Below are 47,175 nucleotides of genomic sequence, written 5' to 3' on the forward strand. Positions count from 1 at the left end.
GATTTAGCTCTAATACCTGAATTGGTAATTTTAGGTGGGTGTTTATATTCTTGATCTGACTAAAAGCGCTATCTATTCCAATATTAATTAATGCAATAAAAGTATAGATGGGATTAGAGCTACCAACTTGCTTGGCAGCTCTAAAGTCTGTGTAGTTCTGGTTATGTTATATCTTGCTATTTATGGATGAAATCAGCTGCTGAGTTGCCGTTAGGTAGCTTCATATCCCCTCTGTATAAAATATCAGGTCGCTCGTTTTCGCTCGCTCCTAGGGCGAGTCCATCTTTAATTATATTGGCTTGGCTATAATCCACAGCATAAAAGCCAACTTTCGACGATTCATCTCCAATTTCATTTTCTGAAAGTTGCGATAGTGCAAGGATAGGTGCGGTTGGGAAGATCAGATACCATCTTTCACCCGATAAATTGTGCTCAAGATCATTTCTTGAAATTGTCGTTACTGTCTTACCTACTTTGTTCGCTAAATGTTCTCTATTCCAGTCGCTTAATAAATAAGTGATTACATTACCAACTTCTGCCACCGGCTCATCGAACACGGTTTGGCGTAATATAATATCGCCACTAATTTTCAGATTGTTAATGCGGCCTCTGGTTAAATCGCGACAAGTCGTTCCACAAGCAAATGATCCTTTGCCAACTAAAAGAGCTGTACCACTATCTATTGCTTCAATATTCTCAACACTGATATCTTTCATTATTTTACTGTGTGGCTTTAACCAAACCCCAGTGAAACCATTTGTGACCTTGACATTTGAGATCTTAATTTTGTTCATGGATGAATAATATGGCCCCGAGCGATTAAAGTTATCATTATCTGTGCCGTTACCCGCTTCGACTCTAACGCCAATTCCATTAAAGGCTTCTATATTGTCAATTTCTATCCAGTCACCACCATACACTTGCACCACGCCATAACCAGTATGTGCATTAAATGCTTTAATGTTTTTAATGCTTCCCTTAATTGGCGTTCTACCATAGGTTGGATTTCTTACAATCGCAAACATGTCTGGAATGACCTTACCAGTTTGATCTATAAATTCATCCTGGTCATTCATTTTTAATGGAATATTTTCTGGGTTCATCGGGGTATTTGAACCATCGTCGTTTTGTACGTATCTGTCTTCCAAAAACACAGCCTTTGAACCAAAACGGTATGCGTAAGCACCATCTTTATAATCTGCATCTGCAAACATTTGCACTGACACAGATTCTGTATGATTATCTTCTATCGTTACATTAGAGATCGAAAAGTTCTCTACGTAAAATAGACCAAATGGAATAGCACGTGTTAAGTTTACTTGCCCCCCGCCATTTCCACCGACCATCTCTCCATAACTAATTGGCATATTTGTTTTAGCATCAACGGTAAAATTTGCGGTTGGATCGGTCGAAGTCACTTGTACATTTACGACTCTATCATCCAATAAATTATTTGGGCCATTACTACGGCCGAAGCTAAATAGGAATTGTCGATTGGGTTTATTTGACGGGTTACCTGTTGGGTTTGTATCTTCTTTTATTCCTCTCATCTCAAGTACAACATTTGGATCAATTTCAATACGAACATTCGAGGGTACAGGTATGTGCGCTAAGCTAAAGCGATTATTGCCACTTGTAGATGGTCTGAGAATTACCACACCACCATCATCTTCATTCTTTGCTCGATTCAAGGCACCTTTTAACCTTGCCGAGTCATTTGTATCTGCTGAAAAAACATCTTCAGCAAATAATATTTCAGGGTCATTATCAAAAACTTTATTTTCAAAATAGCCTATATCAGCCCCAACATAGGCTTCAAGATCTGTGTCTGTAGGACGATTTTCTACTTCGTCATCGTTATTCGGTACTTCAGGTACTTCAGGTACTGTAATTTCTTCTGATATTTGTTCACTTTCAACCTCTAGCTCAACATCACTACACGCACTTAGGCAAAGCATTGTAAAAATACAAATTAAGCTGTTTTTTACAATTACACTAAGCCGTGTAAAGGCTAAATCTTTATTCATAACAGTAACCACTTTTTAAATTTTTATTTAATCTATTAATCGATTGTATAAAAATATTAATAAAATGTATACATACATATGATGTTTTGGGTATTCATAAACAAATCTAGCATTTAAGCAGGTACAGATAAGAGAATCGAGAGTATTAGAAAAGGTTATAACCGAGTGGTTTAAGAGATTTTGTATTTAGATAACTTTAGATAATTTTAAGTATTGGAGCGGCTAACGAGACTCGAACTCGTGACCCCGACCTTGGCAAGGTCGTGCTCTACCAACTGAGCTACAGCCGCGATAGATATTTTTGAAGCGTTTGGAATTCCAACTTAAGGATAAGTAGGAATGGTGCCCGGGGCCGGACTTGAACCGGCACGCTCTATGAGCGAGGGATTTTAAATCCCTTGTGTCTACCAATTCCACCACCCGGGCGACACAATTACAGATATTTGGAGCGGCTAACGAGACTCGAACTCGTGACCCCGACCTTGGCAAGGTCGTGCTCTACCAACTGAGCTACAGCCGCATTAACTTTGCACATTTCAGACTCTGTTAAATCTAAAATGGTGCCCGGGGCCGGACTTGAACCGGCACGCTCTATGAGCGAGGGATTTTAAATCCCTTGTGTCTACCAATTCCACCACCCGGGCGACACAATGCACTAACTTGTTTTCATATGGAGGCGGGTCCCGGAGTCGAACCGAGGTGGACGGATTTGCAATCCGCTGCATGGCCACTCTGCCAACCCGCCCTGCTTTAGAAGTTGGAGCGGCTAACGAGACTCGAACTCGTGACCCCGACCTTGGCAAGGTCGTGCTCTACCAACTGAGCTACAGCCGCAACTTTCTAAATTCTGGAAGACTCTACCTAAGCTTTGCCATCTCCTGAAAACGAGGCGCATTTTACAATTTATCAGGAGTGAGTCAACACTTTATTTTAAAGTTTTTTCTAACCGCTCAAATAAACAGCGTTTTTAGGCAATTAATTATCAAATTAATGTATTTCGTGTATTTTTAATACAATCTTATGCTTTTTTAAATTCTGGCCAAGCCGCTTTTAAATAAATAACCATAGACCAGAAAGTTAAAATAACAGCGACATATAAAAATCCAGTAAAAATCGTTAGCGTTAAACCATCTAAATTGAACAAGAGTCCAAAAATAGCTAACATTTGTGCAAATGTTTTCCATTTACCGATTTCACTGACATTAACCGCAGCTCGTTTTCCCAGTTCAGCCATCCACTCCCTTAACGCTGAGATTAAAATTTCTCGGCAAACCATAACCACAGCAGGCAAAGTAATCCAAAACACATTGTAATGCTCAACAATTAGACCTAAAGCAGTAGCAACCATGAGTTTATCGGCAACCGGATCTAAAAAAGCACCAAATTTAGTTTGCTGCTGCCATTTTCTAGCTAAGTAGCCATCTAACCAATCTGTCGCTCCCGCTACAGCAAATATGCTGGCGGCTGCAATATATGCCCAAGGGACTGGCAAATAAAAACATAAAACAAAAAAAGGAATCAGCACTATACGAAATGCTGTCAGTAAATTAGGAATGTTCCACATCAAAAAAATCTTATCTCTATAGTTTCAACTGCATTGTCGCATTAATTAGGATTTATTGTCATGTAAGTATTGAAAAACAATTTCAGCCAGCTCTTTACTAATCCCCGGCACTTTTGCTATTTGCTCAACAGGAGCCGACTTCAAGCTTTGAATCCCCCCCATATACTTTAATAGAGCCTGTCGTCTTTTGGCACCGACTCCAGGTATTCCTTCCAGTACAGATGTTGTTTTCACTTTTTGTCTTTTGTTTCTATGGCCTGTAATAGCAAATCTGTGTGATTCATCTCTTATATGCTGGATTAAGTGTAAAGCAGGAGACTCACTTGGTAGGTTCATTGTTAAATGACTGCCTGCCAAAATCAAGGTTTCCAAACCAGCTTTTCGACTGGTACCTTTTGCAACACCAACTAATAATGGCATTTTTTGCTGCCAATTAGCAAAATGTTCTTCTGCTTGGGCTAACTGCCCTTTGCCACCATCGATAAATATCACGTCTGGTATTTTATCTTCTGCTTGAGGCGAACGATATCGTCTTGATAAAACTTGAGCCATAGCGGCGTAGTCATCTCCAGGCGTTATGTCAGTTATGTTGTATCTTCTATAATCTGTCTTCATCGGTCCGTTTCGATTAAACACTACGCATGATGCAACTGTTTGCTGACCCATGGTATGACTAATATCAAAACATTCAATTCGTTTAATCGGTTCTGCTAACTCTAAAACCTCATCTAATAAACTGAAACGTTTCTCCATGGATGCCGTTTCAGATAATTTAGTCGCAACCGCATTTTTTGCATTGGTTGATGCCAACTCTAGATAGCGAAATTTTTCTCCGCGAGTTGGCTGAGTAAACTTGATATTTCGACCATATAGCTCAGTTAAGGCTTGTTCCAACCCAGCAGACTCTGAAACCTCAAAAGGAATGACTATTTCCTTAGCGGGTTGTCTATCACTTGTTTGATTCAAATAGAATTGCGCCATGAAGGCGCTAAGTATTTCATCTGGCTCTGTCGCTTTTTGTATTTTAGGAAAATAGCTCTTACTACCTAATATCTTACTCTCTCGAATAAACAATACATGAATACAAGCCAAACCATGCTGTAAACTAAAACCAATAATATCCATATCGGAATGTTTACCCGATACATACTGCTGCTCTTGTATTTTACGTAGTGCGGTTATCTGATCTCTGTATTTAGCAGCGTTTTCAAAAGCAAGTGACTCGCTGGCGTTTTCCATCTTATTAACTAGCTGCGCCATCACCTCTTGGTTTCTTCCCTGTAAAAACAATTTTACTAAATCAACTTGCTCTATATATTCTTGATCTGACACTAAGCCTTTAATACATGGCGCTAAACATCGTTTGAGTTGATATTGTAAACAAGGTCGGCTACGAGCAGCATAATAACTATCTTCGCACTGACGAACCGGAAAGACCTTTTGCATAATACGCAAACTTTCACGTACGGCACCACCAGATGGGTAAGGGCCAAAGTAAGTATTTCCCTGTGCTTTTTTAGTGCCTCGATGAAACGCTAGCCTCGGGTGTTGGTGCCCGGATATCATAATATATGGATATGATTTATCGTCTCTAAGCAATACATTGTATTTAGGCATGTATTGCTTAATATAATTATTTTCTAGGATCAGAGCCTCTGTTTCTGTGTGAGTCACAGTAATATCCATAGAAGTAATTTGGCGAACTAGAGCTGCAGTTTTAGCGTTTGTGATGTTTTTACGAAAATAAGAAGACACACGCTTTTTTAAATTTTTGGCTTTGCCAACATATATAACCTGACTCTGCGAATCATACATGCGGTAAACACCACTTTGCTCAGTCAGTGTTTTCAGAAAGTTTTGTGAATCAAATTGTGGAGACGGCACAAGTAACCCATATTTAATATCAATTAAATAATGTTACCTATAAATCAGAGAAAAGTTTAGTGCGAAGAGCAGCAAAATTTAAATATGCTGCTCTAACATAGGAGCAATAGAGCGAAGAAGCCTATTAGATATTATTGGTATCTAACATGTTATAACGAATTGCCAAGTGCGTTAATTCAACGTCACCACCTATTTTAAGCTTTTCAAACATACGATAACGATAGCTATTCACTGTTTTCGAACTTAAATTAAGTTGTTCCGATATATCTTGGACTTTCTCGCCACGAGTTATCATCAACATAATTTGTAGCTCACGTTCGGATAAACTGTCGAAAGGGTTCTCGTCTTGTCCGCCTACTTGGGATAGCGCAATTTGCTGAGCGATATCAGGTGCAATATATCTTTGACCTGAATTAACTTGTCGAATTGCTTTGATCATTTCATCTGAGCCAGCACCTTTGGTTAAATAACCAGCTGCACCAATCTGCATGACTTTATAGGGAATAGGGTTTTCTGAGTGAACGGTTAAAAAGATGACTTTCGTGTCTGGGCAGTATCTAACAATTTTTTTGGTTGCTTCAATACCGCCAATTCCAGGCATATTCATATCCATAAGCACGATATCTGGATGGTTCTTACGACAAAATTGAACAGCTTCTTCACCTGTTTTCGCTTCGCCAACCACTTTAATACCGCGAATCTCACTTAAAATTCTATTGATGCCGGTTCTAACTAACTCATGGTCATCAACTAATAATATATTTATCAAATGAGCTCCAATGCCAATAGGCAAATGTTACATTAAGTTTTAATTATGTACTGCAAAAAAGCATAGAGTAGATTTTTAACAAATATTAAATAAAAGTAAAGAAGTGATTGATATTTTAGAGAAATAAAATGAAGGATGATACAAGTAAAGTGGCGGTGAGGCAGGGATTTGAACCCTGGATACGCTACAAACGTATGCTGGTTTTCAAGACCAGTGCTTTCGACCGCTCAGCCACCTCACCGCATGTACAAACAAAAGAGACCTCTCGTTTGGAACGGCGCAGATAATAGGGAGATTAGCTTAACTTGTAAAGTGTAAAACTTAATTTTTTTTATCTTCACTGTTCGTTAGCCTATTTATTAGGCAATAAGGTTAAAAACAAGACATATTTGAGCCTTGTTCCCCACAAAGGTGACTCACTTTATGGGCTAAATACAAAATAAATAAAGACCATGGTAATTAAGGGTTGAAATAAACAAGGTATGGTGCAATATTCCTAGATATTATTTTTGAACTTTTTTAAATTTCTATTTTCAAACAGAAAACTCAATTAAGAGGTGCATTATGGAAAATCAATCAATTTATAGCCGAGGTCGCGAAGCTTCGGTTTTAGAAACAAATAAGGTATTACGTAATACCTATAGCTTGCTCGCTATGACACTTACTTTTAGTGCGGTGACAGCAGGCATTGCAATGTCGTTAGATCTTAGCCGCATGATGGCGCTTGTTTTATCTTTAGTTGGCTTCGGATTAATTTTTGTCGTTAACAAAAAAGCGGATAGCGCATCAGGCATTTTTTGGGTATTTGCATTTACAGGTGTGTTAGGCGCAGCTTTAGGTCCAATGCTAAACCACTATGCAAGTATGCCTGGCGGCTCTGCTTTAATCGTACAAGCATTAGGCTCCACTGCATTAATATTCTTTGCTCTATCAGCATACACACTAACGACTAAGAAAGATTTTTCTTTCATGGGTGGTTTTTTGATGGTTGGCTTAATTATGGCAATCATTGCAGGTATAGCGAATATCTTCTTTCAAATTCCAGCGTTAAGCTTAGCGTTAAATGCAGTTATCGTATTAATTATGTCTGGTTTCATCTTATTCGATACAAGCCGTATCGTAAATGGTGGTGAGACTAACTATATACGTGCAACTGTAAGCTTATATCTTAATATTTATAACTTGTTCACTTCGTTATTACACCTATTGGGTGCTTTCGGTAACGATGACTAATTTATAAATTAGCAACGAAAAAGCCGGACTTGCTCCGGTTTTTTTAGCTCTAAAATTTAGTTATGGCTTTTAATCAGTCTACTAAAGCGTAAAATACCCTACACTTTTATCTCAGAGTTACACTATGGCTTCGTTTTTACTTTTCATAAATAGTGATTTAGATAATCAATCTAGTTATAGCGCCTACCGATTTGCAATGGCCGCAACAAAAAAACACAATGTCAAAGCAGTGTTTTTTTATGGGTCAGGTGTACATGTTGCAAACGAGCTTAGCACGCCAGCTGGTGATGAATTTAAATTAACTCAAGCATGGCAAGCACTTGCGAAACAAAACCAAGTAGAACTCATTGTCTGCTCTGCTGCTGCCCAGCGAAAAGGTATTCTCGATCAAGCAGAAGCTGAGTACCATGGTAAACAAAGCTATAATTTAGCGAGTGGATTTCGTATTGGTGGTTTAGCTGAGTATGCACAGCTACAAAGTCAAGTTGATAGAGTGGTACAGTTTTAATGACAGAGAAATCTCACGCAATTATTTTGACCCAGTCCCCCTTTCAAAACGATCAAGGAAAAGAAGCGCTTGAACTCGCACTAACCTTGGCAACCTTTGAACAAGCTGTCAGCTTGTATTTCAAAGATGCCGCCGTGTTGCAGCTGATAAAAAATTTGAATGGTGAGGGCATAAACCGAAAAACATATACAGACGGTTTTAAAGCACTCGATTTATATGACATTGAGAATGTCTTTGTCCTTACGACGAGTTTAGATAGCTACAATTTAGCCCCTGAGGCGTTAAATATTCCCGTTATCAGCTTAACTGAACAAGAATGGCGAGAATCCTTAGTCAATACAAATACAGTACTAACATTTTAATTATGACAACTTTATTCCATATCACACATCTCCTGACAGACACGGCTTTGCAGTCCTTAGCCACTCAGTTGGGTCCTAATGATGAAGTGCTATTAGCCCAAGATGGTATTTATAACCAGTTAGCATTAAAACAACAGGTACATTATTTAGCTGAAGATGCGACTGCAAGGGGTGTTTCTAATCGTTTGGTTAATAAAACCGCGATTAATTACGAGCAATTTGTTGAGCTAACGCTTAAACATTCTAGAATAATTAAGTGGGTATAAGATGAGCCAAAGCCTCTCATTTCAAGGTATTGAGATTGAATTAGACAAGCATGGGTATTTAGCAGATTACACTCAATGGCAACAAGAGTTAGCACCTATATTAGCAGAACAAGAGAAAATAGAACTAACCCCTGCCCACTGGGAAGTTATTCATTTTGTTCGTGATTTTTACTTAGAGTTTAAAACTAGCCCTGCGATCCGGATCTTGGTTAAAGCTATTGCTAAAAAATTAGGTGAAGATAAAGGTAATAGTAAATATTTATACAAGCTATTTCCAAAAGGACCCGCTAGGCAAGCGACTAAAATAGCAGGTTTACCCAAACCAGCGAAATGCATTTAGTTCTTGATAAACACTAGCTAAAAAATGAAAAAAGGGACATGAGTCCCTTTTTCTTTAAGCTAAACAATCAACGCAGCATTTACTTGCGACTGGCTTCATACCACAACAAGAAAAACTCAAACGCTAGATATAAAACTAAACCAATAACACCTATTATCACCATCCAATAGACAGCTTTTAAGAACACTTTTATTGGGTTAACTCTTTTCGACATAATCTAACCTTTAAGTTTTATCAATTTCTACTTCACAGATATGCTTGTTAAGCCACCCATGTAGTTTTGTAGTACAGTTGGAATAGCTAAACTGCCATCTGCTTGTTGGTAGTTTTCTAAAATCGCAACCAGAGTACGACCAACAGCTAAACCAGAACCATTTAATGTATGAAGTAACTCGGGCTTTTTAGCACCTTTACGACGAAATCTAGCCTGCATACGGCGAGCTTGGAAGTCGACCATATTTGAGCAAGAAGATATTTCACGGTAACAGTTTTGTGCTGGTAGCCAAACTTCTAAATCATAAGTTTTAGTGGCACCAAACCCCATATCACCTGTACAAAGCAAAACTTTACGATAAGGTAATTCTAATTTTTGTAGTACAGCTTCTGCGTGTCCCGTTAATTGTTCTAAAGTTTCAAATGAATCTTCTGGTTTAACTAACTGAACTAATTCAACTTTATCAAACTGATGTTGACGAATTAAGCCTCGAGTATCACGGCCAGATGACCCCGCCTCAGAACGGAAACAAGGTGTATGCGCAGTTAATTTGATAGGCAGCTGTTCTTCGTCAAAGATTTCATCTCGAGCTAAATTAGTTAAAGGTACTTCTGCAGTTGGAATTAGAGATAAACCATAGCCGTGTTCAGTTTCAGCTTGAGTATGGAACAAATCTTCACCAAATTTAGGCAATTGACCTGTGCCGTATAAGCTATCCGAATTTACTAAGTAAGGTACATAGGCTTCTTCATAGCCATGCTCTTCTGTATGTAAATCAAGCATGAACTGAGCTAGAGCTCTATGCAGCTTAGCTATTTGACCACGCATCACAACAAATCGAGAACCAGAAAGCTTAACACCGCTTTCAAAATCTAAGCCTTTATTTAAAAACTCAGCGACATCTACATGATCTTTTACTTCAAAATCAAAGCTTGGGATTGTGCCCCAAGTGGTAACTTCAAGGTTATCATTTTCATCTGCACCGGCTGGTACGGAATCATCTGGTAAGTTAGGAATACCTAAAGTAATTTTTTCGACTTGCTCTTGAACTGCTGCTAAGTCGGCTTTAGCTGTATCTAGATCAGTACCTAGTTGTCCAACCTCAGCAAGTAGAGGTGCAATATCTTCCCCTGCAGCTTTCGCTTTACCAATTGATTTAGAACGAGCATTTCTTTCATTTTGTAATTGTTCTGTTTTAACTTGTAAAGCTTTACGTTGCTCTTCTAAATCAGCAAGTTGCTGAGTATCTAAATTGAAACCACGTGCTTTTAATTTTTCAGCAACTAATTCGAGTTCGTTACGTAAGAATTTAGGATCTAACATTATTTACCTAATATTAATGATTAAACTATTTTAATATCCTGAATCGACAATCATGTAAGCAATTCTAGGTATTTCAGTTTTATGTTTTAGTAAAAATTACAATTTAAGTCCAGCGAGCTTACTACCAGCCCAGACTGCAAATAAACAAATCACGACATTAAAGACTACATTTAATACAGCTTTCACCCAGTCGCCTTGCTGAGCTAATAATAAAGTATCCATTGAGAAGGTTGAAAAAGTGGTTAACGCACCTAAAAAACCGATACCGATAAAAGTTCGCCACGGAACTAACTGTAACCAACCTTGGGCAATCAGAGTATATAAAAACCCGATTAGTAATGAGCCTAAAATATTGACTAAAAGTGTACCAAATGGAAAGCTTTTGCCAAACCAAATTAATGCGAGTTGGGATAAAAAATATCTTAAACAGGCACCCGTTGCGCCACCAATAGCAATAAAAGTATATGTTAATAAATTATTCATAGCGTTTCACCTTACTTTGTTGGTCAAGTTGACGTAAGTAGTCAAGCTTCTCGCTAATTTGCTTTTCTAAGCCACGTGGACTGGGTTGGTAGTATCGATTATGTTGAATTTCTTCAGGCAAATAATTTTCACCTGCCGCATAAGCATTCTCTTCATTATGGGCGTATCTATACTCTGCACCATGCCCTAATGATTTAGCTAACTCTGTTGGTGCGTTTCTTAGATGGGCTGGTACATCATAGCTCGGTAGGTTTTGTGCATCTCTCAATGCTGCTTTAAACCCAACATAAACCGCATTACTCTTAGGCGCACATGCCATAAAGACCGCAGCTTGAGCAATCGCTCTTTCCCCTTCTGAAGGACCAACACGAGTAAAGCAATCCCATGCATTAATTGCTAACTGCATGGCTCTAGGATCGGCATTACCTATATCTTCAGAAGCTATAGCAAGCAACCGACGTGCCACATAAAGCGGATCAACACCAGCCTTTAGCATTCTTGCATACCAATACAGAGCGGCATCTGGATCAGAGCCGCGTACTGATTTATGAAATGCAGAGATCATGTCATAGAAAACATCACCGCCTTTGTCGCCTGCCACTATTTTATACTGGCTGACAGACTGAATATGTTCGGGTGTAACTATTTTTTGATTCTGGCTGTCTGGTTCAACTATATCACTCAGCAGCTCAATTAGATTAAGCAAGTTTCTTGCATCGCCGTCTGCCACTTTAATTAAAATTTGGCGAACTTCTGGGCTAAAAGTTAATTCGGCGGCATCAAAACTTAAATCAGGTTGGTTTTTGACTAAATCGAAAAGTTTGTTTAAATCAGCATCTGTATGTTTCTGGAGTAAGTAAACTCTAGCTCGAGACAATAGAGCCCGATTCAATTCAAAACTTGGGTTTTCTGTTGTCGCTCCAATAAAAATAACTGTGCCATCTTCAATAAAAGGCAGAAATGCATCTTGTTGAGATTTATTAAACCTATGTACTTCGTCAACAAATAACAGGGTTTTTAATCCTTTCTCATTAGCAACTTGTTTGGCTTTATCAATTGCTTGACGTATATCTTTAACGCCTGAAGTAACAGCTGAGATTCTTTCTATATGCGCATTAACATAATTGGCAATTAATTCTGCTAATGTAGTTTTACCGGTTCCGGGAGGCCCCCAGAGGATCATAGAGTGAATTCGCCCTTTTTCTATTGAGCGATAAAGTGGTTTTCCAGCAGAAAGTATATGAGATTGGCCAATATAATCTTGCAAACGCTTTGGCCGCATTCTCGCAGCCAAAGGGGCGTTAAGTTGTTCAAACAAATTATTGCCTTTGATCGTCTAAGTCAGCACCAATAGGCATCACAAAATCAAAAAAGTTAGCTTCAAAATCTTTTAATGCTTTCGCTTTAAAATTAGATAATTGATACAAGCTAGTCTGGCCTTGGCGATCTAAAATTTGTAATGATTCTATTTTTGATTGTTCTGAAAAAATCAGGCTCAATTTAACTATCTGACTATCTTTATCTGTTGGAAGCACTTCATATTGATTTTGATCTAGTTTTTTCACTTGATACTGCTGCCAAGCTTTTGAGTTTGGTTCCATCAAAAGTAAAATTGGGTTGGCTTTAATTGTTTCAGATAAATCATATGCTGTAACTTGTTCAACAAATGGGTCATAAAACCAAACAGTTTTACCGTCAGATTGGAGTAAATTCTCGTTTGGCGCACCGGTTAACCATTTAAATTTATCAGGTTGAACCAGATCTATTTGGCCATTCGACATTTGTACAACCTGCTTTTTGCTATCAATAACTTGTTGCTTAAATTGAGCGCTAAAGCCAGAAATGCTGACAAGCTTTTGCTGTAATTGCTGCATCTCTGTAGTTTCTGCATTTGTAAAAAAAGCCAAATTGAATAATAAACTAGCTGAAATTATATTTTTAAACATTTTTATCATTATTAATCCATTCTTGGTGGAGCAGGAGCTAATACTTCTCGCGAACCATTATGGCCAGCAGATGTTACGACACCTGTTGCTTCCATTTGTTCAACTATTCGAGCGGCTCTATTGTAACCTATTCTAAATTTTCGCTGTACACTTGAAACAGAAACTTTACGAGTTTCTGTTACAAAAGCGACGGCTTCGTCGTACAAGGCATCGGAATCTTCATCACTCGATTCAGCTTGTTCTCCTGGTAACAAAATTTCTTCACTTGAATCACCGCTTAATATCTCGTCAATATAAACCGGTGTGCCTCTTGCTTTCCAGTCTGCAACAACAGCATGTACTTCATGATCATCAATAAATGCGCCGTGGACTCGAGTCGGCACGCTAGTGCCAGATGGTAAATACAACATATCACCCATCCCTAGCAGAGCTTCAGCACCTTGTTGGTCTAATATGGTTCGGGAATCAATTTTAGACGAAACTTGGAAAGCCATTCGAGTTGGAACATTCGCCTTAATCAAACCAGTAATAACATCCACAGATGGTCTTTGCGTTGCTAAAATTAAATGTATACCTGCCGCTCGCGCTTTTTGTGCAATTCGGGCAATTAACTCTTCCACTTTTTTACCGACTATCATCATCATGTCTGCAAATTCGTCGATAACGACGACAATAGCAGGTAATTTTTCTAGTTCAGGGGCGACTTCATCCATGCTGTCTCCGGGTTTCCAGAGTGGATCTTGTAAAGGCTCTCCAGCTTCTTGAGCTTGTAATACTTTGGCGTTATAACCTTTCATGTTTCTCACGCCCAATGCTGACATTAGCTTGTATCGGCGCTCCATCTCGCCAACACACCACCTCAATGCATTGGAAGCCTCTTTCATATCTATGACAACTTCACATAATAAGTGAGGAATACCTTCGTAAACCGATAGCTCCAACATTTTAGGATCTATCATGATTAGACGAACATCTTCTGGGGCTGATTTATATAAAAGTGAGGTGATCATGACATTGACCCCCACAGATTTACCAGAACCAGTTGTACCCGCAACGAGCAAATGAGGCATTTTCGCTAAATCAACAACCACAGGCTTACCTGATATATCCCCCCCAAGCACCATAGTAAGTGGGGACTTACTATTGGTAAACTCTTTACTGTCAACTACCTCACTCATGCGAACAATTTCTCTATGCTTGTTCGGTAGCTCTAAGCCGACATAAGATTTACCAGGAATAACCTCGACCACCCGCACACTCACGGCAGATAAAGAACGGGCGATGTCTTTAGATAAGTTAGTAATTTTTGAAACTTTTACACCGGGTGCGAGGTCAAGTTCTAGTCGAGTGATAACGGGTCCAGGATACATGCCAACCACAGTCGCTTGTACACCAAAATCTAATAATTTAGTCTCGACTAAGCGAGCTACGGCATCCATTTCTTCTTGGGTAATTGGATTTGTTTTCTTATCCGGGCGATCTAATAAATCAAAAGAAGGAAAATCGCCAATCGGTTCCGGTTTATCTGCTAGCTGTTGTAGCTTATCTTTAGTTGCTTGTGTCGCACTGGCGTTAATTAAATCCGCTAGGTGGGAGTCATTTGCTTTAACTCTTATGTGGGCTTTTTCAGCTGTTTGTATTTTCTCAGACTCTAACGGTAACAAAGACTGCATTTCATCATCATCTAACTCAGGCAGCTCGCCAATTTTAGGTTCATTATCTTCATCAGCTAGATCGTCAAAATGAGTGAGGCTATTCTCAGAGATTGGTTCTAATGGTGCATCTAACTCTTTAGCTTCAACCTTTTTAGACGTGCTAAATAAGCGATTGATTTTATCTTTGATGCCATGCTTACTTTCAGCTTGTTGTTGCTCGTCTGATATATCTACTTGCTGTTCACTATTTTCATTAAGATTAGAGCTAGGGTCAGCTTGGCTTGCTGTTTCTTGCTTTTCTTCAGCCTCTGCTGAGAAATAATTATGTGCGATAGCTAAATCTGAATTGTCGGAGCTTGTTGTTTCAGGTAAGTAATTTACCGTTTCTGGCGCTAAATTTTCTTCTTCTGTGGTCGTCACAGCTAATTCCGTTGCTTGGTTTTGTTCCTGCTCTCGACCTTGCTTGAATTCTGATATTTTTTGCCAACACCACTGCCCCGCATTAATACAAAGCTCACCCGTTTTGTCTATTAGAAATAACCAAGAAATCCCTGATAACAAAGTAAAGCCAGTGCAGAAAAAGCACAGCAAGAGTAAAGTGGTTCCAACAAAATTAAAATACGGCAGCATGGAGCCACTAATCACATCACCAATTAATCCGCCTGATGAATAGATGAAAACATCCGAAAAATTCATGCTCGATAACGAGGTAGCGGAAATGAGTAATAAAATAAAACCGATAACTCTCAAGCCTAAGGCTAAAAAGTCTATTTCAAAAAAATTAATTTTACGCTGAAACAAAGACCAGCCTAAAAAAGCAGAAGCGGGCGGAACTAAAAACGCAGCAAAGCCTAAAAAGAAAAACAGTAAATCTGACAGCCAAGCGCCACTCGCCCCAGCTAGGTTACGAATTGGTACATCATAGCCACTCTGACTCCAACTTGGATCAAGCGGATCAAACGAAACTAATGAAATTAAGACAAAAATAGCGAAACCGGCAAAAGTGATTAGACCAACTTCTAATAACCTTTGAATCCCTGATAATGATTTACTTTGGGCTGCTTTATCCAAACGAAAAAAATTCCTACTAAACTTGAAGACAAACGAATCTAATTTATATCTTTGACTTAAAATAGCGTAAAAGTTTCATCTAGCTACCGACTCTGTTTCAAAGATTTAGGCAGAGTATATCTTACTGCTAGCTAAATCACACCTAGTTAGATTTAAATTGTGAAACACTCGATAGATGCAATTTTTAAGCTCAAATCGTGACTAAAAACCAAGGTTTACTATACTTAAAATTTGCGAGTTGAGATGATTTTATGCAAATTGGCGTCCCGAAAGAAATTAAATCCGATGAGTACCGGGTTGGTTTAACGCCCGAGTCAGTCCAATCCTTAACTTTAGCGGGTCATACTGTTTGGATAGAGACGCAAGCTGGTCAAGGAGTCTTACGTACCGATCAAGATTACATTCACTCTGGAGCACAGGTCGTTTCTAAAACCGAAGTATTTAAGCAAGCTGAACTCATCATTAAAGTAAAAGAACCTCAGCCTAGTGAATACAAGTTATTTACACCTAAGCATATATTGTTTACTTACCTGCACCTTGCTGCCGAGCCAGAATTAACCCAAGCGCTTATTCAGTCTAAATGCACAGCAATCGGCTATGAAACAGTTCAATTAGCAGATAGTAGCTTGCCTTTATTAAAGCCTATGTCAGAAATAGCAGGCCGTTTAGCCATGCAGATTGGCGCAGAATTATTAACTAAACCTAAAGGTGGTATGGGCAAGCTCATCGGTGGGTTAAGTGACACACCACCCGCAAAAGTAACCATAATTGGTAGTGGGATTGTAGGCCAACATGCTTTAGCCAGCGCAATTGGGTTATCAGCAGATGTCACTTTATTGGACACTAATCAAGATAAACTAAATTTAATGTCGGAGAAATATAAACATAATCTCAAGTGTGTAATATCTAATTTAGAGAATCTACAAAAATCAGTATTAGACTCTGACATCATTATTGGAGCCGTTTTAATTCCGGGTGCTAAAGCACCTAAATTAATACCTCTTGATTGGCTAGAACAGATGAAAAGTAAAGCAGTACTAGTCGATGTGGCCATTGATCAAGGTGGCTGCTTTAGTAGCTCAAAAGCAACCACACATAAGATCCCCTACTTCATTCAGGCTGATGTTATTCATTCTTGTATTGCAAACTTGCCTGGTGCGGTACCACTCAGTGCAAGCTATGCATTAAATAAGGCAACCTTAAAATATATAGAAGCGATAGCTAATCACGGCTTAAGCAAGGCAATTGAATATTTACCTGAATTAAAGCTAGGTATCAACCTAGCAAACGGTGATATTTGTCATCCAAGCATTAGGCGCTATTAAACCGATTTGGGTCAAGTTTATCCTAGGTCGTGTTATAATTTGAGCTAAGAAAAGTAATACAAAGATTCACACGCTTAGAAAAATAGGCGGAGTTAGGCACTCCACCCTATCGTTTTCTAACAGAAAGAAAGGTTAAGCTTCGCTTTTTTGTTCTGATTCAGAGTGAGATAACTCAAGCACATTTTGAAAAGGCATAGGCTTAGCATAGAAATAACCTTGCATGAAACTACAACCTTGTTCATGTAAAAAGTCACTTTGCAGTTGAGTTTCAACCCCTTCGGCTATAATTTCTAGACCTAATTTTTGTGCCATAGCGATAATTGCTGATGCAATTTCAACATCATGTTGATCATCCGGAATATCTCGAATAAAGCTGCGATCAATTTTAACACTATGGATAGGGAAACGTTTTAAATAAGCTAATGATGAATAACCTGTGCCAAAATCATCAATCGATAATCGAATACCTAGATCTCTCAGCTGGTGCATTATTTCTATCGCATGCTGAGTATTCTCCATCACCATAGACTCTGTTAATTCAAACTCTAATTGCTCTGGTCTAACACTAAATTCGACTAAAACCTGTTTAATTTCATCTAAAAAGCCTTTCGCAAAGAATTGCCTTGCAGATAAATTAACGGCAACGCCTTCAATGCCTAAATCGGTTAAATACGCTTCATTTTTAGATATAAAGGCACAAACTTCTCGTAGTACAAACAAGCCAATTTCGTGTATTAATCCGGTTTCTTCGGCTAAACCGATAAATTTATCTGGCGGTATAAAACCATCTTCTTTATCAATCCATCTAATTAAAGCTTCTGCCCAGAAGAATTTTTTAGCGGTTGCATTATATTGTGGTTGCAAATAAACAGATAATTCATTTTCTGATAGCGCATGTTTCAATTTATGCTCTAAACGGACCTTCTGCTTGATTTCTGTATCTAGCACTTTACTAAAATAAACCGCTTGATTCCGTCCTGAGTCTTTGGCTTTATATAGGGCAATATCAGCATTTCGAATTAACTCAGCTCCTGTTTCACCATCTCTTGGGTAAACACTGACCCCAATTGAAGCCGTGACATCAAGCAAAGAATCAACGCCCATTGGCGTAACGACGGAGGCTAAAATGTTTTGAACCAATCTATCTAGTTGAGCTGGACTTTGAATATCACGAATTAATATCATAAATTCGTCTCCACCCATGCGCGAAACCACATCATCAGTCGATACTGATTGAGATATCTTACGCGCGACAACAGTCAAGAGCTCATCACCGCACTCATGCCCTTGAGTATCATTAACTCGTTTAAAATGATCTAAATCTAGCATAAGAACCGCTAGCGACTGATTCATTTTATGAGCTGTTACTATTTCTATTTTAAGGTGATCGTTAAAGAATCTACGATTTGCTAAACCAGTTAATGGATCATTGAACGCCATTCTTTCGAGATCATCCTGAGCTTGTTTTAATTCTGTTACGTCGAGTAATGATCCAATGCAGGCAGATAAACTGTCATCGCCCACATCAACAGGTGCAATCTGTTCAAGAAATGCTTTTGAAGTGCCTTTAGCCGTAGTAAAACCATATTCAATCATGGCAGAATCAGAAACTAAGTTGGCTTGCGCTAACTGATCTGATACTTGCACCCAATCTTCAGCATTAATTTGTCTTCTGTAATCAATAAAAGATAAAGGTAATTTACATTGGGTCATGTCTTGCCATTTCTGGTTTACATAAACAAATCTATCATCGCTATCTCTAAGGTAAATACCAATTGGTGCATGATCGGCTAACGCTCTAAACCTTTTCTCTGAAATTTGTAATAAATTATGCTCTTTCGCTAGACTATCTAACATGCTATTAAACACATCGACTAGCTGACCGACCTCATCATCTTTAGACTTATAAGCTCTGATATCAGAGAAAACATTAGTTGTTATACTTTTAGCTGTTTCATGCAGATGGTGTAATGGCGACAACATTCTGGTTAATAAACCATTGGTCAACATATAGATGGCAATAATTGCGACGACTAATACTATAGTTAATATACCAACGACTTGCTGCTGACTGGTCTTTATAAAATCAAGATTTGAGTCAATGACTAAAGCACCGATGACCTGACTATTATCAGAAATGGATACGAATAAGTTCACATTATCTGCAGAAAATTCGTAATGATTCTCTTGGTAAATATCCTGTTTCGGGGTGCAAACTCTCTTATTGTTAGCGCTCACATAAAGCGCAAAGAAATCACCGTTTTGATCATATAAACAAATTTGATCTATGGTTTGATGATATTGAGCAGCAGATAAATTAGTATTGGCCGCAGATACATCATTAAAAATCAACGCAGCGATGCTTCGGTTACCCAAAATTTCAGCAATCACATTTAAATCAGTTACAACTTTGTCTTTGGCTAAATCCTTTTCAACCAAAAATAATATGGTGCCGATTGCAACAAAGGCTAATACGAAAACAGCAGATAGCCAGCGTATAATGGAAAACTTAAGCGAGTGTCTGGCATTTATCATTTTTTAAGGTCCTTAATTTCACTGGCTAATTCTAATAACGCAGAGCTAAAACGAACCTTGTTTTCAGCTGATACAATTAAATTAATATTGAATCTTATTTTTTTATTTACGTTGATAAGTTCAACTGCAGCAAATTCTTTTTGTTCTTTACAGCCATCGCAAATAACTAATTGTTTATTAAATTGAATATTTTTATCTATCGAAGGGGTTTTTTCACCATAAATAATGGTGTGGCAGTCTGTAACACTCTCAGCAAAACTCTTCTTTTCTAAAACTAATACTTCTTTGCCGTACACTTTGACGCCACCTGAAGCCATTTTTAATTTATTTTCAGAAGTGGGACTGCCGACAACGCACAGCGCTAATTTGGCATCAGATAGATCTATGGATAAGCGAGAATATTTTAGAATAGCAAATATCATAGCGGCTCTAACACTACCTTCATCAGGGTTAGAAACTTTAGCATGCGCAATTGATATCTGAAGGCAAAACAGCCAGGTGATAGTTGTAATATATGTTATTGTTTTTAACATTGCAGAGTCCGATTTACTGCGTCATTCGCAATAATTGCAATTAATTCTTAAACCTTGGTTTAGTCCTGTTATTCCTGCTGACTTACTAGCGAAGTCAGAAGATTTACTCTAATGAATAAATAGAATCCGTTAGCTGATTTAGTAACAAAACTAGTTGCTCTATTAAAGCAGAATAACCCACTTCCGTTTGCTGGCCTTCAAAATAAAAAAACTGACTATTATTCAATTTATTATCCAGCATAAGGCTTATGCTGCCAGACAAATATGCATTGCCGCTAATACTACCATTAAATTGCTCTAAATGAATCTCTAAACGGCAGGCTTTTTTATCATTACATATAGCAGGTAACTGACCTTTTGCATCTATCTGTCTAGTTAAATAGCGTTCAACACCAATTGAAATGGATTCAGCCCATTGATGCTGGGTGCTATAAATAAGTTGATGAGGCGCTTTCACAACTAAGATTTTTTTACTTTTTAAGTAATCCGCTACCGATACTGTTACCGACATACCTGATAAAGGGCTTAAATGTGCAAGCTTAGGCTTAGGGAGCACATAATAATTAACGCTTGGTTGAATTTGACTAGCGCAGGCTGATAGTAAAAAAATTAACATGCCCAATTTTAATAATTTCATAATCCTTCTCCAGGGCGAACTTCTTGCTCTGCTTGTTTACCCCAAATTAAAGCATCAGGGGTTTGTTCTAGTTGCTCGACTAATTTTTGAATTGAGAGCAAGGCTTGGTTTAAATTATCAACAGACTGATTAACCGTATTTAAAGTGCCTGATTCTTCAGTGAATTGAGTCAAAGTATTCTGAACCAGTCGTAAGGTTTCATTTACCTCACCCGGTAGCTGGTTCACTTGTTCAGAGTTAAGTAGTTTATTAGCCTGTTCAACTAGGTTATTGACTTGCTTGACTAGGCTAGATACCTGGTTAAGGTTTTCATCCATATTAGCAACGACGCTATTAACTTGAGTGAGCGTATTGTCCAATGGTAAAGCTTCAATTTTTAACATTATCTTATTTAATGAGGTCAACATGACATCTAAGTTGTCATTGATAGTCGGTAAACTAAGATACTGGCCGACTTTTTCAACACTGGCATTGTTTGATTCAGAATAAAAATCTAATTGAACTAAACTTTGTCCGCTAACTAAGCTTCCTGTTTTTAAAGCCGCTTTTAAACCTTTATTTACATGTTCGGACAAAACTGAAACTAATCTTTCTCTGGCTTCTGGCGTGTCTTGTTCAAATAAATGTCCAGGATATAAGCGAACCAATACGGGGACTAAAGGCATGCTGGCTTGTTCAAACTGTTTTGAGTCTAAGTATTTAAAGTCAATATCAATTACACTACCAATTTTTATCCCTCGATATTCAACGACTTCGCCAATCGTAAGGCCTCGCACTGAACCATCAAATAATAAGAGGTAATCAACAAAATATTTGTATGGGTGCTCTAGTACAGCTCGTTTATTCTCAAATAAGGTAAACTCATCACCGTCTGTGACCGCCTCTGGCGGAGCACTTGAGTGTCCGAGTTCAAAAGCAACACCACCTGTTAAAATGCTTTCCATAGACTGAGAATGCATGTCTAACCCTTGGGAGCTAAGCCTAAATGATAATCCACTCGCATTGTAGAATCGGGTATTGGAGTTAATCATTTGACTATAGGGCGCTTCAATAAAAATGCTGGTTTTAATTTTATTCTTAACTGTAACATCAACGTTAGTCACCTGCCCAACTTCGACCCCTTGATACAATACGGGGTCACTCGGGTTGATTGAGCTAGCGACATGACTGATTAACGATAAATTAATCCCGCCTTTATTCACTCGGGTTAAAGGTGGATTTTCTAATCCGACAAATTGTGTACGTCCCGGAGAATCTTGTCCGGGCTCAAGCTCAATATAAGCGCCTGATAACAAAGTTCCTAAACCAGATACCCCTTTAGAACCTATTCGAGGCTTTACCACCCAAAACTCTGAATCTTGTCTGAGTAAACTAACCGCTTGAGGTTTTATCCTTGCTATCACTGTAACTGTTTTTAAATCATCATTGATTTGTACTTTTATAACAGTGCCGACATCAACATTTAATGCCTTAATTTGGGTTCTTTTGGCGTCTATACCTTCCGCATTATTAAAGCGAATTTCGATTTCAGTTCCTCTTTCCATGTAATGTTTAACAACAAACCAACTGCTAATAAAAATAGCAAATAAAGGGATCAGCCAAACCGACGACAATTTTGTATTTTTTTTAATATTCGCTTTGATCATTTTTCTTTAATCGAATCCCAAATTAACCTTGGATCAAAAGAGTTTGCCGAAAACATAGTTGCCAACACGACTCCACAAAAAGCTAATGCAGCCCACCCAGGCTCTATTTGCATAACGCCACCTAGTTGAATTAAAGCGACTAAAATAGCAACCACATATACATCTATCATAGACCAGCGGCCAATCCACTCAATAAAGCGATATAACTTAGTTCTTTGCTTTTTAGCGACGCCATAACCAAGCTTGATTGATATCACCAGCCAAGCGATAACACATATTTTAAAAATAGGAATGACGATACTGGCAAAAAATATAACTAAAGCAATAATATAAGAGCCATGTTGCCATAAGTCTATCACCCCACTCACAATCGTATTCGGTAAACTTAGACCAAATGAAACCGTAGTCATGACAGGTAAAACATTAGCTGGTACGTATAAAATAATAGCAGTAAATAGCCAGGCTAAAGTCCATTGAAAGTTAGGGTCTTTCCTTAACTCAATTCGCCCTAAACATCGACTACAATTTGAATTGCTCTTTGAATTCAAATGATAACAGTTCAAGCACAAAATTAAATTTTGTTGGGCTGCTGTTTTAACTTTTGATGACATAATATTTTATCCAAGTAATGCCAAAATCTAATTTTATCTAGGTTACCTAAGGCGGCGGCTAAAAAAACACTAAATGTCATATAAGCCCATAATCCATAGCCAAATTCAACTTGAGCTAAACTCATTAGTTTAGTTAGGCTAGCTAAAATAGCGATCAAATAAACATCTATCATATTCCAGCTTTTCATTTTAAAAATAATTCTAGCGAGAAAATGCGTACCTGGGGCAACTTTTCGCATGAATATCATAGGGTAAAGTATATAGATAAGCCCTAGAATTATAATTAATGGAAAAACAAACAAGCTCATGAAAACAAAAATTGAAAGTAACCACTGGCCTTGTTCAAAAAATGCGAAACTACTTTCGATAAAGTACATAGTTTGACTGTTGCCATTTGCATTAATACTGATAAAGGGGAATACATTGGTGATAAAGAGTAAAAACATGCAAGAAATAGAAAAAGACAAGGTGAACTGTAAACTGTATTTAGGCCTTATCGAAATACGGTAGTTACACACAGGGCAATAAGCTGATTCTGCATGACTTAAAGTAGGATATTCAACTAAAGTGTCACAGTGGCGACAAGCGATCATTCTAGCCATTATCTCAACCTAGAGCTTTAATTTCTGAGGCAATACTCTCGACAGCCTTATAGCCAATTTCAATTGCTTCTTGTGCGCGGTTAAATTCCATAATTCCTATATGTGACAAGCTTGGTCTAATCAGTATTTCAGGTGGATCACTTTGCAATCTTGCCTCGGTTATTACCTGCTGCATTATATCAATTGAGCCAGCTGCGACTGCCAGCATATTCGGTGATGAGGGTAAACTCGGTTCAACACCTCCCCATAGTTTAGATAAGCTTTTATTATTACTCAATAAATCTTGGAACTTAGATTGATTTGGTTCCTCTTCAATGAATTGCTCATCTCTGTGATTTAAGTCTATCGCTATAATATGTGTTGCTCCCATTTCTCGGCAAACAGATACAGGTACAGGGTTTACTAAAGCGCCATCTAACATCCAGTGCCCTGCTATATATTGTGGGGCTAAAATACCAGGAATAGCGCATGAAGCTTTAATTGCATCAACAAAGCCGCCAGAGCTAAAAACATGCTGTTTTCCGGTATAAAACTCGGTCGCTATCGCAGCGTATTGACATTGGCTGTCTTCAATTAAGCTATCTCCAATTGTTTGTTTTAGGTGATTAAAAAGCTTACTACCCGCTAACATGCTTCCTTTTCCTAAACCTAAGTCTAGCAATCTCAACACTTTCCATGTATCAAGTGATAGGGCCCACTTCTCAAGATCTGCTAGCTGGCCATTACAATAAGCCGCCCCGACTAAAGAACCGATCGAGCAACCTGCAATATAATCAGGTTTAATCCCTAATTTAAGCAATGCATTTAACACACCAATCAATGACCAACCTCTGGCAGCACCACTGCCTAATGCTAAACCTATTTTTACATTATTTTCTGACATAAATTAGTTGCTTAAGATAATAAAATGACTAATAGATGCTATGCTTTCCTTATAATATGTCAATGCTATATATTTATAGCTTAAGAAGGGAATAACCTTTATTATTTATAAGATAATATTGGGATTAGGTTAAAACAGTACAAAAGAGAAATGCTGCAAGTAACATAAAATTGCTTGCTTTGTTGTTAACAAACTAGCATGATTCTGTACTAAGTTAACTAGATGCAATGGAATTGTGATGCTTTTGTGTCAGCACAATTTAATATGGAAACAGATATCAATTAACTTAAACAGTTAAATGATTGATTAAAGATTTGAGATTGGAAGAATAGATGTTTTTTTACGCCGCTCGACAGCCTATATTTACAAGAACTAAAGAACTTTTCGCATATGAATTGTTGTTTCGAGACAGTTTAGAGAATGTTTTTCCTAACATAGATGGTGATGAAGCAACTGCAAAATTAATTGAAGCGAGTCAATTTAATTTAGGTTTAGGAGACTTTACTGATAAGCACCTTGCTTTTATTAATTTTTCCGATGAACTATTAATTAAAAAATACCCAACTTTAATGCCGACCGATCAGCTTGTCGTGGAAATACTCGAAACGGCTCGCCCAACAAAATCCTTATTAGCTGCGGTAAAAGAGCTAAAAGAACTCGGTTACACAATTGCGCTTGATGATTATGTCCATAACCCTGTTTGGCTGCATTTTTTCCCTTACATAGATATCATCAAAGTAGATTTTAAAGAAAGCAATGATGAGGAAATAAAAAATATAATCAAAGTTGCTAGTAAATACCCAATAAAATTACTCGCTGAGAAAGTCGAAACCTATGAAGAATTTAACCATGCGTTAGATAGTGGTTTTTCATACTTCCAAGGCTATTTCTTTAGTGAACCAGAGGTAATGCAAAGTAAAGCGCTGGCCCCATCTCAGATGAGTTTAGCTGAGCTTTTATATGAATCGTCCAAATCTGAAATGGATTTAGAGTCGATAATAAAAATCTTTGAGCGAGATGTTACCCTATCCTTTAAATTACTTAGGTATGCCAACTCTGCTGCTTTCAAGCGTCGAGGCGATATTGAAACAATCAAGCAGGGCTTAGTTGTGTTGGGCCAAGCAGAATTGAAAAAATTTCTTGCAGTGTTGTTTACAGCTCAAGTAAATACATCAAAGCCAATCGAATTAATCCGCTTATCTATGAGCCGAGCTAACTTTTGTGAATCAATTGCAAATTCGCATGGTCGACTAAGAGACCCTTCTACCGCGTTTTTAACCGGTATGATGTCCGTGATTGATGCAATCTTAGATGAACCAATTGAAAGCATAATGGAAAAGCTACCACTCGCAGAAGAAATTAAAAATGCGCTAATGGGTAAACCCGGCGTGCTGTTTGATTACCTAAGCCTGATTCAGCATTATGAAAAAGCTGAATGGGATGAAGCTAACAAGATAATGCAAACTCACGAGCTTAATGCCGAAAAGGTACCAGATTTTTATCACAAGTCGATACAGTGGGCAAATGAACACGCTGGCGAAGTATCTGGTGAATAGCTAGAAGCCATTATCCACCACGAGACGGATTAAATAAAAAAGCCACTTCACATCATGTGAAGTGGCTTTTTTATTAACCTTAACTCGGGATAAGAAATTAGCTAACCCCATTAAGTTATTGGTATTATTAATTTTTTATTTCTTGAAAGGTATTTTTTCTTAGAACAAGGCGAATTTGCGTACGTAATAGTTAGCTATTACTAGCGAATTCAACGCAGTTATCCGGAAAAAGGCCCTCAAGAAAGCAAGTTGTCATCTCGAATTGAGGTTTATTACACTCAATTCAGTGATTCCAGATTAGACTGAAATCACTGTAACCAGAGCTATTTTAGATATTGCTGATAAACATCTTTCAATCTATCTTGGTTTCTATCCAAATAAGCTTGCCCAGATCTATGGTTATTAAAATATAAATTCGCAATATTTTGATTTGCCATATAAGCCGTATCAGCCGTACCTGGTGTTAATCTATTATGATCTTTACCAATCAGAGTCGTTACGCCATAAACAAATTTATTAGCGCCTCGCACTGTTATATATTTCTTATTAAATTCTTTTCTAGGTGTCAGCGGTACAGAGAAAGATAAACCAATAAATTCATTATTGATGCCATCTGCAGTATCTGTATTTTTATACCTTAGCCTAACGGTTGTATCGCCAAAATGGCGCTCTAACTCAGCACTAAACCCAGTATCAGCCTGCCAATATTTACCAGCATCAAATCTCATTAATAAGTCTAGCTTAGGCACATAGTGCTTATATGAGACTATACCGATATTTTTATCCGGTATCTCAATTCGATTGGCTTCAATTAAATCACGACAAAATTGGAAAAATTCATTACAGCTAACAATAGAAGGAGCTGTACCGCCAAAAGTATAGCGTCCTAATAACACCTCAACCCTGTGCTTGCCATCTAATGACGCCCAATAACTTTCATTTTTCACAAAGTTATAGTCATGTCTAAATTTACCTAAGGTTGTCATATTAAAAATATTAGCTGGCAGCTTAAAGGTTTGGCTCAAGCTCAGTTCAGATAAACCACTTGCTTGCTTATATTTTTCATATACTTCACCGTCTTTAAAATCTTTGGTTTCGTAAAATTGATTCACTTGTTTTAAATTAACCGAGGCACCTTTCCACAGATCAAACTGAATTTGAGTGCTTAGTGCAACCGATGCATCAAATACGCCGAATTCAGTCCCCATGGTCGTTGACAGATCTGGAGATAAAGTCACTCTAGGCTTAAATAAAACTGAATTTTCATTTTTTTCTCCAACCCAAGTGACTAAATTTTTGTCTGTTAGTGATTCTGTGTGGACTATCACGCCAGAATTAGCCGCACCTTGTAAAAAGGCCTTATAGTTGTCTAAAGTACCCTGATAAGCTTCTGTTACAATGCCATTTTCAGTAAAGTCTAGATTGTATTCAAGCTTGCTAATTGAGACTGTATCGCTCAATAAGCCGAGAACATAACCTAATGAATCCAGTCTATTGCGGCCAAAAGTTGACAGGTTCGATAAACTAACAAATAACTTAGCATTGCCGCTATAACCAACTGAAACATCCTCAAAGCCAAATTCAACTAACCTAGCTTTAGCTTGAGACAATTGATCAAACAATTCATTTTCTGCTTGAGGCGCTAGACTGGAAAAAGTGACAGTTTGCTGCTCAACTTCCTTAAATTCAGAGTGGACAGAGCTGAGGTTGTGAGTCACCGAGCTCGATAAAGGAATAGAAAAGCCTAAACCATAATATAAATTATCGGTTAAATCATCATTACTAGAAGTTAATAATATAGAACCATTAAATTGAGCTTTGTGATTTAACCAATCTAGTGGCGTCGCAAAACTGACACCTAAATTATAGTCAACCGCATCATACTCAGCTTGAAGTTGCAACCACTCCGTTGGTTGATAGCGAACAGAAGCGAAACCACCATCCATTCGACCGAGTGCAGAGTCGCTATGGCTAATGCCGGCAGAGATAGAAAGCTGTTCTTGTAAAAAGCTTTTAGTCAGTACGGCGTAATCTGTTCCATAATTATTAGCAGCACCGCCCAAATCTTGGCTGCCAATAGCTAAACTAAACCAGTCTTTAGGAATAAAAGACATTTTCAATTTAACATTCGCAGATAAATCAGATCCATACCCTAAATCTTTCGAGTAGGTTGCATTTCGACCGCTCACTTCTAAAAAGTCATACAAACCAGCAGAAAAGGTAAAACTATGAAAATCATTATATTTACCTAATCTTTCCACTTGTTTTGAATATAAAAAATTAAAAGTCCCTGTTTGTAAGGTATTAGCAGAGGGTGTATTAATTGCCCCTGTAATCCCTTGGTAATTAATAAATTCATCGACGGCATGCGCAGCGTTAGTGCTGGATATGCCAAGTATAATAGCGAGAGGCAGTAAAGGTATTCTATTCATTATCTGTTTAAGTCTTAAGAAAATTCAGGCGAAAAAATTGGCTAACAATAAAAATAAAAAAGCCCGCAATCAGCGGGCTTTTAAAAGGAAACTAAAAAGTAACCTTAGTTAGTACCACCAGTTGTACCTGTAGTACCAGTTGAACCTGTTGCAGTAATGTCATCAACGCTTACATTTACGCCCGTTTTTACGATAGCATCTTTAACTTTTTCTTGGATAGCAGCCCCATCTGGTACAGTTACGTTAGTTGCACCCACTGTTGTTGCGATTGTTGCAACAGCCGCAGAAACTTTAGTAAAAGCAGTAGCAATGCTAGAAGTATCAACGCTTACTTTACCGTCAGTTCCAACCACTGGTGATAAAGTTGTAGCAACGCCAGTTGAAACATTTTTAATTGCTGTTGCTAGCGTTGTTGTTGAATCTTTAGTAACACCAAATGAAGCATTTATAGCTGTTAATTTTTTAGTAATAGCATCCGAACTTGATGACGCGTCTAATGAGGCTGTTGTGACTTTAGCATCAAATAAAGATGTTCCAGCATCAGTTAATTCATTATCAGCTAAACCTAATAATGCCGCTACTGAATCTGAAGCAGATGCTGCGCTGTCCTTAAAATCAGCTTCAGTTGTAATACCACCACCTAAACTTTTAAGTGTATCTGTCGCAATTGTCGATAGTACATTAACAGGAGCTGATACTGTTGGTGTATCTTGCTTCACAAAAGTAATTGTTTTTAGTTCAATATCTTTAACATCATCAGCTACACAACCATCATAATCACAGGTTTGAGTTGTGTTCGCATCCGCTAAAACACGTACAATAACAGCTTTATCTGCCTCTATAGAAACATCTAGTGAGTATAAACCATTAACATCTGTACCATCAGCTTTATAGGCTAAAGTGCCCGCTGGATTATTCGTACCAAAAGCAGCTACAGCAGCAGTTTCACATGCAGTACCAACTTCACAAGCAACAACAGTCGCTTTTTCTAATGCGCCTTTTGATGCTGTACCATCAATAGTAACTACATCTAATGGTGCCGCTGTGAAAACAGAATCTCCATCGCCAATAAAGTTACAACCAGTTAAAGATAACGAACCTGCTAAAGCTAGGGTTAATGCTGTTTGCTTAAATGTGAATTTCATTTTCAGCTTCCTTGTAAATTGATAAATATGTAGGATGTTCTTGAATTTAGTGAGATTTAAAATCACTTGGACACATTTTGCAAGTGTCTTTTTTGTGACGGCTCTGCCACTTATCAGAATTACCTACATTCTACTGCTTATTTGGTAAACTGCAACACTGATTTATTCAGCGGCAACAAAGTTTTGTTTGAGTTTTTTTAGGGTAGATTTGCCAATCCCTTTAACTTTAGCCAGCTCCTCCATGCTTTGAATTTTCCCCTTTAGCTTTATATATTCGAGTATAGCTTTTGCCTTAGATTTGCCAATTCCTTTAACTTTGCTTAGCGTTTTTAAATCAACATCATTAATATTTAACTTATTAATATCCATTGATTTTTTAGTGGTTTCTTTTATTTTTCCTGACAGAGAACTAACATCAGCCGCGATTAAACTTGGTTGAAAAGCAACAGATGCTAAACCTAATAGAGAAGCCATAATATATCGTTTCATAATTAATTCCTTTTTCCATTGAGTTGAATAATTCCTAAATAAAACTAGTTTGCTTCACTCACTTGTGCCATTGAAATGCATCATTTCTTTATACATTTTTGGAATGTACTCAGCATAATTTTGCATAAAGGTTTTATTTATAAGGGGTTTAACTGCAATGACATCATTAATTAAGTTACAGGTATCCGCTTGATAAAAGCCTACACCTTGATCAATTTTGTTTTCCGCTAATATTTTCAGGCGAAATCCTTCATCTTTTGTGATCCAGTCCTCAACCTCAACAATATGTTCAATCCAAGCGACGTTTTCGCTTAACTCGCTAATCAAGCTAGATTTAGTTGAAAACTTAATTTTAGGATTTACTAAAAGGATATTTGGGGCTGCTTGTTTAAAAGCTTGATTTTCTGGTATGTAACATCGAGATTCAGCTTTTTCTTGCGTCAGCTCATATTCATCTTCAAACTCAAACCAATGGCTCATTTCATGCTGTAACAAACTTAAATTGAAATTGGGTAGTAAGCTTATTGTGTTCTGGTACCTATATGCCCTTGGGGTATCTCTAACTAAAATCCAGTACTGATTAATTTGCTTTGTTTGCTCTATTTTTTGAAAAATTTGAGAGTCTATCGACCAGTGTAATTTCAAAGGACAATCAAACCAGCGTTCAATTTGTAGATTAGCTAAACTTTGCTTAATTTTATTCTTACTTGGAGTTAACTGATTTGGGTGAGTGACAACTAAGTTTAACTGTATTTGGCAAGACTCAGGTTTAGCAGCTGCGGTATTCTCCATCTGCTTATGTGAATTTCTAAAATAGTTTAAGTAATTCGCATATATTGGTTTTAATTTATTTGTATTCTCTACATCTTGTTGAGCTGCACTTTCAATTACAGATAACCACTCGCTTAACGGCTTATGTAATTTAATGGCTAGTTGCACAAATTCTGTGGCGTAGATATTTTGTTCCACCGCCACTGCCTGCTTTAACTTATTGTAAGCCTGTTCAGGTTTATTTTGCTGTAAATAAATATTCGCTAATTGAGCGAAGGCTTTGGCATTATCCAGCGTGTTTAAAACTTGAATCGCTTGCTCATAATATGCTTGCTGTAAATACCAGTTTATTAAAGCCTCTTTGGCGGCTAAATTCCCTAAATTAGAAAGCTGAATTAAAAAAGGTTTAGATGCCTTAACTGTTTCGGCTTGCCGCCAAAAATTAACTCGATTAAGTTCTGTCAACCATAACTGCTTATTTTGATAGGATAAAGTCTCAAAATAGTGTTCAACTTTAGAGGGAACCTCAACCGTTTTAGTTACCGAGTTGAACTGAACTGAATCTAGATGGGTTTGGGATACAAAGCTTTGGTATAAATAAGTCGTGGTGACATAAACCACGACAAAAATGGCTATAAAAACACCCAGTGTTTTGTATCTAATCATTCTTTATTTAATTGCGCCAACTCAAGCTTTGCATATTTATATTCAACAAACTCATACACTTGTGTGCTAATGGCGGCTGTAAAATAAAACCTAGCTTTCGCTATTTGATTTTGCTGTTGTAAATATTTTGCTATGTAAAAATAAGCTTCACAAAGCCTTTCATTATACTGGTTTATATCTTTATTATTTAGAGCTGCACTTTCAATTAATTTCTCAGGTGTGATTTTATGTTGAAATAATTGAACCAACAAACGAGTCCAATTATCCGTTATCTGGTCTGATTTTTGATTCAGAAATGTAAGGCTTTCTTCCTCCGTTTGATTTGCTAATTTAGCAAAATAGAGCCAAATCAATCTGTAGCCATCTTCAGAGTTAAAACCGTAAAATTGTTTAAAATCTATCAGAGCTAAATCTGCTCTATCATTATAAAATAGAGCTAGGGCTCGATTAAAATAAGCAAATTCATGCTTATCATCCAGTTCAATAACAGTATCAAACGCATTGTAAGCTTGTTCATACTCTTGCTGATTAACATAATATACGCCTAGCAAATTATAAGCTTCTACAAAATCAGGTTTGAGTTTGATCGTTTTTAATAAATCAAAAAAAGCGAGATGAAATAAACCGACTTGTTGGTATAACAAACCTCGTCTAAACAAAATCTCTGCAGTTTGTTCTTGTGTTAACTCTCTTTTCAACAATATGGTAGAAAAGCGCTTTATGGCTAACTGTTTTTCAGCATGATCAATTTTATAGTTTGCTAATGGAAAGTCTTCAAACTTAGCTCTATGATGCTGGCTGCAACCAACTACGAAAACACACAATAATATAGGTAATAATTTTAGCATTTGGATGCCTTATTCATGAGGATAAACACAAGTGCATTTGATATCAGTTTAATCCTAACTAAGCTATGAGCGATTAACAAACCTTATCTTTAAGGTTTCGGTAAATTTCTACCATAAAAAATTTCTTCAATTTCTCTTTTAAGGAGAAAACTCGCTTCATCTTGATCTAAAGCTTCAAGAGCTTGAGATCCAGAACCGAATAAATATCGTTGAATATCAAAATCTTTAAACAGCATTTTGGTATGGAAAATATTCTCTTGATATACGTTTACATCAATCATTTTATATAAAGCGTGAATATCCTCAGACATAAAGTTTTGGATTGAATCAATCGCATGGTCTATGTAATGCTTTTCGCCATTCACATCTCGAGTAAAACCTCTTACACGGTAATCAAGTGTAACGACATCTGGATCAAAAGAATGAATTAAAAAATTTAACGCTTTTAATGGTGAAATAAGACCACAGGTCGACACTTCTATGTCAGCTCGAAAAGTACTTATGCCGTTATGAGGGTGACTTTCTGGGTAGGTATGGACACAAATATGGCTTTTATCCAAATGCGATACAAGTGAATCTCTGAGTGGATTCTGCTCTTCATTCAAGCTTGTTTGAGCAGAAGTTAAAGATCGTTCTTCATTAATTAAAATTGTGACGCTTGCCCCTTGTGGATCATAATCCTGCCTTGCAATATTAAGTACATTTGCGCCTATCATTTCAACAACCTTTTTTAATATATCAGTTAAGCGGTCAGCATTGTAATGCTCGTCTATATATTCAAGGTATTCACTTCGATGTTGCGCAGAAAGAGCGAAGCTAATGTCATAGATAGAAAAACTTAAACTTTTAGTTAAGTTATTAAAACCATGTAACTTTAGTTTTTTAGGCGGATTACTCAAGCTAGTTAGCCCTTATAAAGGTTATTATTACGGAGTAGTAGGCGTAATTTTTCAAGATATTAAAGCTTAACTAAGTAAGTTAAGCTTTAATAAGGTTGTAGAGTTTTATTCTAGCGAAAAAGAGGATATTAGCGCAATCGCTGTTATTTGATAAAGGCGGAATCAAATAAGTTTTTAATTAAACCTGAAAACTCTATGATGAAAGCTTCTTGTTCAGAAGTCGCTTTTTGTTCTAATCTGCGAGACAAAAACTCTTCTAAATCTGTCACTATAGCATCTGTCTCTCTTACAACATCGAGTCTAGTATCTTGATCTAAACTGGCATGTTGGCCAAAAAATGCCATGATCTTTTCAGCTATATGCTCTTCAATTAAATCACGTACGGTTAAATTAGTTTCTTCACCTGAAGGCTGCTCAAACATATCAAGATTTTCGGTGAAAAATGAAATCAATTCAATGTAGGATTGTGATTCTGTAACCATGTGTACCTATACCTCAGGACAAAATATATCTAATTTTTAATTAAAATAGATGAATAAATAATTTATTAAGCTCTAAGATAACTTGAGCTTAATAAATTGTAGCGAAATTCAAAATATTAACAAGTAGTTAACCTAATAAACCTAGGTTACTAAGATTATAACGCTGCGGCTGCAACTTTAATTCGCTCTACAGCTTGCTTAAGTTGTTCAAGTGAACAAGCAAAATTAATTCGAGCAAACCTTTCTTCACCAAAATCTCGGCCTGGAGATGGCCCAACACCTGCATCTTCAAAGAATTTTTGCACATCTTCAACAGGTAAATCAGTACAATCAATCCAAGCTAAAAATGTAGCATCTGCTTTAACTAGTGACATGCCTTCAATTTGATTAATTTCAGCAGCTAAATAATCTCGATTTTGCTTAAGATATTTAAGTAAGTCTTGATGCCACTCATGCCCTTGCGTAAATGCGGCTTCTGTAGCGACTAAACCTAGCACCTGTACCCAAGGCACAATTCCCATAGCGGCATTTCTAAATTGCATTCTAATTCGACTATCTGGAATGATAGCAAAAGACGCACCTAAACCAGCTATATTAAAGGTTTTACTTGGCGCCATTAAGCTAATTGCTCGGCCAGCGATTTCAGGCAATGCCGGTGCTGGAATATGTTTCACTCCAGGTTCTAGAATTAGATCACAATGAATTTCATCCGAGCACAAAATCACATTATGGCGTAAACAAATCTCAGCAACTGATTTTAATTCACTTTCTGTCATCACTGAGCCGCATGGGTTCATTGGGTTACACATAATGAAAAGCTTAGCTTTAGGATCTGAGGCTTGCTTTTCTAATTCGACTAAATCAAGTTCCCAACGCTCACCCACTAACACACTCGGTATATCAACTTTTTCACAGTGGTTTAATGAAGGCGCCTTTAATAGAGGTGGATAATTAGGTACTTGTATTAAAATTTTATCTCCAGCTTCACAATATGCTTTACAGGCAACATTAAAAGCAGGTACAACACCAGGAGTCCAAACAATCCAGTCTGGCAAAATATGCCAATCATGTTGTTTCAACACCCAATCACATACTGATTTATTTAAAGATTCATAGGGTAATGTATAGCCTAAAATACCATGTTTGGTTCTTTCAATAATCGCATCAGTAACAGCTTGTGGTGGGCAGAATTCAGCATCAGCGACCCACATTGGAATGATGTCTTTATCACCATATTTATCCCATTTAAAAGAATGAGTTGGTTTACGGTTTATTACGCGATCAAAATCTTGTGACATGGTATTTCCTGATATAAATTTAACTTTTTACCGAAACTGAAAAGGCTTCGGGTTTGTATATATAACCTTGATAAGCATCAAAATGATACTCTTTTAATACTTGTAGTTGTTCTTCGTTTTCTACTCTCGTTGCAATAACGGCAACATCCAAGTTATGTATAGTCGTACACAATGAGCCAACGAAATAAGCATCATTTTTATTACTCAATGCCATTTGTGTATATGCGTGATCTATTTTAACGTAATTTGGATGAATAGACTGCAAATAACTTAAAGAAGAAAAATTACGCCCAACTCTATCAACCCCAAACTCTATCCCTAGTTGGCGCAATGCTGCGCATAAAGGCTCAATTTTTTCCAAATTATAAATCACACTTTCTTCACTGAACTCAAAACATATCTTGCTAACATCCTGTGTACTTGTCTTTAATTTATTGATTAACCATTCGATAAAATCATCACTTTTCAAGGCACTTGCGGTTAAATTAACTGCATAGGTATTTTCAGGTTCTGTTTTCATATGAGCCAAAATAAGCTCAACGACTTTTTTATCAAATGCTTTACCGAGTTCAAATTCATCTAATACTGAAATAAATGAAGCAGCATTCATAGGACCTGCATCTTGGATGAGTAATTGAGCAAATGCTTCAAAATGCATTGGCTGTTTATCATTATCAAAGTTAAACACAGGTTGACGGGCAAAACCTAAACTAGAGTTGTTAATTGCAGATAAAACCATTTGTTTTAAATCTGTTTTCTGAATTGTCTGCTCTGAACTCTCTGTTTGCTGGACAATCTCGAAAGCTTTCAACTCATTTCTAGAAGTTTGTAATGCAGTATCAACCATAGACAATAGCTGTGACACTTCAGCATTTTGTTGGATCAACACAGCACCTATATTACATATGTGGCTGGTGTAGAAGTTAGATTGGTAATTAGGTGATAATATGACTTGGTTCAATTGTTTTAATTGTGATTCTAACTTCTCTCTATCGACACCGTTAACAATAATGGCAAACTCATTAGCCGATAACCTAGTGGTAACATGTCCGTTGTCAGGGTTAAATGTATTTTGCATAAATTGACTCGCCATTTTAACTAGCTCGTCACGTTTATTAAAACCATCATTTTTTTTGACTTCATCTAAGCCTAATAACTCTAGCATTATCAAAGCGCCATTATGCTGCTCGTCAAGCCAAGCTTTAAATTGACGATTAAAGAAAGCTCGATTACCTAAGCCAGTAGTCGCATCTTGGAAGGCTTGATGTTTGAGTTTTTCATGTAACCTAGCCTCTTCAGAAAACTGCTCTTTGAGCTTGTCAGTCATTCTGTTGATTGCGTCTGTTACCGATCTCAACTCGCGTGTAGCCGGTAACTCTAACGCTTCGCCAAAGTTACGTTCTTGTATTTGTTCTGCTTTAATCCGAATACGTTCTAGTGGTCGGAGCAACATGTTAATACCGGCAGCGGTAAAAAATATCACAATGATAGATAAACCAAAGATCCAGCTCGACATAGCAACAAAAGCATCCCACAACTGTTTATAAGCAAAGCCTGGGTGGCCTTTTATTGTCAACTCGCCTGCTTGCATCCAACCTGATGTGATAGTCGTCGAAACTTGTGGCACTTTAAGTAATTCAAGATCAACAAACCACTTAGGAACACCTTTGATGTAAATAGGTAACTGTTTGTTTATCACTTTTCCTGAAGATAGTAAGGTTAATTCTATCTGCTCATAAAAACCACCGTCAAAATAGGCATTTAGAGTCGACTCAATCAAGACTTCATCTTCTTCTGCTAAATGGGGGCTGAGCGCCATACTCAAAGACGTTGATGTATTGTTTAAATCCGATTCTAATTGATTAGCTAGGTAGTTTCGGGTGGAATCAAACTCCAACCATAACACGCCAACTAAGTTGATAGAAAAACAAACTACTATCAAGGCTAACATTTGTCTAAATAAGGTCATATTTATTGCCTATTTTTATGATACTTTTTAACCTGAGTTCAGGTTCATTACTGTTTAAATTCTGATAACTGGTATCTTTTACTCAAGTCTTTCCAATTATCCAATCGTTCTGAGCTGCCAACCAGTTCACCCTTACCTTTTTGTTTGTTCAACCAGAGTTGCTGACCATTAAATGAAAATATTGGTACTAAATCTCGCCTTTTATGTGCAGGCTTAATTTCACCATCTAAGTTATCTAAGATTAAAGGAACTGATTTAGCATTTGGGTAGTACGCCAAAACCATATGAAATTGATTTAACTTAACAGCCTTAACATAAGTCAGCTTTAATTTTTCAATTGGGACACCTAATTCAAGCAATGTAAAATATTTAGCCACGCTGAAATCTTCACAATCCCCCGCTTTGTGGCCTATAAATTCTAACGGCGTCGCCCAGTAATCTTCTTTATTCCACTGTTTCTGATCCGACACAAAATCAAATAAGTTAAAAAATCGGTTTACTTTTTCTAACTTAACTTGGTCTGATTGCTGCTGGTTATTTTCAATAATTGAGCGCCATGCTTTTGCTCTTTTTAAAGCAAGCTCTCCATAGTTTCTATCAACATATTGATATAATTTGTCTAAATTAAGCTGTTCACTCGCAAAAGAAGTTAGGATTAAAGCACTAAAAATAAACCCAAAAAGCAAGTGATAGAAGTAATGATGAGTAGGATGATAAATAAAATGAGATAGACGGCGCATCTTAATTAGATGCTCGACTTAGAACAATAAAAAGGAAGACAGGCAGAAGCATGAAAAAATTCAAATTGGCTGAGAATTACACTAACTATAGCCAATTTAAAATTACCAGCCACTGTTTTCTAGAAACTCCTGTTGATCAGCTTCAACTTCAGTTTCTTCCATAATATAAATATGCCAGCGTTTAGCTGCCTCAGCGACGACTGCTTTAGCAAATAATTCAACTCTACCATCATCATTTGATACTTCTTGTTGAACTTCAACCGTTTTAAGCGCAGTTAAGTTCACTTCGATTCTTCGATTAAGCTCATGAGCCGAGTCTGTGTTTTCTAGACTGAGTGGGGCAGATTCGCCAAATCCCAATGTTTGAATATAGTCACCAGATATTGCATATTTTTTTTCTAGCAAATTAGCTAACGAAACCGCTCGCTTATGGCTTAGGTTCTGATTGTATTCTTCTTTTCCTTCCAAGGAGGTATGGCCGATAATTTGAATACTTTGAATATTCTCTTGCTTGAATTTAGCGACAAAGTCTCTAATTTCATCTGTATATTTAGGGTCTATTTCACTGCTATCGTGTTTATAATGAATAACAAGCTCAACTGTTTCTGGGATTTTAATCCCTTCTTTGATGACGTCTCTGACGACAGATAAGCTATTGTCTCTTTGTACTTCAATTTTAACCACTTTATTTGCATGCTCAGTTTCAAGCAAACGAATCAGTTCTTTAGCTCGTAGCTCAAAAATAGGGTTATCTAACAGCTTACTTTTTATTTTAAGATGCCATTGATAGCCTGAGTTTAAATTATTTAAAAATGCATCTAAAGACGCTTGTTCTGCAGCCTCTAAAGAAACTTCAGTGTAAGGATAATAGAGTTTTAATTCTTGCAATTTTTCATTTTCTTCAATAATCGGGCAGCCCCAATTATTAACTAGCCAGCCTTTTTCTGTATTTTGACATTCTTCTCTTGCTTGAATAACACCATCTTTGTCTAAGTCTGCTAATTGAGCATAACTTGCATCTGAAATTGGTTGCCATGTGGCATTGCGCTCTTCTAGATTTAATAAGCTACAAGCATTGAGAAAGATAACAAACGAGATAACAAGCGTTAATTTAGTCATTAGAGCTTCCCCAATATTCTTTAGGATTAATTTCTAATGCATCTAACAATCTTCCCATAGAATTTAAAACTCTATATTTAGCCAATATATAATTTGTTTCCGCGCTCACGAATGATTTTCTTGCTTCAAACAGCTCATTTTCAGTATCCAGCAAATCTAAAAGTGTTCGTCTGCCTAAATCAAATTGTTTCTTATACGCTTGCTGGGTAATATAACTTTGTTCAACATGAATTTTTAAAAATTCTAATTGCCTTTTTAGCGACACCATACCATTCCAAGCAAGTTTAGCGCCTTCCAGTACGTCTCTTTCAGCCTGACTTTTAATACCTTTAGCTTGTTCGATTTGATATGCGGCAGCATGTTCGTTGTGCTTATCTTGGCCACCTCTAAATAAGTTATATGTCATGACAATGTCAGCTCGAGTTTCTTCAATTAGAGCTGTTGAGTTTCCACGGTCATCAATCTTATTTTTTGAGATTTCTAGTGTTACTTTAGGATAATAGCCACTTTTCGCAGCTTCAAGCTGGGCTAATGTTGCTTTAATATCTGCATTTGCCACTGCAATGGTAGGGTGTTTACGTCTCGATTGATTCAATGTTTCAGCTAAAGAGAAAGGAATTTTACTTTGATTAACAACAGGCAAAACAAGATCTTTTGGCGCTTCACCTATTATATTAATGTATTGTGCATGGATGTCAGCAAGATTGTTTTCTCCCGCAATTACGTTTGCTTGCGCTCTAGCGAGTCGACCTGTCGCTTGAGATAAATCAGAGCTGGAACCTAAACCGCTTTCAGCCCGCATTTTTATTTGCTCAAAAATTTCTTTATGCGACGCTAGGTTTTTCTCTGCTAATTTAGCTAAGGTGTCTTCTCTTAGCACAGACAAGTAAACAGTAATGGCATCAAGTGCTTTATTTTCGGCACTCGCTTGTAACCCATAGTACTCAGATAACATTTCTGATTCAGTTCGCTTTATCTCTTGCGAAGTAAAGAAGCCATCAAATAATAATTGTTGTAGGCTCAGTGTATATTCTTTAGGTCGGGTGTCTTCCCTTGCTATGCCCGCTCGAGTTTCTGCGGTATTTTGATCCCCTTTACCAATTGAAGCTCTTAAATCAATTGTCGGATACCACAAACCTTTGCTCGATTTGTGTTGATGATAAGCACTACGATATAAACCATAAGCAGTTTGCAGCTCTGGATTAGAATTAAACGCAAATGCAACCGCTTCTTCTACTGATTTAGAAAAAACTTTATTTGAAAAAGTAAAAGCTATAATAAAAATGAAACTAGAAATTTTATAGCGGGTGGTTGCCTTCATTTATATCTCTTATAATTAGCGTGGTTATCTTTCACGCAGTGCTGTTTGCTTAGCTCTTAAAATTGGCTTCAGCATATAATCTAATACTGTTTTCTTACCGGTTAATACATCAACACTAGCTGTCATACCAGGTATTATTGGTAAAGGGTTATTTAAAGCATCGTAATAACTATCTTCAGTTCTAACCCGAATCAAATAATAACTATCTTCGTTTTCATCAATAATAGTATCGGCACTTATGTGCTCTACTGTACCTTTTAAACCGCCATAGATAGCAAAATCATATGCGGTTAATTTTATGACTGCATCTAAGTTAGGCCTTAAGAAGCCGATATCTTTAGGTAAAATTTTGGCTTCTACGAGTAAGCTTTCAGCCATAGGAACAATTTCAATTAAATCCATTCCTGGCTGAATAACACCGCCTATGGTATTTATTTTAATCGTTTTAATTGTCCCTTTTACAGGAGAATATACCACGGTTCTTGTTAGTTTATCTTGTAAGGATACCAGAGCTTCATCTAATGATGCTAGTGCTGATTGAGAGTCGGATAAATCTTGTTGAATTTCAGACCTAAATTTCAGGCTAACTTCTCTTCTTTTATCTTTACTTTCTCTAATCTCAGCCTGGATTTTAGGTATAAGTAATTTATTACTGGCGAGCTCTCCTTTCACATCATTCGCGGTTCTCTCTAGCTTAATGAGCTCCACTTCAGATACGACCCCTCTATTTGCAAGAGGGCGAGTTAAATCTAATTCTTTTCGAACTAATAAATAACTTCTTTCCGCGTGTACTATTTTAGATTCAAGCTCGGTTAATTCTTGCTCTTTTTGGGTTACCTGTTGCTCTATAATTGCAATTTGGTTTTCTAAATTACGAATTCGTTCTGAGAATACAGCTTTCTGTCTATCTATTAATTCAGGATTTATGTTCTTAATTTTACTAAAATCTAACGGTATTGGTTGGATGCTGATTTCTATACCGCTTTCACTTTCATCTATTCGAATACTTGCAAGTTCAGCTTCAAAGCGAACAATATCTGCTTTTAAGCTATCCGCTTGGCTGTTTTGTTCACGATATTCAGATAAAAATCGAGTTTCATCTATGCTTAATAGTTTGTCACCTATTTCAACCACATCTCCTTCTCTGACAACGACTTCTTTTAAAATACCACCTTCAAGGTTCTGTATTATCTGTACCTGTTGTGATGGAATTACTTTACCTAAACCAACAGTCACTTCATCAACTTTAGCAAATGCCATCCATATGATAGCGCAGGTCACAAACGCGGTGACTAAATACACAGCGGTTTTAATACGCTTCGGACTTGAGCTTAGTACTGCTGCATTTAAGTCGTTTATATATGCAGATTCTTTATCTGATATTGCCATTTTTCACTCATTTTAATAATTATTTTGGCGCTTTAATTTGGCCTGATTTTAATTGTTCTAACACCATAGCTTTAGGTCCATCTGCGACGATTTGCCCGCGTTCTAACACGATAATCCGATCGACCATGTCTAACATTGAAAATTTATGTGTTATTAAGACAAAAGTTTTGTCATTAACTAAATTTTTAAGCTGTTGTTTTACTCTATGCTCAGAGTAATTATCCATATTAGAAGTTGGCTCATCTAGTATTAAAACAGGCGGGTTAAATAATAATGCTCTTGCTAAAGCAACGGCCTGACGTTGACCGCCAGATAAAAAAGCACCTCGTTCACCAACTTGCCTATCTAAACCTTCAGGATCGACATCGGTAAAATCGGTTACCCCAGCTAACCTAGCAGCTCGCAATATTCGTTCATCTTCGACATGTGGTACACCTAAGGTGATATTGTCTCGAATCGAACCATAAAACAAATTAATATCCTGCGGGAGACAACCAATTTTTGTTCTTAAATCAGCAGGGCTGATTTGATTAATATCGATACCATCTAAACGAATTGCGCCTTCTGATGGAGGGTAAAAGCCAACAAGCAGCTTTTCTATCGTTGTTTTGCCTGCACCGATTCGGCCAATTATGGCTATTTTTTCTTTAGGTTTAATCTGAAAAGATATATTTTTCAGAACCTTGTGTTCTGTATTTGGGTAATTAAATGAAACTTGGTTAAATTGAATGTCACCATCGTAGTATGGTCGGTGTAAATACTGCTCCAACGACTCATCAGGTAACTTCATAATTTCATCTAGCATTTGTAAAGCTGATTCAGCTTGATTATAACGTGTAGCTAGTAAGGAGACCTGACTATATGGCTGCATCACCCTATTGCCTAACATTACAGCGGCAATTAGTGCCCCCATACTAACTAAACCATCTGAAATTAAAAATACACCAAACACAACAATCAAGACTGAAGATAATTGAGTTACAAACCCTGTCACATTAGAAACCGAAGTGCCCATCTTCCTAATATCTATATTCCAAGTCGCAATATTACCAACTAGTTCTTCCCATTTCTTTTGAAATTGGCTTTCCGCACTGTTTAATTTCAACGTTTCAATGCCCGCTAAAGTTTCAATTAAATGTGCATTCTTCATTGTTGAGTAACGGCCACCCTCTTCTACTATGGCTCGCATTTTTCCTTTCACCCAAAATGAATAGGCCAGCATGATAACAATCGCACCAACAGGAATAATGGCTAATGACCCAGATAGAATAGCTATAGTCACTAAAATTAAGATTGAAAAAGGAATATCAATAAATGCAGCTATTGTTGCTGAAGTGATAAAGTCTCTAATTGAATCAAACTCTTGTATGTTTTTAGCAAATGCTCCAACAGACTGTGGCCGGCTTGACATATTCATCCGCAAAACTTTTTCAAATAAAGTACTAGATAAAATAACATCTGATTTTTTAGCAGCTAAATCCAACAAATGAGCTCGGGCTTGCTTTAATGCAAAGTCGAAACACATGACGATCAGCATACCAATGGCGAGTACCCATAAAGTGTCTATCGCAGAATTAGGAACCACTCTATCATAAACATTCATAACAAATAGCGGAGATGCAATTGCAAATAAATTTATAAAAACTGCGGCAAGAAGTGCATCTTTATATATTGGAAGTGATAACTGTAGCGTACTCCAAAACCAGTGCCCTTGCTTAGTTTTGAGTATTTCTGGCGATCTTGCATCAAACCTGTATCTTTTTTTAACTAGAAAACAGTAGCCTGTATATAATTCTTCAAGCTGGTCTGTGTTAATTTTGTCATGTCCATCTTGTAATTCAGGCCAAGCAACCTCAGTCTCTTTTCCTTGAATTGCAAGTAAAACACAGCTTCTCCCATCGTTTAACGTTAATATGACGGGTAATAGTAGTTCATCAAGCTCAGCTAAAGACTTTTTAATCAGCTTAGCGTCCATACCAGCTCGACTAGCCGCTCTAGGAACCAGTTGTGCTGTTAATTTACCATCAACTAAAGGTAACCCGGCTCCCATAACCTGAGGAGAAAACGGCTTGCCATAAAATTTACTCAGGAATGCTAAACAACTTAATAGTGGATCTTCGTGTTCAACATTTAGTTGTAGTGATTCTTTAATATCTTCTGCATTATCGGACATGAATTTATTATTTCTTTTATCGATTCTAAAAAGGAAAGTCTGTTAAATACGCATAAAAAAGTGACTTAAACCTAGATTTAAGCCACTTCTAATCACTTTATACTAAAACTTGTCTTGTTATAAAGCTAGTCTAATCTGTATGTAATTGATTATCTTCAAGTAGTTTTCTAATCACATCAGCATCACTACCCGTGGTATCTACAGTTAAATCGGTATTTTCAACGACAATTTTAATATCAGCCTTTCCTTTATCACCATTATTTTCGTGGAAATCGCCATCTTTCGAAACAGAAATAACCGTATCACCATCAACTACTTCAAAGTTTAAGTATCTATCAAGATCATCGATAGATTCATCTTCGAGTAAATCAGCTAAATCAATGATATCGCCTTCTTTAGTGATGTCCCCAGCTTGATCTCTTTCTGTCTTCTCAAAGTCGCCTATATAATCAGTGGCTACATCTGGAGTATAGTCAGAATTTGCGAAACCTAAATCCACGTCATCACCGGCCATCCATAAGAAAGTATCGCTGCCAGCGCCACCTTTTAAGTAATCACCATTAAATGAACCAGCAACTAAACCTGAGCTTCCGTGGCTATTCGCGCCACCAATAATGACATCATCGCCTAAACCACCAGTAATTTTATCTGCTCCGAGGCCGCCAATAAATATCCCTCCTGTACTGATATCATATTCAGCAAGCCCTGTTGATTGTGTTTTATCTAAGCCCAAGAAATATTTATAACCAGCAGCTGTTAGCTCCTCTTCACTATAAGTATGATATCCATTTATCCCATCTAAATCTCCGAGATCTTCGTATGCACCAGCTTGTAATACAGAAAAATATGAGAATGCCCTCATGACAGAAATATTGTCGTCACCATCAAAACCATAAAAAACATTTCGATTAACTTCTGGTTGAGAATCCGTAGTTCCATTAATTGTTAATTCCAGTTTGGCTGTAGACGTCGTGCCATTTTCATTCTCAATTACATAAGAAAATATTTCATTTAATGTTTGAGTGTAATCTAAAGAATTAACAGCTTGGAGGCTATTATTTAGAATATAGGTATAGCTGCCGTCACTTTGTAAAAACAGAGACCCATACTCACCTTTTATTTCCTGCCCTACATTTGAAGAGCTCACTTGCTCACCGAAGCCAGCACTTATAACAGGAGCTACAATTAAATTGGATAACGAGTCATTATCCAAAACATTACCAGTCACAGTATTAGCATCTATGTCCTTAGAAAACAGCCCATCTACTTCATTAATAGACGCAAAGTCATCTTTAGCTATTGGCGCTATATCAAACGAAGTAGCCGGGAATTTCGTGACTAAATTTAAAGCCCCAGTAGCCAAATCGCCATCACTGTCTTCTATATTAATACTAAAATTCTCAGCAAGTCGCCATTGCTCGCTATAGTCATCAACTGAATCTTTAAACCAGATGCCACTACTTTCATTAGCATTCGATTGCGCATCTATTGAAATTTTATATTCGTATTCACCAGTAGTGAAATTGAACAAAATTTCAGATCCAGCACTCGAGTAAATTGTTATCTCGTCATCTATTACATTCTCATCATCATACCTGTAGACATTGCCGTCAAATTCAACTGATGTTATTTTTCCTGGTCCGTCTGCACCAAAGTCTAAGACCCCGATATTAGTATTAATATTTCCGGATGAGCTCACCTCAACAGAACTAACAAGAGCTTTGACTAAGTCAATAGCGGCATTGACTGATACAACATTTTCAGCTGGTAAATAATTACCATCTACATCTTTTATCTCTTCTGTTGGCGCACCAATCATGTTCAAATATTGATACGAAGGGTTATTAGTCACACCGACAACTTGAACGTCTATACTATTTTCTTCAACAAAGTTAGCCCAAGTTTGTTGATAAGCATTAATTGCAGCTTGGTTTGACTGCCCTTCATCATTACCACTTGGATTCCCATCTGAAATAAAATAGAGTTTAGTTGGGGCATCTAATGGAGGGTTGTAACCGTCAACAATTGCAGTTAATGGATCATCAAAATCAGTAGCGCCTGAAGCAGAGAGACTATTTAGGATATTGATAGCTGAATCAGATGTTCCCCAAGTATTTTCGGACGCATTGTCAGAAAACGAAACAACCTTAACTTGAATATCTCCCAAGGCAGAGTATTCAGACAACATTTGTTCTACACCATAAATTGCAGCTTCTAGTCTGGAGTCGGTACCAAAACTATTGTCCATAGAGCCTGATACATCTAGTACAATGACGATGTTGTAGGGCTGTGAATCGAACTCTAAGATTTCTGGTTGTATAATTGTTAGTTCTGGTTGGTCATCTTCAATATTAATCAACAAGCGATCTGTAACTTCTCGACCAAATGAATCAGTTAATTTAATATCTACCTCTTCAGTATACTGATCACTTTCTAACTCGTGTTGTACAGGGCTCTCTAGTGTAAACTCGTAGCTTAAAACACCAGAATCATAACCTGTAATTTGAAGTGAGCCATTTTCAGTTTGAATTGCTTGTATTGGTGTTTCAGACAGAGACAGTAAATCATCAATTGATACGCTAGTTCCAGCTATAACGATATTTTCAATTCCAGCTTCTGCATTAAAAGTAACACTGCCTGTTTCAATTTCAGTAGTATTTTCGTCAGTTAATAAACCCGATTCTTCGACTGTGATATCACCAATCTCTACTCCATTATTATCTGCGATAACAATCGTAGGCAGAGCTATAGGTAAAATAGACGTTGAGACTGTAGTTTGCTCAACCACTAGATTTTCAAAGTTACCGCCTGTGGCGCTCGCAATTGAGTTGGTAATGCTGCCTGCATCTACAATCGCATCTTCATCTGCTGCAACGTTAAATTCAATACTGCCTTGGGTTTGACCCGCCGCAATGGTGATGGTTTGTTCATTCGCAAGCGTAATGGTCACGTCCGTATCGGCTGCATTGGTTAAGGTTGCGGTATAGGTAATGGTGCCGCCAGCTTCGGTTAAGCTATCTGTTGCTGACAACCTTAAGTCGGTTGTGTCCACTGTATCCGTAATACGCGTCACGGCTGGTGCATCATTAAATCCAAGGCTAACAAACCCGCCACCAGTTGCATCCGTTATGTTTGCTGAGATAGTGCTTTCATCTAGATAAACATCATCGCTATTGGCAAATTCGACATTCACACTGGCTGAGGTTTCGCCTGCCAATATGGTAATAGTTTCACCATTGGATAAAGTAATGGTGACGTCACTTTCTGGGACCGCTGATAACTCAGCTGTATAAACTATTGTGCCGCCCGCCTCAGTAAGAGAATCCGTTGCAGCAAGCAAGGTTACGGCTTGTGCTATTTCAGTCACTGCTGGCGTTTCGTCTATGATTAAGTTCTCGTAATTACCACCAGAAACATCATTAATACGTGCACTGATTTCACTCACACCATCTAAATCTGCA

38 protein-coding genes and 7 tRNA genes are annotated in these 47,175 nt (G+C 37.3%); 7 read left to right on the plus strand and 38 right to left on the minus strand.

From position 1 onward, the window contains the following. Positions 1–176 precede the first annotated feature (176 nt). The 11 genes from XM47_RS16905 to XM47_RS16955 form a co-directional block, all read right to left on the minus strand. The gene (locus XM47_RS16905) at positions 177–2,027 is read right to left on the minus strand and encodes a hypothetical protein (RefSeq protein WP_048695206.1); all 1,851 of its coding nucleotides are present in this window, start codon (positions 2,025–2,027) and stop codon (positions 177–179) included. Positions 2,028–2,241: 214 nt separating this feature from the next. Beyond that, positions 2,242–2,317: transfer RNA gene (locus XM47_RS16910), tRNA-Gly, on the minus strand. 50 nt (positions 2,318–2,367) lie between these two features. After that, positions 2,368–2,453: transfer RNA gene (locus tag XM47_RS16915), tRNA-Leu, on the minus strand. A gap of 18 nt (positions 2,454–2,471) precedes the next feature. Then, positions 2,472–2,547: transfer RNA gene (locus XM47_RS16920), tRNA-Gly, on the minus strand. Between the two features lie 38 nt (positions 2,548–2,585). Then, positions 2,586–2,671 (minus strand) — tRNA-Leu (locus XM47_RS16925). A 27-nt stretch (positions 2,672–2,698) separates the two neighbouring features. Beyond that, positions 2,699–2,772, minus strand: a tRNA-Cys gene (locus XM47_RS16930). 13 nt (positions 2,773–2,785) lie between these two features. Then, positions 2,786–2,861 (minus strand) — tRNA-Gly (locus tag XM47_RS16935). Between the two features lie 184 nt (positions 2,862–3,045). Then, the gene (gene pgsA, locus XM47_RS16940) at positions 3,046–3,591 is read right to left on the minus strand and encodes a CDP-diacylglycerol--glycerol-3-phosphate 3-phosphatidyltransferase (protein WP_048695207.1); all 546 of its coding nucleotides are present in this window, start codon (positions 3,589–3,591) and stop codon (positions 3,046–3,048) included. A 45-nt stretch (positions 3,592–3,636) separates the two neighbouring features. After that, positions 3,637–5,475, minus strand: a complete 1,839-nt coding sequence (uvrC, locus tag XM47_RS16945; RefSeq protein WP_048695209.1) for an excinuclease ABC subunit UvrC — start codon at positions 5,473–5,475, stop codon at positions 3,637–3,639. A 124-nt stretch (positions 5,476–5,599) separates the two neighbouring features. Further along, a complete protein-coding gene (gene uvrY / locus XM47_RS16950; RefSeq protein WP_048695212.1) occupies positions 5,600–6,244 on the minus strand; it encodes a UvrY/SirA/GacA family response regulator transcription factor in 645 nt (214 codons plus the stop codon). A 150-nt stretch (positions 6,245–6,394) separates the two neighbouring features. Continuing rightward, positions 6,395–6,485 (minus strand) — tRNA-Ser (locus XM47_RS16955). A 323-nt stretch (positions 6,486–6,808) separates the two neighbouring features. Here XM47_RS16955 and XM47_RS16960 point away from each other — a divergent pair. The 5 genes from XM47_RS16960 to XM47_RS16980 all read left to right on the plus strand — a co-directional run bounded on the left by XM47_RS16960 (position 6,809) and on the right by XM47_RS16980 (position 8,953). Beyond that, the gene (locus XM47_RS16960) at positions 6,809–7,477 is read left to right on the plus strand and encodes a Bax inhibitor-1/YccA family protein (protein WP_048695214.1); all 669 of its coding nucleotides are present in this window, start codon (positions 6,809–6,811) and stop codon (positions 7,475–7,477) included. 124 nt (positions 7,478–7,601) lie between these two features. After that, a complete protein-coding gene (tusD, locus tag XM47_RS16965) occupies positions 7,602–7,985 on the plus strand; it encodes a sulfurtransferase complex subunit TusD (protein ID WP_048695217.1) in 384 nt (127 codons plus the stop codon). Further along, on the plus strand, positions 7,985–8,347 hold the full coding sequence (gene tusC, locus XM47_RS16970) for a sulfurtransferase complex subunit TusC (protein WP_053084602.1): 363 nt from the start codon (positions 7,985–7,987) through the stop codon (positions 8,345–8,347). Before tusD ends, tusC begins: the two co-directional genes overlap by 1 nt. A 2-nt stretch (positions 8,348–8,349) precedes the next feature. Further along, positions 8,350–8,613 (plus strand): sulfurtransferase complex subunit TusB, encoded by a 264-nt coding sequence (gene tusB, locus XM47_RS16975; RefSeq protein WP_048695219.1) that lies wholly within the window; start codon positions 8,350–8,352, stop codon positions 8,611–8,613. A gap of 1 nt (position 8,614) precedes the next feature. Continuing rightward, entirely contained in the window at positions 8,615–8,953 is a 339-nt protein-coding gene (locus XM47_RS16980) for a TusE/DsrC/DsvC family sulfur relay protein (protein WP_048695222.1), read from the plus strand. A gap of 241 nt (positions 8,954–9,194) precedes the next feature. On the opposite strand, the gene serS is transcribed toward XM47_RS16980, so the two are convergent. The 5 genes from serS to XM47_RS17005 form a co-directional block, all read right to left on the minus strand. Then, complete coding sequence (gene serS / locus XM47_RS16985; RefSeq protein ID WP_048695225.1) at positions 9,195–10,490, minus strand: serine--tRNA ligase; 1,296 nt, start codon at positions 10,488–10,490, stop codon at positions 9,195–9,197. Between the two features lie 96 nt (positions 10,491–10,586). Then, on the minus strand, positions 10,587–10,973 hold the full coding sequence (gene crcB / locus XM47_RS16990) for a fluoride efflux transporter CrcB (RefSeq protein ID WP_048695229.1): 387 nt from the start codon (positions 10,971–10,973) through the stop codon (positions 10,587–10,589). Further along, positions 10,966–12,255 (minus strand): replication-associated recombination protein A, encoded by a 1,290-nt coding sequence (locus XM47_RS16995; RefSeq protein ID WP_048695300.1) that lies wholly within the window; start codon positions 12,253–12,255, stop codon positions 10,966–10,968. The genes crcB and XM47_RS16995 overlap by 8 nt, the downstream gene beginning before the upstream one ends. A gap of 37 nt (positions 12,256–12,292) precedes the next feature. Continuing rightward, a complete protein-coding gene (gene lolA, locus XM47_RS17000; RefSeq protein WP_048695233.1) occupies positions 12,293–12,928 on the minus strand; it encodes an outer membrane lipoprotein periplasmic chaperone LolA in 636 nt (211 codons plus the stop codon). A 2-nt stretch (positions 12,929–12,930) separates the two neighbouring features. Next, positions 12,931–15,645 carry a DNA translocase FtsK gene (locus XM47_RS17005; RefSeq protein WP_048695235.1) on the minus strand — a complete coding sequence of 905 codons (2,715 nt, stop codon included), beginning with the start codon at positions 15,643–15,645 and terminating at the stop codon, positions 12,931–12,933. A gap of 251 nt (positions 15,646–15,896) precedes the next feature. On the opposite strand from XM47_RS17005, the gene ald reads away from it, so the two are divergent. Further along, the gene (gene ald, locus XM47_RS17010; RefSeq protein ID WP_048695237.1) at positions 15,897–16,970 is read left to right on the plus strand and encodes an alanine dehydrogenase; all 1,074 of its coding nucleotides are present in this window, start codon (positions 15,897–15,899) and stop codon (positions 16,968–16,970) included. A gap of 132 nt (positions 16,971–17,102) precedes the next feature. Here ald and XM47_RS17015 read toward each other — a convergent pair whose 3' ends face one another. The 7 genes from XM47_RS17015 to XM47_RS17045 all read right to left on the minus strand — a co-directional run bounded on the left by XM47_RS17015 (position 17,103) and on the right by XM47_RS17045 (position 24,417). Beyond that, positions 17,103–19,505 carry an EAL domain-containing protein gene (locus XM47_RS17015; protein ID WP_048695240.1) on the minus strand — a complete coding sequence of 801 codons (2,403 nt, stop codon included), beginning with the start codon at positions 19,503–19,505 and terminating at the stop codon, positions 17,103–17,105. Then, positions 19,502–20,038 carry a YfiR family protein gene (locus XM47_RS17020; RefSeq protein WP_048695242.1) on the minus strand — a complete coding sequence of 179 codons (537 nt, stop codon included), beginning with the start codon at positions 20,036–20,038 and terminating at the stop codon, positions 19,502–19,504. The genes XM47_RS17015 and XM47_RS17020 overlap by 4 nt, the downstream gene beginning before the upstream one ends. 103 nt (positions 20,039–20,141) lie before the next feature. Continuing rightward, entirely contained in the window at positions 20,142–20,675 is a 534-nt protein-coding gene (locus XM47_RS17025) for a PqiC family protein (protein ID WP_048695245.1), read from the minus strand. Beyond that, a complete protein-coding gene (locus XM47_RS17030) occupies positions 20,672–22,321 on the minus strand; it encodes a PqiB family protein (protein WP_048695247.1) in 1,650 nt (549 codons plus the stop codon). The genes XM47_RS17025 and XM47_RS17030 overlap by 4 nt, the downstream gene beginning before the upstream one ends. Then, positions 22,318–22,932, minus strand: a complete 615-nt coding sequence (locus XM47_RS17035) for a paraquat-inducible protein A (RefSeq protein ID WP_048695250.1) — start codon at positions 22,930–22,932, stop codon at positions 22,318–22,320. Before XM47_RS17035 ends, XM47_RS17030 begins: the two co-directional genes overlap by 4 nt. Beyond that, entirely contained in the window at positions 22,893–23,534 is a 642-nt protein-coding gene (locus tag XM47_RS17040; protein ID WP_048695253.1) for a paraquat-inducible protein A, read from the minus strand. The genes XM47_RS17035 and XM47_RS17040 overlap by 40 nt, the downstream gene beginning before the upstream one ends. A gap of 4 nt (positions 23,535–23,538) precedes the next feature. Continuing rightward, positions 23,539–24,417, minus strand: a complete 879-nt coding sequence (locus XM47_RS17045; RefSeq protein ID WP_048695255.1) for a patatin-like phospholipase family protein — start codon at positions 24,415–24,417, stop codon at positions 23,539–23,541. 332 nt (positions 24,418–24,749) lie between these two features. Between XM47_RS17045 and XM47_RS17050 the strand changes: the two genes are divergently transcribed. Then, positions 24,750–25,973 (plus strand): EAL and HDOD domain-containing protein, encoded by a 1,224-nt coding sequence (locus XM47_RS17050; protein ID WP_048695258.1) that lies wholly within the window; start codon positions 24,750–24,752, stop codon positions 25,971–25,973. Positions 25,974–26,296: 323 nt separating this feature from the next. Here the strand turns inward: XM47_RS17050 and XM47_RS17055 are convergent, their stop codons facing one another. The 15 genes from XM47_RS17055 to XM47_RS17125 all read right to left on the minus strand — a co-directional run. Continuing rightward, on the minus strand, positions 26,297–28,405 hold the full coding sequence (locus XM47_RS17055; RefSeq protein ID WP_048695261.1) for a YjbH domain-containing protein: 2,109 nt from the start codon (positions 28,403–28,405) through the stop codon (positions 26,297–26,299). 104 nt (positions 28,406–28,509) lie between these two features. Continuing rightward, positions 28,510–29,550: a hypothetical protein gene (locus tag XM47_RS17060; protein WP_048695264.1), complete on the minus strand. Its 1,041-nt coding sequence runs from the start codon at positions 29,548–29,550 to the stop codon at positions 28,510–28,512. 162 nt (positions 29,551–29,712) lie between these two features. Continuing rightward, positions 29,713–30,039: a ComEA family DNA-binding protein gene (locus XM47_RS17065; RefSeq protein ID WP_053084603.1), complete on the minus strand. Its 327-nt coding sequence runs from the start codon at positions 30,037–30,039 to the stop codon at positions 29,713–29,715. Between the two features lie 54 nt (positions 30,040–30,093). Then, the gene (locus XM47_RS17070) at positions 30,094–31,476 is read right to left on the minus strand and encodes a tetratricopeptide repeat protein (RefSeq protein ID WP_048695267.1); all 1,383 of its coding nucleotides are present in this window, start codon (positions 31,474–31,476) and stop codon (positions 30,094–30,096) included. Further along, complete coding sequence (gene nlpI / locus XM47_RS17075) at positions 31,473–32,324, minus strand: lipoprotein NlpI (RefSeq protein ID WP_048695268.1); 852 nt, start codon at positions 32,322–32,324, stop codon at positions 31,473–31,475. Before nlpI ends, XM47_RS17070 begins: the two co-directional genes overlap by 4 nt. Before the next feature lie 89 nt (positions 32,325–32,413). After that, positions 32,414–33,223, minus strand: a complete 810-nt coding sequence (gene speD / locus XM47_RS17080; RefSeq protein WP_048695271.1) for an adenosylmethionine decarboxylase — start codon at positions 33,221–33,223, stop codon at positions 32,414–32,416. Between the two features lie 143 nt (positions 33,224–33,366). Then, positions 33,367–33,705: a DUF3802 family protein gene (locus XM47_RS17085; protein ID WP_048695274.1), complete on the minus strand. Its 339-nt coding sequence runs from the start codon at positions 33,703–33,705 to the stop codon at positions 33,367–33,369. A 155-nt stretch (positions 33,706–33,860) separates the two neighbouring features. Then, positions 33,861–35,003, minus strand: a complete 1,143-nt coding sequence (locus XM47_RS17090; protein ID WP_048695277.1) for a MalY/PatB family protein — start codon at positions 35,001–35,003, stop codon at positions 33,861–33,863. A gap of 19 nt (positions 35,004–35,022) precedes the next feature. Continuing rightward, positions 35,023–36,972: a bifunctional diguanylate cyclase/phosphodiesterase gene (locus tag XM47_RS17095; protein WP_048695280.1), complete on the minus strand. Its 1,950-nt coding sequence runs from the start codon at positions 36,970–36,972 to the stop codon at positions 35,023–35,025. Between the two features lie 47 nt (positions 36,973–37,019). After that, positions 37,020–37,712 carry a transglutaminase-like cysteine peptidase gene (locus tag XM47_RS17100; protein WP_078061955.1) on the minus strand — a complete coding sequence of 231 codons (693 nt, stop codon included), beginning with the start codon at positions 37,710–37,712 and terminating at the stop codon, positions 37,020–37,022. Between the two features lie 102 nt (positions 37,713–37,814). Continuing rightward, a complete protein-coding gene (locus tag XM47_RS17105; protein ID WP_048695283.1) occupies positions 37,815–38,831 on the minus strand; it encodes an OmpA family protein in 1,017 nt (338 codons plus the stop codon). Continuing rightward, positions 38,824–40,152 carry a TolC family outer membrane protein gene (locus XM47_RS17110; protein ID WP_048695288.1) on the minus strand — a complete coding sequence of 443 codons (1,329 nt, stop codon included), beginning with the start codon at positions 40,150–40,152 and terminating at the stop codon, positions 38,824–38,826. The genes XM47_RS17105 and XM47_RS17110 overlap by 8 nt, the downstream gene beginning before the upstream one ends. Positions 40,153–40,176: 24 nt before the next feature. Next, entirely contained in the window at positions 40,177–41,541 is a 1,365-nt protein-coding gene (locus tag XM47_RS17115; RefSeq protein WP_048695291.1) for an HlyD family type I secretion periplasmic adaptor subunit, read from the minus strand. Positions 41,542–41,560: 19 nt separating this feature from the next. Further along, positions 41,561–43,714, minus strand: coding sequence for a type I secretion system permease/ATPase (locus XM47_RS17120; RefSeq protein WP_048695293.1), 2,154 nt, complete (start codon positions 43,712–43,714; stop codon positions 41,561–41,563). Between the two features lie 130 nt (positions 43,715–43,844). After that, on the minus strand, positions 43,845–47,175 hold a 3,331-nt coding region (locus tag XM47_RS17125), incomplete at its 5' end, for an immunoglobulin-like domain-containing protein (protein WP_149865548.1).

It is taken from the genome of Catenovulum maritimum, assembly GCF_001050375.1.
Classification (GTDB): Bacteria; Pseudomonadota; Gammaproteobacteria; order Enterobacterales; family Alteromonadaceae; genus Catenovulum; species Catenovulum maritimum.

Excerpts from the sequence above, each read along its gene's own strand:
- XM47_RS17095 (WP_048695280.1), bottom strand. The coding sequence starts at position 36,972 with ATGACCTTATTTAGACAAATGTTAGCCTTGATAGTAGTTTGTTTTTCT.
- crcB (WP_048695229.1), bottom strand. The coding sequence starts at position 10,973 with ATGAATAATTTATTAACATATACTTTTATTGCTATTGGTGGCGCAACG.
- XM47_RS17105 (WP_048695283.1), bottom strand. The coding sequence starts at position 38,831 with ATGACTAAATTAACGCTTGTTATCTCGTTTGTTATCTTTCTCAATGCT.
- ald (WP_048695237.1), top strand. The coding sequence starts at position 15,897 with ATGCAAATTGGCGTCCCGAAAGAAATTAAATCCGATGAGTACCGGGTT.
- XM47_RS16995 (WP_048695300.1), bottom strand. The coding sequence starts at position 12,255 with ATGCGGCCAAAGCGTTTGCAAGATTATATTGGCCAATCTCATATACTT.
- XM47_RS17040 (WP_048695253.1), bottom strand. The coding sequence starts at position 23,534 with ATGGCTAGAATGATCGCTTGTCGCCACTGTGACACTTTAGTTGAATAT.
- XM47_RS16980 (WP_048695222.1), top strand. The coding sequence starts at position 8,615 with ATGAGCCAAAGCCTCTCATTTCAAGGTATTGAGATTGAATTAGACAAG.
- nlpI (WP_048695268.1), bottom strand. The coding sequence starts at position 32,324 with ATGCTAAAATTATTACCTATATTATTGTGTGTTTTCGTAGTTGGTTGC.
- tusC (WP_053084602.1), top strand. The coding sequence starts at position 7,985 with ATGACAGAGAAATCTCACGCAATTATTTTGACCCAGTCCCCCTTTCAA.
- XM47_RS17060 (WP_048695264.1), bottom strand. The coding sequence starts at position 29,550 with ATGAAATTCACATTTAAGCAAACAGCATTAACCCTAGCTTTAGCAGGT.
- lolA (WP_048695233.1), bottom strand. The coding sequence starts at position 12,928 with ATGATAAAAATGTTTAAAAATATAATTTCAGCTAGTTTATTATTCAAT.
- XM47_RS17015 (WP_048695240.1), bottom strand. The coding sequence starts at position 19,505 with ATGATAAATGCCAGACACTCGCTTAAGTTTTCCATTATACGCTGGCTA.
- XM47_RS17120 (WP_048695293.1), bottom strand. The coding sequence starts at position 43,714 with ATGTCCGATAATGCAGAAGATATTAAAGAATCACTACAACTAAATGTT.
- serS (WP_048695225.1), bottom strand. The coding sequence starts at position 10,490 with ATGTTAGATCCTAAATTCTTACGTAACGAACTCGAATTAGTTGCTGAA.
- tusB (WP_048695219.1), top strand. The coding sequence starts at position 8,350 with ATGACAACTTTATTCCATATCACACATCTCCTGACAGACACGGCTTTG.
- XM47_RS17085 (WP_048695274.1), bottom strand. The coding sequence starts at position 33,705 with ATGGTTACAGAATCACAATCCTACATTGAATTGATTTCATTTTTCACC.
- XM47_RS17025 (WP_048695245.1), bottom strand. The coding sequence starts at position 20,675 with ATGAAATTATTAAAATTGGGCATGTTAATTTTTTTACTATCAGCCTGC.
- XM47_RS17110 (WP_048695288.1), bottom strand. The coding sequence starts at position 40,152 with ATGAAGGCAACCACCCGCTATAAAATTTCTAGTTTCATTTTTATTATA.
- XM47_RS17020 (WP_048695242.1), bottom strand. The coding sequence starts at position 20,038 with ATGTTAAAAACAATAACATATATTACAACTATCACCTGGCTGTTTTGC.
- pgsA (WP_048695207.1), bottom strand. The coding sequence starts at position 3,591 with ATGTGGAACATTCCTAATTTACTGACAGCATTTCGTATAGTGCTGATT.
- XM47_RS17050 (WP_048695258.1), top strand. The coding sequence starts at position 24,750 with ATGTTTTTTTACGCCGCTCGACAGCCTATATTTACAAGAACTAAAGAA.
- XM47_RS17035 (WP_048695250.1), bottom strand. The coding sequence starts at position 22,932 with ATGTCATCAAAAGTTAAAACAGCAGCCCAACAAAATTTAATTTTGTGC.
- XM47_RS16960 (WP_048695214.1), top strand. The coding sequence starts at position 6,809 with ATGGAAAATCAATCAATTTATAGCCGAGGTCGCGAAGCTTCGGTTTTA.
- XM47_RS17115 (WP_048695291.1), bottom strand. The coding sequence starts at position 41,541 with ATGGCAATATCAGATAAAGAATCTGCATATATAAACGACTTAAATGCA.
- XM47_RS17070 (WP_048695267.1), bottom strand. The coding sequence starts at position 31,476 with ATGATTAGATACAAAACACTGGGTGTTTTTATAGCCATTTTTGTCGTG.
- XM47_RS17065 (WP_053084603.1), bottom strand. The coding sequence starts at position 30,039 with ATGAAACGATATATTATGGCTTCTCTATTAGGTTTAGCATCTGTTGCT.
- XM47_RS17055 (WP_048695261.1), bottom strand. The coding sequence starts at position 28,405 with ATGAATAGAATACCTTTACTGCCTCTCGCTATTATACTTGGCATATCC.
- XM47_RS17030 (WP_048695247.1), bottom strand. The coding sequence starts at position 22,321 with ATGATCAAAGCGAATATTAAAAAAAATACAAAATTGTCGTCGGTTTGG.
- XM47_RS17090 (WP_048695277.1), bottom strand. The coding sequence starts at position 35,003 with ATGTCACAAGATTTTGATCGCGTAATAAACCGTAAACCAACTCATTCT.
- tusD (WP_048695217.1), top strand. The coding sequence starts at position 7,602 with ATGGCTTCGTTTTTACTTTTCATAAATAGTGATTTAGATAATCAATCT.
- XM47_RS17100 (WP_078061955.1), bottom strand. The coding sequence starts at position 37,712 with ATGCGCCGTCTATCTCATTTTATTTATCATCCTACTCATCATTACTTC.
- XM47_RS17045 (WP_048695255.1), bottom strand. The coding sequence starts at position 24,417 with ATGTCAGAAAATAATGTAAAAATAGGTTTAGCATTAGGCAGTGGTGCT.
- XM47_RS16905 (WP_048695206.1), bottom strand. The coding sequence starts at position 2,027 with ATGAATAAAGATTTAGCCTTTACACGGCTTAGTGTAATTGTAAAAAAC.